Annotated in this window: 41 protein-coding genes and 2 riboswitches (2 of these 43 only partly in view); of the genes, 20 read left to right on the forward strand and 21 right to left on the reverse strand. The window is 61.5% G+C overall.

What is annotated here, in order from left to right; all coding sequences use genetic code 11:
• The 3 genes from AC07W4_RS03595 to cobW form a co-directional block, all read right to left on the reverse strand.
• A protein-coding gene (locus AC07W4_RS03595) for a magnesium chelatase ATPase subunit I (RefSeq protein ID WP_495031513.1) crosses the window boundary here: on the reverse strand, positions 1–793 show its 5' portion. It extends 215 nt beyond the left edge of the window; the window shows 793 of its 1,008 coding nt (coding positions 1–793); the start codon lies at positions 791–793; its stop codon lies off the left edge, out of view.
• A 165-nt stretch (positions 794–958) separates the two neighbouring features.
• Positions 959–4,807, reverse strand: coding sequence for a cobaltochelatase subunit CobN (cobN, locus tag AC07W4_RS03600; protein ID WP_495031514.1), 3,849 nt, complete (start codon positions 4,805–4,807; stop codon positions 959–961).
• A gap of 3 nt (positions 4,808–4,810) precedes the next feature.
• Positions 4,811–5,881: a cobalamin biosynthesis protein CobW gene (cobW, locus tag AC07W4_RS03605; RefSeq protein WP_317850351.1), complete on the reverse strand. Its 1,071-nt coding sequence runs from the start codon at positions 5,879–5,881 to the stop codon at positions 4,811–4,813.
• Positions 5,882–5,984: 103 nt separating this feature from the next.
• Positions 5,985–6,197, reverse strand: a riboswitch (cobalamin riboswitch).
• Positions 6,198–6,407: 210 nt separating this feature from the next.
• A riboswitch (cobalamin riboswitch) is annotated at positions 6,408–6,633 on the forward strand.
• 121 nt (positions 6,634–6,754) lie between these two features.
• On the opposite strand from cobW, the gene AC07W4_RS03610 reads away from it, so the two are divergent.
• From AC07W4_RS03610 to cobM, 4 genes are all read left to right on the forward strand, one after another.
• The gene (locus AC07W4_RS03610) at positions 6,755–6,946 is read left to right on the forward strand and encodes a CbtB domain-containing protein (RefSeq protein ID WP_008052016.1); all 192 of its coding nucleotides are present in this window, start codon (positions 6,755–6,757) and stop codon (positions 6,944–6,946) included.
• A gap of 11 nt (positions 6,947–6,957) precedes the next feature.
• A complete protein-coding gene (locus AC07W4_RS03615; RefSeq protein ID WP_495031515.1) occupies positions 6,958–7,665 on the forward strand; it encodes a CbtA family protein in 708 nt (235 codons plus the stop codon).
• Positions 7,662–8,075 (forward strand): cobalamin biosynthesis protein, encoded by a 414-nt coding sequence (locus AC07W4_RS03620; protein ID WP_008052018.1) that lies wholly within the window; start codon positions 7,662–7,664, stop codon positions 8,073–8,075. The genes AC07W4_RS03615 and AC07W4_RS03620 overlap by 4 nt, the downstream gene beginning before the upstream one ends.
• A gap of 83 nt (positions 8,076–8,158) precedes the next feature.
• Complete coding sequence (gene cobM, locus AC07W4_RS03625) at positions 8,159–8,905, forward strand: precorrin-4 C(11)-methyltransferase (protein WP_495031516.1); 747 nt, start codon at positions 8,159–8,161, stop codon at positions 8,903–8,905.
• Between the two features lie 171 nt (positions 8,906–9,076).
• Here the strand turns inward: cobM and nfuA are convergent, their stop codons facing one another.
• Both nfuA and AC07W4_RS03635 read right to left on the reverse strand, forming a co-directional pair.
• Positions 9,077–9,661 (reverse strand): Fe-S biogenesis protein NfuA, encoded by a 585-nt coding sequence (gene nfuA / locus AC07W4_RS03630; protein WP_007912592.1) that lies wholly within the window; start codon positions 9,659–9,661, stop codon positions 9,077–9,079.
• 186 nt (positions 9,662–9,847) lie between these two features.
• On the reverse strand, positions 9,848–12,145 hold the full coding sequence (locus AC07W4_RS03635; protein ID WP_495031517.1) for a fatty acid cis/trans isomerase: 2,298 nt from the start codon (positions 12,143–12,145) through the stop codon (positions 9,848–9,850).
• Positions 12,146–12,301: 156 nt separating this feature from the next.
• Between AC07W4_RS03635 and metH the strand changes: the two genes are divergently transcribed.
• Positions 12,302–16,012 carry a methionine synthase gene (gene metH / locus AC07W4_RS03640; RefSeq protein WP_495031518.1) on the forward strand — a complete coding sequence of 1,237 codons (3,711 nt, stop codon included), beginning with the start codon at positions 12,302–12,304 and terminating at the stop codon, positions 16,010–16,012.
• Positions 16,013–16,160: 148 nt separating this feature from the next.
• On the opposite strand, the gene AC07W4_RS03645 is transcribed toward metH, so the two are convergent.
• Positions 16,161–22,826, reverse strand: coding sequence for an NEL-type E3 ubiquitin ligase domain-containing protein (locus tag AC07W4_RS03645; RefSeq protein ID WP_495031519.1), 6,666 nt, complete (start codon positions 22,824–22,826; stop codon positions 16,161–16,163).
• 167 nt (positions 22,827–22,993) lie between these two features.
• Here AC07W4_RS03645 and AC07W4_RS03650 point away from each other — a divergent pair, with 167 nt between their 5' ends.
• Positions 22,994–23,212 carry a DUF2970 domain-containing protein gene (locus AC07W4_RS03650; RefSeq protein WP_008052027.1) on the forward strand — a complete coding sequence of 73 codons (219 nt, stop codon included), beginning with the start codon at positions 22,994–22,996 and terminating at the stop codon, positions 23,210–23,212.
• A gap of 6 nt (positions 23,213–23,218) precedes the next feature.
• Here the strand turns inward: AC07W4_RS03650 and AC07W4_RS03655 are convergent, their stop codons facing one another.
• A complete protein-coding gene (locus AC07W4_RS03655) occupies positions 23,219–24,304 on the reverse strand; it encodes an ABC transporter substrate-binding protein (RefSeq protein ID WP_495031520.1) in 1,086 nt (361 codons plus the stop codon).
• A gap of 523 nt (positions 24,305–24,827) precedes the next feature.
• On the opposite strand from AC07W4_RS03655, the gene AC07W4_RS03660 reads away from it, so the two are divergent.
• Positions 24,828–26,486 (forward strand): nitrite/sulfite reductase, encoded by a 1,659-nt coding sequence (locus tag AC07W4_RS03660; protein WP_495031521.1) that lies wholly within the window; start codon positions 24,828–24,830, stop codon positions 26,484–26,486.
• Entirely contained in the window at positions 26,470–26,964 is a 495-nt protein-coding gene (locus AC07W4_RS03665; protein WP_007987432.1) for a DUF934 domain-containing protein, read from the forward strand. Before AC07W4_RS03660 ends, AC07W4_RS03665 begins: the two co-directional genes overlap by 17 nt.
• Positions 26,965–27,015: 51 nt before the next feature.
• On the opposite strand, the gene AC07W4_RS03670 is transcribed toward AC07W4_RS03665, so the two are convergent.
• Together AC07W4_RS03670 and sohB are read right to left on the reverse strand one after the other, a co-directional pair.
• Positions 27,016–30,951, reverse strand: coding sequence for a dermonecrotic toxin domain-containing protein (locus tag AC07W4_RS03670; protein ID WP_495031522.1), 3,936 nt, complete (start codon positions 30,949–30,951; stop codon positions 27,016–27,018).
• A gap of 326 nt (positions 30,952–31,277) precedes the next feature.
• Positions 31,278–32,300 carry a protease SohB gene (sohB, locus tag AC07W4_RS03675; RefSeq protein ID WP_495031523.1) on the reverse strand — a complete coding sequence of 341 codons (1,023 nt, stop codon included), beginning with the start codon at positions 32,298–32,300 and terminating at the stop codon, positions 31,278–31,280.
• 201 nt (positions 32,301–32,501) lie between these two features.
• Between sohB and AC07W4_RS03680 the strand changes: the two genes are divergently transcribed.
• The 5 genes from AC07W4_RS03680 to AC07W4_RS03700 all read left to right on the forward strand — a co-directional run bounded on the left by AC07W4_RS03680 (position 32,502) and on the right by AC07W4_RS03700 (position 36,927).
• Entirely contained in the window at positions 32,502–33,212 is a 711-nt protein-coding gene (locus tag AC07W4_RS03680; protein ID WP_495031524.1) for a histidine phosphatase family protein, read from the forward strand.
• Positions 33,213–33,276: 64 nt separating this feature from the next.
• Complete coding sequence (locus AC07W4_RS03685; protein ID WP_007976511.1) at positions 33,277–33,591, forward strand: SCP2 sterol-binding domain-containing protein; 315 nt, start codon at positions 33,277–33,279, stop codon at positions 33,589–33,591.
• A gap of 144 nt (positions 33,592–33,735) precedes the next feature.
• Positions 33,736–34,599, forward strand: a complete 864-nt coding sequence (locus tag AC07W4_RS03690) for a LysR family transcriptional regulator (protein WP_008050672.1) — start codon at positions 33,736–33,738, stop codon at positions 34,597–34,599.
• Between the two features lie 106 nt (positions 34,600–34,705).
• Positions 34,706–35,851: a sterol desaturase/SRPBCC family protein gene (locus tag AC07W4_RS03695; protein WP_495031525.1), complete on the forward strand. Its 1,146-nt coding sequence runs from the start codon at positions 34,706–34,708 to the stop codon at positions 35,849–35,851.
• Positions 35,848–36,927, forward strand: coding sequence for an SMP-30/gluconolactonase/LRE family protein (locus AC07W4_RS03700; protein WP_495031526.1), 1,080 nt, complete (start codon positions 35,848–35,850; stop codon positions 36,925–36,927). The genes AC07W4_RS03695 and AC07W4_RS03700 overlap by 4 nt, the downstream gene beginning before the upstream one ends.
• Before the next feature lie 273 nt (positions 36,928–37,200).
• Here the strand turns inward: AC07W4_RS03700 and AC07W4_RS03705 are convergent, their stop codons facing one another.
• The 3 genes from AC07W4_RS03705 to AC07W4_RS03715 all read right to left on the reverse strand — a co-directional run bounded on the left by AC07W4_RS03705 (position 37,201) and on the right by AC07W4_RS03715 (position 40,681).
• A complete protein-coding gene (locus AC07W4_RS03705; protein ID WP_008050666.1) occupies positions 37,201–37,434 on the reverse strand; it encodes a DUF465 domain-containing protein in 234 nt (77 codons plus the stop codon).
• 165 nt (positions 37,435–37,599) lie between these two features.
• Entirely contained in the window at positions 37,600–39,711 is a 2,112-nt protein-coding gene (locus AC07W4_RS03710) for a hybrid sensor histidine kinase/response regulator (RefSeq protein ID WP_495031527.1), read from the reverse strand.
• Positions 39,712–39,991: 280 nt separating this feature from the next.
• Complete coding sequence (locus tag AC07W4_RS03715) at positions 39,992–40,681, reverse strand: GntR family transcriptional regulator (RefSeq protein WP_495031528.1); 690 nt, start codon at positions 40,679–40,681, stop codon at positions 39,992–39,994.
• A 140-nt stretch (positions 40,682–40,821) separates the two neighbouring features.
• Here AC07W4_RS03715 and AC07W4_RS03720 point away from each other — a divergent pair, with 140 nt between their 5' ends.
• From AC07W4_RS03720 to AC07W4_RS03750, 7 genes are all read left to right on the forward strand, one after another.
• Positions 40,822–41,907, forward strand: coding sequence for an ABC transporter ATP-binding protein (locus tag AC07W4_RS03720; protein ID WP_495031529.1), 1,086 nt, complete (start codon positions 40,822–40,824; stop codon positions 41,905–41,907).
• Position 41,908: 1 nt separating this feature from the next.
• Positions 41,909–42,826 carry an ABC transporter permease gene (locus tag AC07W4_RS03725; protein WP_008050663.1) on the forward strand — a complete coding sequence of 306 codons (918 nt, stop codon included), beginning with the start codon at positions 41,909–41,911 and terminating at the stop codon, positions 42,824–42,826.
• Positions 42,823–43,611 (forward strand): ABC transporter permease, encoded by a 789-nt coding sequence (locus AC07W4_RS03730; protein WP_008050662.1) that lies wholly within the window; start codon positions 42,823–42,825, stop codon positions 43,609–43,611. Before AC07W4_RS03725 ends, AC07W4_RS03730 begins: the two co-directional genes overlap by 4 nt.
• Before the next feature lie 14 nt (positions 43,612–43,625).
• Positions 43,626–44,678, forward strand: a complete 1,053-nt coding sequence (locus AC07W4_RS03735) for an extracellular solute-binding protein (protein ID WP_495031530.1) — start codon at positions 43,626–43,628, stop codon at positions 44,676–44,678.
• A gap of 151 nt (positions 44,679–44,829) precedes the next feature.
• On the forward strand, positions 44,830–46,026 hold the full coding sequence (locus AC07W4_RS03740) for an amidohydrolase family protein (protein WP_495031531.1): 1,197 nt from the start codon (positions 44,830–44,832) through the stop codon (positions 46,024–46,026).
• On the forward strand, positions 46,023–47,510 hold the full coding sequence (locus AC07W4_RS03745) for an amidohydrolase family protein (protein ID WP_495031532.1): 1,488 nt from the start codon (positions 46,023–46,025) through the stop codon (positions 47,508–47,510). The genes AC07W4_RS03740 and AC07W4_RS03745 overlap by 4 nt, the downstream gene beginning before the upstream one ends.
• Positions 47,511–47,522: 12 nt before the next feature.
• Positions 47,523–48,185, forward strand: coding sequence for a flavin reductase family protein (locus tag AC07W4_RS03750; protein WP_150673375.1), 663 nt, complete (start codon positions 47,523–47,525; stop codon positions 48,183–48,185).
• Between the two features lie 120 nt (positions 48,186–48,305).
• Here the strand turns inward: AC07W4_RS03750 and AC07W4_RS03755 are convergent, their stop codons facing one another.
• The 9 genes from AC07W4_RS03755 to AC07W4_RS03795 all read right to left on the reverse strand — a co-directional run.
• Entirely contained in the window at positions 48,306–51,404 is a 3,099-nt protein-coding gene (locus AC07W4_RS03755) for an error-prone DNA polymerase (RefSeq protein WP_495031533.1), read from the reverse strand.
• Positions 51,380–52,795 carry a Y-family DNA polymerase gene (locus AC07W4_RS03760; protein ID WP_495031534.1) on the reverse strand — a complete coding sequence of 472 codons (1,416 nt, stop codon included), beginning with the start codon at positions 52,793–52,795 and terminating at the stop codon, positions 51,380–51,382. The genes AC07W4_RS03755 and AC07W4_RS03760 overlap by 25 nt, the downstream gene beginning before the upstream one ends.
• Before the next feature lie 7 nt (positions 52,796–52,802).
• Positions 52,803–53,420 (reverse strand): translesion DNA synthesis-associated protein ImuA, encoded by a 618-nt coding sequence (imuA, locus tag AC07W4_RS03765; protein ID WP_495031535.1) that lies wholly within the window; start codon positions 53,418–53,420, stop codon positions 52,803–52,805.
• Complete coding sequence (lexA, locus tag AC07W4_RS03770; protein WP_495031536.1) at positions 53,420–54,037, reverse strand: transcriptional repressor LexA; 618 nt, start codon at positions 54,035–54,037, stop codon at positions 53,420–53,422. Before lexA ends, imuA begins: the two co-directional genes overlap by 1 nt.
• Positions 54,038–54,196: 159 nt before the next feature.
• Positions 54,197–54,475, reverse strand: a complete 279-nt coding sequence (locus AC07W4_RS03775) for a DUF971 domain-containing protein (protein ID WP_495031537.1) — start codon at positions 54,473–54,475, stop codon at positions 54,197–54,199.
• Positions 54,472–55,434 (reverse strand): HEAT repeat domain-containing protein, encoded by a 963-nt coding sequence (locus AC07W4_RS03780; RefSeq protein WP_495031538.1) that lies wholly within the window; start codon positions 55,432–55,434, stop codon positions 54,472–54,474. Before AC07W4_RS03780 ends, AC07W4_RS03775 begins: the two co-directional genes overlap by 4 nt.
• Positions 55,431–56,279 (reverse strand): ABC transporter ATP-binding protein, encoded by an 849-nt coding sequence (locus AC07W4_RS03785; protein ID WP_495031539.1) that lies wholly within the window; start codon positions 56,277–56,279, stop codon positions 55,431–55,433. Before AC07W4_RS03785 ends, AC07W4_RS03780 begins: the two co-directional genes overlap by 4 nt.
• Positions 56,279–57,061: an ABC transporter permease gene (locus tag AC07W4_RS03790; protein WP_495031540.1), complete on the reverse strand. Its 783-nt coding sequence runs from the start codon at positions 57,059–57,061 to the stop codon at positions 56,279–56,281. The genes AC07W4_RS03785 and AC07W4_RS03790 overlap by 1 nt, the downstream gene beginning before the upstream one ends.
• A gap of 137 nt (positions 57,062–57,198) precedes the next feature.
• A protein-coding gene (locus AC07W4_RS03795; RefSeq protein ID WP_495031541.1) for an ABC transporter substrate-binding protein crosses the window boundary here: on the reverse strand, positions 57,199–57,671 show its 3' portion. 934 nt of this gene lie beyond the right edge of the window; the window shows 473 of its 1,407 coding nt (coding positions 935–1,407); the start codon falls outside the window, past its right edge; the stop codon is at positions 57,199–57,201.

The raw sequence follows: 57,671 nt of genomic DNA on the forward strand, positions 1-57,671 counted from the left end.
CGATAGCGCTCGCCCCGCGCCAGGCGGCGTGCGCCCGGGCGGCACGCAGCCAGACCAGATCGGCGCGCAATCCATCGACGCCAGAAGCAAAGCAGCGCTCGGTAATCTGTGCCAGCGCCTGGTCATCGAGGGGAATGTTTGCCAGTGCGTTACGTGCGTTCTGGCAACGCTCGCGCAGAGACGCCTGCGCCGATTCCCATTCGGCGCAAAAACCTTGCGGATCACTGTCGAAATCCAGGCGACGGCGGATGATCTGACCGCGCTCGGCCGGCGCGGTATGGCCACCGAGGGCGACGTTCAGGCCGAAACGGTCCAGCAATTGCGGACGCAATTCGCCCTCTTCCGGGTTCATGGTGCCAATCAGCACGAACTTCGCCGAGTGCCGATGGGAAATGCCGTCGCGTTCCACCAGATTGGTGCCGCTGGCGGCCACATCGAGCAGCAGGTCAACGAGGTGATCGGGCAACAGATTGACCTCGTCGACATAGAGCACGCCACCGTCGGCCTTGGCCAGCACGCCGGGAGAAAACTGTGCCCGACCTTCGCCCAGCGCCGCGTCGAGATCAAGGGTGCCGACCAGGCGCTCCTCGGTGGCGCCCAGCGGCAAGGTGACGAACTGACCGCTGGCCAACAGGTCCGCCAGACCGCGGGCCAGGGTTGACTTGGCCATGCCTCGCGGGCCTTCGATCAGTACGCCGCCGATTTTCGGGTCGATGGCGGTCAGGTACAGGGCCAGCTTCAAATCGTCGGCGCCGACCACGGCGGAGAGCGGGAAATGCGGGGTGTCGGTCATTGTTTAATCTCGGTCATGGTCGGTGATGTCTTAGACACTTGTATCCCTGTGGGAGCGGCGGTGCGGCGATCCGACTTGCTCGCGAAAACAATGTCTCATCCAACCTATATGGCGACTGACACGACCTCTTCGCGGGCAAGCCCGCTCCCACAGGGTTTGCGGTGATTAGTTGTCTTCTTCTATATCCAGCAACAGATTCTCCAATGCCTCACGGTACTCGCCGGGCTCTTTCCACATCCCGCGTTTTTGCGCCTCGAGCATGCGCTCGGTCATGTCGCGCAAGGCATGGGGATTGTGTTCACGGACAAAATCCCGGGTGCCTGGGTCGAGCAAATAGGCATCGGCCAGCAACGCGTACTGGTGATCGTCGATCAACTGCGTGGTGGCGTCGAAGGCAAACAGGTTGTCGACCGTCGCGGCCATTTCGAACGCACCTTTGTAGCCGTGACGCTTGACGCCTTCGAGCCACTTCGGGTTGGCCGCCCGGGAGCGGATCACCCGGTTCAGCTCTTCCTTCAGGGTACGAATCTTCGGCAGGTCCGGCTGGCTGTGGTCGCCATGATAGCTGGCCGCTGCCTCGCCTTTCAGACTTTCCACCGCCGCGAGCATGCCGCCCTGAAACTGGTAGTAATCGTTGGAGTCAAGCAAATCGTGCTCGCGGTTATCCTGGTTTTGCAGCACCGCCTGCACCTGGCTCAGGCGCTGGCTGAATTGTTTGCGGGCGGCGGTGCCTTCGTCGGAACCGCCGTAAGCGTAGCCGCCCCAGTTGAGGTAGACCTCGGCCAAGTCCTCGCGGCTCTGCCACAGGCGACCGTCGATGGCGCCCTGCACGCCCGCGCCGTAGGCGCCGGGCTTGGCCCCGAATATCCGCCAGCCGGCCTGACGTCGCGCAGCCTCTTCATCGAGCCCTGACTGCAGCAAGGCTGCACGCTCGGCGCGTACCTTGGCCGCCAACGGGTTGAGGTCGTCCGGCTCATCGAGGTCGGCCACCGCTTGCACCGCCGCGTCGAACAAGCGAATCAGATTGGCAAAGGCATCGCGAAAAAAACCGGACACACGCAAGGTCACGTCGACCCGCGGACGGTCAAGCAGACTCAACGGCAGAATCTCGAAATCATCGACCCGCTGGCTGCCGGTGGCCCACACCGGACGCACGCCCATCAGCGCCATCGCTTGGGCGATGTCATCGCCGCCGGTGCGCATGGTCGCGGTGCCCCACACCGACAGACCGAGCTGGCGCAAATGATCGCCGTGGTCTTGCAGGTGCCGCTCCAGAATCAGGTTGGCCGACTGGAACCCGATGCGCCACGCCGTGGTGGTCGGCAGGTTGCGCACGTCCACCGAATAGAAGTTGCGCCCGGTGGGCAGCACGTCCAGGCGACCACGGCTGGGCGCGCCGCTGGGGCCGGCCGGGACGAAGCGACCGCTGAGGGCGTCGAGCAGACCGCGCATTTCCGCTGGGCCGCAGGCGTCCAGGCGCGGGGCAACTACTTCGCGCAAACCATCGATGATGGCCTGCACTTCATTCCAGCCTGCCCCTTGTGGGAGCGGGCTTGCTCGCGAAAGCGGTGGGTCAATCGACATCAATGTTGAATGCTCGACCGATTCGCGAGCAAGCCCGCTCCCACAAGGGTTATTCAACGCGTCCGAAATCAACTGCGCGGCAAACAGTTCCAGGCGCTCGCGGGTATCGCCCGCCGTACGCCAGGTCTCGTTACTGATAAGCAAAAGTGGTTCGGGACGCGGCCCGGCCCAGGGTTCGGCCAGCGTGCAATCCAGTGGGTCGAAGCCCAGACCGAAAGCCTTGGCCAGGGCCCGCAGCAGACTCGACTGCGCGCCCCGCCCATCGCCCCGTGGAATGCGCAACAACGCCAGCAAGGTATCGATGCGCAAGCGCCCGGCGGGCGATTCGCCGAATACATGCAGACCATCGCGGATCTGCGACTCTTTCAAGTCGCACAGGTAAGTGTCGAGCCGCGGCAACCAGATCGCCGCGTCGGCATCGCTGTCGAGCTGTTCGTCCAGTTGCAGTTCACGGTCGATGTGGGTGTCACGCACCAGTTGCAGGATGTCGCGCTGCAACTCTCGGGCACGACGCGGATCCAGCAGTTGCGCCTCGTAATACTCGTCGGCCAACAGTTCGAGGTTGCGCAGCGGGCCGTAGGTTTCGGCGCGGGTCAGCGGTGGCATCAGGTGATCGATGATCACCGCCTGGGTGCGCCGCTTGGCCTGGGCGCCCTCGCCCGGGTCGTTGACGATGAACGGATAGATGTTCGGCAGCGGCCCGAGCAAAGCATCTGGCCAGCAGTGTTCCGAAAGCCCGACACCTTTGCCCGGCAGCCATTCGAGGTTGCCGTGTTTGCCGACGTGGATCACGCCGTGGGCGCCGTAGGTGTTGCGCAGCCAGAAGTAGAACGCCAGGTAGCCGTGGGGCGGCACCAGGTCCGGGTCGTGATACACCGCGCTCGGGTCGACCTGATAACCCCGGGCCGGCTGAATGCCGACGAAGATCAGGCCAAAACGCAGGCCGGCGATCATCATCCGCCCGCTGCGACACATCGGGTCGCTCTGCGGTGCGCCCCAACGTTCAAGCACCGCCGTGCGGTTGGCTTCGGGCAGGGCATTGAACATCGCCAGATAGTCATCCATCCCCAGGCTTTGCTGGCACGGACGCAGGTCGAGGGTCTCGAGGTCGTTGCTGACGCCGCCCAGCAACTGCTGGATCAGCGCGGTGCCGCTGTCCGGCAACTCGGCCGGTAATGGATAACCTTCGGCATGCAGTGCCCGCAGGATATTCAGCGCGGTTGCCGGGGTATCCAGGCCGACGCCGTTACCGATGCGACCGTCGCGGGTCGGGTAATTGGCGAGAATCAACGCAATGCGTTTATCAGCATTGGGTACCCGCGCCAGATCGACCCATCGCCGCGCCAGTTCGGCCACGAAATCCATGCGCTCCGTTTGCGGCCGGTAACACACCACATCCGACTGACTGCGCTCACTGCGCCACGCCAGGTCCTTGAAACTGATCGGGCGGCTGATGATGCGTCCGTCCAGTTCAGGCAAGGCTATGTGCATCGCCAGGTCACGGGGGCCAAGCCCCTGTTCGCTGGCGCGCCAACCGGGCTCGTTGTCTTGGGCGCAAATCGCCTGGATCACCGGAATATTGCGGCGAAACGGGCGCAGATGGGGTGCTTCCGGACTGGATTGGGCGAAGCCGGTGGTGTTCAAAATCACCGAGACGTTGGCCTCGTCCAGCCAGTCCTCGACCACGCAAAGACAACCGGGTTCTTTCAGGCTGGCCAGCGCAATCGGCAATGGATTCAACCCCGCCGCCTGCAATCGTTGGCAAAAAACATCAATGAACGCGGTGTTCGCCGCCTGCAAATGCGAGCGGTAGAACAGCACCGCCGCCACCGGTTGATCGGCGTGCCAGTCGGCCTGCCAGTCGCTCAGCGCGGCGGAGTGTTTGTGCGGATGGTAAACCGCCGTGCGCGGCAGGGTTTGCGGCTCGCCCCAAGTGTAATCACGGACCAGCCAGCGGTTAGCCAGGCAGCGGAAGAAATCGAGGGCGTTGCCCATGCCACCCTGGCGCAGAAACTGCCAGAGCCGGTCGCGATCCTCGGCACCGACGGTGCTCAGGTCGCTGAGCTCCGGGTCCGGGCGATCATCGCCCGGCACCAGAATCACCTGCACGCCGCGCTGCGACAGCTCCACCAGGCGCTCGATGCCGTAACGCCAATAGGCGATGCCGCCGTGCAGCGAAATCAGGATCACCCTGGCGTGACGCAGCACTTCATCGACGTACAAATCGACCGAGGCATGGTTCTGCACCTGCATCGGGTTGGCCAGGCGCACGCTCGGGTAATCGTCGGGCAATTGCTGCGCCGCTTCGGCAAGCAGCGCCAGGCTGGAATCGCCGCTGCACAGGACCACCAGCTCGGCGGGGGTTTGTCCAAGGTCGGCAATGTTGTCTTCCGACACGAAACCGCCGGGCTGGGTCCTGAGCAGGTGCATGGTTTACACGCTGAGCGCGGCGCGCAATTGCGCTTCGAGAACAGTGGCGTCCAGTTCCTGGCCGATCAGCACCAGGCGGGTTACGCGTGCTTCTTCGGCGCCCCACTGGCGGTCGAAGTGCTTATCAAAACGCGTGCCCACGCCCTGGATCAGCAAGCGCATCGGTTTGTTCGGGATTGCCGCAAAACCCTTGACCCGCAGGATGCCGTGCTGGACCACCAATTGGGTCAGCGCATCCAGCAGCAGGCTTTCGTCGGCTTGCGGCAGTTCGATGGAGATCGAATCGAAGGCATCGTGATCGTGGTCATCATGATCGTCGTCGCCATCGTGGTGATGGTCGTGGTGGCTGTGACGGCTGTCGATGTGCTCTTCGGAGCCTGCACCCAGGCCGATCAGCACGTCCAGCGGCAGGCGACCGCTACTGGCTTCGACGATTTTCACCGCTGGCGGCAATTCCTCGGCGACTTCCAGGCGTACACGGGCCAGGTCCGCCGGGTTGATCAGGTCGGTTTTGTTGAGAATCACCAGGTCGGCGCTGGCCAGTTGGTCGGCGAACAGTTCGTGCAGTGGCGATTCGTGGTCCAGGTTCGGGTCGAGCTTGCGTTGGGCGTCGACTTGATCCGGGAACGCGGCAAAGGTGCCGGCGGCCACGGCCGGGCTGTCGACCACGGTGATCACCGCGTCCACCGTGCAGGCGCTGCGGATTTCCGGCCACTGGAAGGCTTGCACCAGCGGCTTGGGCAGGGCCAGACCGGAGGTTTCGATCAGAATGTGGTCCAGATCGCCGCGACGGGCCACCAGTTCGCGCATCACCGGGAAGAATTCTTCCTGGACAGTGCAGCACAGGCAGCCGTTGGCCAGCTCATAGACACGGCCGTTGGCTTCTTCTTCGGTGCAACCGATGGAGCACTGCTTGAGGATTTCGCCGTCGATGCCCAACTCGCCGAATTCGTTGACGATCACCGCGATGCGGCGCCCCTGGGCGTTGTCGAGCATGTGCCGCAGCAGCGTGGTCTTGCCCGAGCCGAGAAAGCCGGTGACGATGGTGACGGGGAGTTTGGCCAGTGTTTTCATCGGATGCCCTATGGCTTAGGTGGCGGGCATGCGGGACGACGACCGGCAACGCGGGGTCGCGTGCCTGAAGAGTTCGCCACCGGATCACCCCGCCCGGTTGAAAGTGAGAATCTGTAACGAGGCAGGTCTCCTGGCTGACGGTGTGCCGGCCTTGAGCCTGGCATTCGCTGCGCCTTCCCGCCGGCCTCATGGATTGAGCCTGCAGTGGCGTGGCAACGAACATCACCGTTCACAGTTGCGGGGGCAGCCGCGGCATCGACCGCGTTCCCTTCTTAGCTTCGGCAAATACCGAAGAACCTCGAGAGCGCAAGGCTACGCATGGTCTTGGGGCGGGTCAATGTTCACGTGACTTCTGCGGTGTGCCCTTCGCGAGCAAGTCGGATCGCCGCACCGCCGCTCCCACATTTGATCGGGTTCTTGCAGGGGAAAAGGGTCAAGTGTGGGAGCGGGCTTGCTCGCGAAGAAAGCGACTCGGTTTCGAGTTGAGAACCCTTGCCAATTGACGCCCAACCCCCGCCCATGCTCTCCTACACACCTTGTTACGGGTGCCCTTCACAGGGTGAAACGGGAAACCGGTGAATCATGTGCTTTACTCTTAAGCCATGTCAGTCCGGTGCTGCCCCCGCAACGGTAAGCGAGCGAAGCGTCAGATCCACTGTGCCCCCAAGGCATGGGAAGGTGATGTTTTCAGGTTCAGGCCCAAGCCTTTGCCCCTCGTGAGCCCGGAGACCGGCCCGCAACACAAAGTGACCAGTACGATCACTGAACCAACAAACCCGCGGTGGGCGGGCGCTGTTTGAACCTCTGCGCGCCTGGTCGTGCGGGGGTTTGCATGCGCTCTTATTCCCCGCTGACAGACCAGAGGGATACGCCATGTCGATCATCAGCAGCGCCGAACACACATCCGCGAGCACCACCTCAACCCTGACCCAACGTCTGACCGCCGCCGTCTGCGCGTCGATTCTGGGCGCAAGCCTTGTGTATTTCGCCGGTTTCTCGCACATCGAAGCGGTGCACAACGCCGCCCACGATACCCGCCACAGCTCCGCGTTCCCGTGCCATTGAGAGCTGTCGACATGATCAAGCGTATTGCGCAAACCGCAGGTTTCACCGGGCTGCTGGCCGCCCTGTTGCTGACCCTGCTGCAAAGCTTCTGGGTCGCACCGCTGATTTTGCAGGCCGAGACCTACGAAAAATCCGAACCGGCCGCTGTTGAAATGCATGAGCACGCCGACGGTGCGATGGCTGCCCACACTCACGATGCACAAGCCTGGGAGCCGGAAGACGGCTGGCAGCGCGTGCTGTCCACCACCGGCGGCAACCTGGTGGTAGCTGTCGGTTTCGCCCTGATGCTGGCCGGCCTGTACACCTTGCGTGCGCCAACCAAAACCTCCCAGGGCCTGCTCTGGGGCCTGGCCGGTTACGCGACCTTCGTGCTCGCGCCGACCCTCGGCCTGCCACCTGAATTGCCCGGCACTGCCGCCGCCGACCTGGCACAACGGCAACTGTGGTGGATCGGTACCGCCGCCTCCACCGCCGTCGGTATCTCGCTGTTCGTGTTCAGCCGTCACTGGCTGATGAAAGTCCTCGGTGTGGCGATCCTTGCCGTTCCCCATGTGATTGGCGCGCCGCAACCGCAAGTGCATTCGATGCTTGCTCCAGAGGCGTTGGAAACCCAGTTCAAAATCGCTTCGCATCTGACCAACGTGGCGTTCTGGCTGGCCCTGGGCCTTATCAGCGCCTGGTTGTTCCGTCGCAAAAGCGATGGCCAATACCACGCATGACTGACGTCAGCACAGCGCCGACCCTGGTGGTCGGCCTGGGCTGCCAACGGGGCTGCCCCGTCAGCACGTTGCTCGCGCTGCTCGATCAGGCGTTGGAGGCGCACCAGATTGCTCGTCATGAAATCAAGGCGCTGGCCAGCATCGATTCGAAGCGCGACGAACCTGCACTGATCGAACTGGCTCAGCAGCTTGGACTGGAATTGAAGTATTTCAGCAGTGAACAACTGGCCGCTTATGAGCCGCAACTCAGCCATCAATCGCAAATAGCGTTTGAACGCACCGGTTGCTACGGCGTGGCGGAAAGCGCCGCACTGGCCCTGGCGGAACAACTGGCCCAGGGCCCGGCAAAACTGCTGATTCCACGACAAAAATACGCTCAGGCAACCCTGGCATTGGCCGGCGCTGCGTAAAAAACCGATAATCCCCGCCTTTGATCATGAACATTCTTCATCTGAAGCCCTGTTCAGCCTCTATTTCCCCACAGGAACCGACCATGACCGTCTACTTCATTGGCGCAGGTCCCGGCGACCCCGAACTGATTACCGTCAAGGGCCAGCGGCTGATTCGCAGCTGCCCGGTGATCATTTATGCCGGCTCCCTGGTACCGGCCGCCGTACTGGAAGGTCACTGTGCCGAACAAGTGGTCAACAGCGCCGAACTGCACCTGGAACAGATCATCGACCTGATCAAGAGCGCCCACGCCAAAGGCCAGGATGTGGCCCGGGTGCACTCCGGCGATCCGAGCCTGTATGGCGCCATTGGCGAGCAGATTCGCTATCTGCGTGAGCTTGGCATTGCATTCGAAATCGTCCCTGGCGTGACCGCTACAGCCGCTTGTGCGGCGCTCTTGGGCGCGGAGCTGACCCTGCCGGACATTTCGCAGAGCGTGATCCTGACCCGCTACGCCGACAAGACCGCCATGCCTCCCGGAGAGGAGTTCTCCAGCCTGGCGCAACACGGCGCGACCATGGCGATTCATTTGGGGGTCAATCACCTGGCGAAGATCGTTGAGGAACTGCTGCCCCATTACGGCGCCGATTGCCCGATTGCAGTGGTTCACCGCGCAAGCTGGCCGGATCAGGATTGGGTGGTGGGCACGCTCGAGGATATTGCCGGGAAGGTTGAAGCCAAGGGCTTTCGCCGTACGGCGTTGATTCTGGTGGGTCGGGTGCTGGGCAGTGAGCATTTTAGTGAATCGTCGCTGTATCGCGCGGGGCATGCGCATATCTATCGTCCATAAGGCCCTCTTCGCGAGCAAGCCCGCTCCCACACTGGATCTTGCCGGACACAAAATCGTTGGTCGCTGAAAATTTACTGTGGGAGCGGGCTTGCTCGCGAAGACGTCAGCGAATTCAGCCCATAAAAAAACGGCGCTCACGGGGCGCCGTTTTTCTATACCGCAGCGAACACCTTAGTAGTAGGCGTTTTCTTTCTGCGTGTGGTCGGTTACGTCGCGAACGCCCTTGAGCTCGGGAATACGCTCGAGCAAGGTGCGCTCGATGCCTTCCTTGAGCGTCACGTCGGCCTGGCCGCAACCCTGGCACCCCCCACCAAACTGCAGGACAGCGATGCCGTCCTCGACCACGTCGATCAGGCTGACCTGACCGCCGTGGCTGGCCAGCCCCGGGTTGATCTCGGTTTGCAGGTAGTAGTTGATGCGCTCGTTGACCGGGCTGTCGGCGTTGACCATCGGAACCTTGGCGTTTGGCGCCTTGATGGTCAGCTGGCCGCCCATGCGGTCGGTGGCGTAGTCGACAACGGCATCGTCCAGGAAGGCTTCGCTGAAGTGGTCGATGTACGCGGTGAAGCTTTTGAGCCCCAGCGCGGTGTCTTCGGGTTTTTCTTCGCCCGGCTTGCAGTAGGCAATGCAGGTTTCGGCGTACTGGGTGCCAGGCTGGGTGATGAAGACGCGGATGCCGATGCCCGGGGTGTTCTGCTTGGAGAGCAGATCAGCCAGGTAATCGTGGGCGGCGTCGGTGATGGTAATAGCGGTCATGGAAACTCCTCGCAGGCTTGGGCGCAGTTTACGCCAATCGACGCGCCGGACAAAGTCCTAGTATTTTTGTCGGGAAAGAATTGTGGGAGCGGGCTTGCTCGCGAAAGCAGAGTGTCAGGCGAATCAATTGCGACTGACACTCCGCTTTCGCGAGCAAGCCCGCTCCCACAGGAGGTTTGCGGTGTTTCAGAGGTTCTCGTAGCGGTTCATGTCCAGCACGCCCTCTTCCACCGGATCGGTCTCCTGGATGTAGCGGCTCAGGTCATGGAAATACAGCCAGAATTGCGGATGACTACGGCGTATTCCCCAACGTTCGACGATTTTCTCAAAGCTGTCGCTATCCTTGGCGTTCTCCATCGCATCCACAAACGCCGGCACTTGCCCGGCCGGAATGTTGAACATGAAGTTCGGGTAGCTGCTGAGCACACCCGGGAAAATCGTCAGGGTGTCGAGCCCCGGCTGATAGCGCAGCGATTCGCCAAGCAGGAACGCCACGTTGCTGTGGGCCCGGTTGCGCAGCAGGCTGTAGACCTCACGCTTGCCGCTGCCGGTTTCGATACGCAGCATGGTCGCTTCTGGCAGTTGATCAATCACTTTCAACCCCGCCGCCGGACGCGAAGTCAGGCGGCTCAACACCTGCTCGGCATTTTGCAGGTCCGGATCAATGTTCGGCCGCGAGCAATAGGCGCCGTCGCAACGGTTGATCGGGTCGGGCCTGGCATTGAGGTCGCCATAACGGGTGAGCAATTGCATGGCAAAGTCGCGCTTGGGATCCTGCGGATCAAGCTTCAGCGCGGTCGGCTTGTCATCGTCGATGGACTCGTAGTCCAGCCACATCTTGAATTTGCCACTGTTCTGATACCAGTCGTCGAGGTAGCCCTCCCGCGAATCGGCGGGCATCAGGCGCAGGAAATTCTGCTCGGCGCCATTACGGATCAGGTCGAAATACAGGCGCGTCTGGGCCTGATGGGACACGTTGCCGAACACATCAAAATTGACTGCCAGTTGATAGTAGGTGCGCTCCAGCAGCGGATAGTCGAACAGCCACATCGTCTGCGGTACTTCGCCGATCAGGCCTTTGGTCACCGAAGCGCTGTCGAAATGGCGAAAGATGCTCAGCAATGCGTTGTCGTTGCCGGCCCACAGGGTCGACCAGCTCGGTGCGGGCTCGTCGGCGTAACTGTCGCGGCGCAGGGCCTCGTATTCGTTGCGTTTGTCGCGGTAGTCGTGCCACAGGGTCAGGACGCTGCCGACATCATCATTCTGCCCCGGCATCGCCAGCAAGGGCGTGGCTTGCCCGCGATAGTTCGGGTCGGTGATGTAGAGGTCGTGTTCAGGTGCCTGGAACAGCGCCCAGAAATTATCGCGAATCACGTCCGTGGCGATCTGACCACGACACACTGGCCCACGGATAAAGGTGCGCACAAAGTATTCGGCGTTATCGAGCATGAACTGATAACGCGCCTGGGCCGGAATCGCTTCGAAGGTGGCGAACGGGTTGGCCCGGCTCTGCGGCCCATAGCCCGGCAATGCGTCGACCTGCCAGTTGCCGCTGTAGAACAGGCTCTTGACCCGCGCCAGCTTCGCCGGACTCAGCGGATAGGTGATGTGGGTCTTGTGCACGATCACGCCCTGCACCGGCCACAAGCGATAGTAGAACTGCGTGCCCGGATCATCGTTCGGACGACGGGTGTTGATCAGGTCAATCGGCTGGCCGGTCGGGGTGCGCGAACGCACCCACTGGAAGAAATGCCCAGGCTCGCTGTCCTTGAAGTAGAGATGGGCGAGGAACCAGTGCTCGTACAGCCAGCGCCCCACCAGGCTTTCCCGGGCGCCCGGCGAATTGAGCAGGTTTTCCCATTGCACCACCTCCAGGGCTTCCCTGGCGCTGGGCGCCAGTGCCTGCTGATCGATCGGCGCGCCGGCCGCCAGCCAGCGTTGCAGCGTCTGGTACTGCTGGTCGGTCAGGCCGGTTACTGCCAGCGGCATGCCCTCCTTCGGATGCCTGGCGGCGTAGCCGTCGAACTCCGCGGGCATGGCACACATGTTTTCCCGGTTCAGGCCCAGGACGATGTCCTCCGGCAGCCTGGCGTTGGGCTGCAACGGGGTTTTGTGACCCAGTTCCAACATCCGCGCCATCAATGCAGCCTGACTGCCCTGGGCATCGAGCACAGAATAGAAGCCCTTTTGCTGCCAGGCGGTTTTTCCGGAGGCGTCAAAAAACAGCCGTGTCGGGGCCACTGCTTTAGTGCGGTCACCGTCATAAACCGGGACTTTCGTCGCGCCACGCGCCGCGCCCTCGCCGCTGCCCAGATTGAGCTGACAGGCGGCGTCGTTGCAGGCGTGGCAGGCCACGCACTTTTCAGTGAAGATCGGTTGAATGTCGCGGCTGTATGAAATGGCAGAGGAAATCGCCGGACTTTGCGCCACAGCGCCCCAGCTTGAAAACAACAGCAATGTGCTGATGACGAAGCGATACGACATGTCCCTGGTCCTGAATCCTGAAAAAACGCCGCGATTCTACCGGTCTGTCACCTTTACCAACATGAACGATATTCATGCAAATTCGAGCCACGCTCCAAAAGCGCACAGGTTTGCTATCATCCCGGCCCTTCGTCATGGCCTTACCGAGTAGTCCAAATGTCCGATCGCAGCGTTCGCCTTCAAGCTCTCAAGCACGCCCTCAAAGAGCGCATCCTGATTCTCGATGGCGGTATGGGCACGATGATCCAGAGCTACAAGCTCGAAGAGCAGGATTACCGTGGCAAACGCTTCGCTGACTGGCCAAGCGATGTCAAAGGCAACAACGACCTGTTGGTACTGACTCGCCCGGACGTGATTGGCGGCATTGAAAAAGCCTACCTGGACGCCGGCGCGGACATTCTGGAAACCAACACCTTCAACGCCACCCAGATCTCCCTGGCTGACTACGGCATGCAAGGCCTGGCGTATGAGTTAAACGTAGAAGGCGCACGCCTGGCGCGCAAGGTGGCCGACGCCAAGACCCTGGAAACCCCGGACAAGCCGCGCTTCGTTGCCGGCGTGCTCGGTCCTACCAGTCGCACCTGCTCGCTGTCCCCGGACGTGAACAACCCCGGCTATCGCAACGTGACTTTCGATGAGCTGGTGGAAAACTACACCGAGTCCACCAAAGGCCTGATCGAAGGCGGCGCCGACCTGATCCTGATCGAAACCATTTTCGACACCCTCAACGCCAAGGCGGCGATCTTCGCCGTACAAGGCGTGTTCGAGGAACTGGGCATTGAATTGCCGATCATGATTTCCGGCACCATCACCGACGCCTCGGGCCGCACCCTGTCGGGCCAGACCACTGAAGCATTCTGGAACTCCGTGGCCCACGCCAAGCCGATTTCCGTCGGCCTGAACTGCGCCCTTGGCGCCCGCGAATTGCGCCCGTACCTCGAAGAGCTGTCGAACAAGGCAGGCACCCACGTTTCCGCGCACCCGAACGCCGGCCTGCCGAACGAATTCGGCGAGTACGACGAATTGCCGTCGGAAACCGCCAAGGTCATCGAAGAATTCGCCCAGAGCGGCTTCCTCAACATCGTCGGCGGCTGCTGCGGCACCACGCCGGGCCACATCGAAGCCATCGCCAAGGCCGTGGCCGGTTATGCGCCGCGCGAGATTCCGGACATTGCGAAAGCTTGCCGTCTCTCGGGCCTTGAGCCGTTCACCATCGATCGCAACTCGCTGTTCGTCAACGTCGGCGAGCGCACCAACATCACTGGCTCCGCCAAGTTCGCCCGTCTGATCCGCGAGGACAACTACACCGAAGCCCTGGAAGTCGCCCTGCAGCAGGTCGAAGCCGGCGCCCAGGTGATCGACATCAACATGGACGAAGGGATGCTCGATTCGAAGAAGGCCATGGTGACCTTCCTCAATCTGATTGCCGGCGAGCCGGACATTTCCCGCGTACCGATCATGATCGACTCCTCGAAGTGGGAAGTGATCGAAGCCGGCCTCAAGTGCATCCAGGGCAAGGGCATCGTCAACTCGATCAGCATGAAAGAAGGCGTCGAGCAGTTCATCCATCACGCCAAGCTGTGCAAGCGCTACGGCGCCGCCGTGGTGGTGATGGCCTTCGACGAAGCCGGCCAGGCCGACACCGAAGCGCGCAAGAAGGAAATCTGCAAACGTTCCTACGACATTCTGGTCAACGAAGTGGACTTCCCGCCGGAAGACATCATCTTCGACCCGAACATCTTTGCCGTGGCCACCGGTATCGAAGAGCACAACAACTACGCCGTCGATTTCATCAATGCCTGTGCCTACATCCGTGACGAACTGCCGTATGCGCTGACCTCCGGTGGCGTGTCCAACGTGTCGTTCTCGTTCCGTGGCAACAACCCGGTGCGCGAGGCGATCCACTCGGTGTTCCTGCTGTACGCGATCCGCTCCGGGCTGACCATGGGCATCGTCAACGCCGGGCAACTGGAGATCTACGACCAGATCCCGGTGGAACTGCGCGACGCCGTGGAAGACGTGATCCTCAACCGCACCCCGGAAGGCACCGACGCCCTCCTCGCCATTGCCGACAAGTACAAGGGCGACGGCAGCGTCAAGGAAGCCGAGACCGAAGAGTGGCGCAACTGGGACGTCAACAAGCGCCTGGAGCACGCACTGGTCAAGGGCATCACCACCCACATCGTCGAAGACACCGAAGAATCGCGCCAGTCCTTCGCCCGCCCGATCGAAGTGATCGAAGGCCCGCTGATGGCCGGCATGAACATCGTCGGCGACCTGTTCGGCGCCGGCAAAATGTTCCTGCCGCAAGTGGTGAAATCCGCCCGCGTCATGAAACAGGCCGTGGCCCACCTGATTCCGTTCATCGAACTGGAAAAAGGCGACAAGCCGCAGGCCAAGGGCAAGATCCTGATGGCGACCGTGAAAGGCGACGTGCACGACATCGGCAAGAACATCGTTGGCGTGGTGCTGGGCTGCAACGGCTATGACATCGTCGACCTCGGCGTGATGGTGCCGGCGGAAAAAATCCTGCAGGTGGCCAAGGAACAGAAGTGCGACATCATCGGCCTGTCCGGCCTGATCACCCCGTCGCTGGATGAGATGGTCCACGTTGCCCGCGAAATGCAGCGCCAGGACTTCCATCTGCCGTTGATGATCGGTGGCGCCACCACCTCCAAGGCGCACACGGCGGTGAAGATCGAGCCCAAGTACAGCAACGACGCGGTGATCTACGTCACCGACGCCTCCCGCGCCGTCGGCGTGGCGACCCAGTTGCTGTCCAAGGAGCTCAAGGCCGGTTTCGTCGAAAAAACCCGCCAGGACTACATCGACGTTCGCGAGCGCACAGCCAACCGCAGTGCCCGTACCGAACGCCTGAGCTATGGCGCGGCCATCGCCAAGAAGCCGCAATTCGACTGGGCGACCTACACGCCGGTCAAACCGACCTTCACCGGCACCCGGGTGCTGGACAACATCGACCTCGACGTTCTGGCCGAGTACATCGACTGGACCCCGTTCTTTATCTCCTGGGACCTGGCCGGCAAGTTCCCGCGCATCCTCCAGGACGAAGTGGTCGGTGAAGCCGCCACCTCGCTGTACAACGATGCAAGGGAAATGCTGCGCAAATTGATCGACGAGAAGCTGATCAGCGCCCGCGCGGTGTTCGGTTTCTGGCCGGCCAACCAGGTGCATGACGACGACATCGAACTCTATGGCGATGACGGCAAGCCAATGGCCAAGCTGCATCACTTGCGCCAGCAGATCATCAAGACCGACGGTAAGCCGAACTTCTCCCTGGCCGACTTCGTCGCGCCGAAAGGCAGTGAAGTGACCGACTACGTGGGTGGTTTCATAACCACCGCCGGCATCGGTGCCGAAGAGGTGGCCAAGGCCTATCAGGACTCCGGCGACGACTACAACTCGATCATGGTCAAGGCCCTGGCCGACCGCCTGGCCGAGGCCTGCGCCGAGTGGCTGCACCAACAGGTGCGTAAAGACTACTGGGGTTATGCCAAGGATGAAGCGCTGGATAACGAGGCACTGATCAAGGAGCAGTACAGCGGTATCCGTCCGGCACCGGGCTACCCGGCCTGCCCGGATCACACCGAGAAAGCCCAACTGTTCGCCCTGCTCGATCCCGAAGCCCAGGAAATGCGCGCAGGCCGCAGCGGCGTGTTCCTCACCGAGCACTACGCGATGTTCCCGGCGGCAGCGGTCAGTGGCTGGTACTTCGCTCACCCGCAGGCGCAATACTTTGCCGTGGGCAAGATCGACAAGGACCAGGTACAGAGCTACACCTCGCGCAAAGGCCAGGAGTTGAGCGTGACCGAGCGCTGGCTGGCGCCGAACCTGGGTTACGACAACTAAGCAGCCTTGCCAACCACATTTTGGTTGGCAAGACCCACTGCAGGAGCGAGCCTGCTCGCGATAGCGGTCTTTCAGTCAACATCGATGTTGAATGTTATTCCGCAATCGCGAGCAGGCTCGCTCCTACAATAGTTAGCCAGCGGCTGATTCAGCTGTTCCTGGCCGATGTCCCCGGCTGCGGCTCCCCACCCGCAGCCTCCTTGCGGGACAACTCGATCATCTTCGCGTTGCGCGTCGCCGCCTGTTCGAACATCTGAGTCAAAAGAGCAGCGTCATCGACGTTATCAACACCGTCATCCTCCGCTGCCTGAATCTCGGCCTCATCAAGTGCCGTGAACTCCTCAGGGTATTTCTCCTTGAGATAGCTCACCCAATAATCGCGCTGGATCAAGTCTTCGTAAAACCGGTCGGACCGCTCCGCATTGACGACCTCCGCGCGGGCGTCCGCCAGTTGTTGCCGCGTGACGCCCGAAGCATAGGTCATGTGTTTCGGCTGCCCCGGCAGAGTCAGGCCGTCATCCCAGCCCTCCGTCAGGCCGATTCGATAGCCCAGTCGCACCTCGGCCTCATCCTCACCGGTATGAGCCGCGGCTTTGGTCGCCAGATCATCGACCTTGTCCAGTCGAAACAGCTGCCTGGACAGTTTCAGCAATGCTTCACCCTTCACACTCAAGCGTCCAGGCGGAATTTCGAGTAAGGCATTGTGGGTGAACACTTTGCTTTCCAGTCCGCTGAACGTGAGGATTCGACCGTCGACACAGGTACCATGGGTCGTCGAGCTGGCGAACAGGACCTCCCGAAGTTCGCTATTGCTGGCCGCGGCTTCCATCACTGTCCAGACCCGTCGCGTCAAATCGGCATTGGCCACCCGAAACTCTCGGGTGTCCTGCAATCGCGAGAGCAAATGAAAGAACGCAGCATTGTCCGGTTCGGCCGCCAGCTGATTCCAGATTTCGCTTTTACCGGCCAGTTCCTCCGGGGCCGCATTGGCCAGCCAAGGGGCTTTTTGAGCGGAATCAGGCTCAACGTCAGGGAGTTCTTCATCCGGCTCGATGCTGTCGCTATCGCTGTCGCCTTCGTCGTGAGCATCATCAAGTAACTCATCGAGTTCAGGGCGCGAGAGCCCCAGCACGGTGTCGTGTGCCCCGTTGTCACGGTAATCCCTCAAGCGCTCAAGACTCTCTAGCACCAGGTTGTTGTCGCTCAGATCGATACCGATCATCAGAACGTTGTGATTGCCATCCAGAGCCTGCGCTGGAACCGATGTGATGTAGTTGCCACTCAGATTCAGGACCCTCAGGTGGGCGGCATCCAGCACTCCGCCCGGCCATTGCCTCAGATTGTTATTGCGCAGATCGAGCGTCACCAGCTCCTCGAAAGCGTCGATATCGAAGGCATCCAGTTCGTTGTAGCCCAGATCAAGCCACTTCAGACGTTCCAGGTTACTCAATGAGGCGGACACATGTTCGGCATCGTCCAGCCGGTTCGAAGACAGCTCCAGTCGCTCGAGCGTATTCATGTGCTGGACCGGCTCGGGAATTGCCTCCAGTCCATTGCCATTGAGTTCAAGGGTTTTCAACTGTGTAAAGGCATTGAGGAAACCATCGGAACCTTGCCGGGTGAGTTTTACGCTCGTCAGGTTCAATGTGCCGACATGCTCGAACGTTGCCGGCAGCTCCGGCAAATCGCCCAGTTGCAGGCCATTGAGATTCAACACGGCATCCGCAACACCCTGCGCACCGATCAGCCCCTCCCGCCAGCACTCCAGGATACGCAGGGCACCCAGTCTGCGAGTGCTGGACGACGTCATCCAGCCTGCGCCGTGGTCTCCGCGGGTAAACAGCCAGCCATTCAACTGGCGTGTAAGCGCGTCAAGAGTCTGCTCCCATCCGGCAAGGCGCTCGCCGATTTGCACGTCGGTTGCCCCGCGCTGGCGCATCTGTTCCAGCGCTTGCGAGGCTTGCTCATCGGCCAGCGTCGGTTTCAACCGTTGCAGGCGCTTTGTCAGGATCCCGGGCCCTTCTCCCGTCGGAACATCTGGTAGCGATAGCAAATGCCGTGCGATCGAAAAGCCGCTCTCGGACGGCGGGAAGGCAAGTGGCACCGGTTCCAGGGCAAACCGTTCCAGGACACCTTCTGGCAACCCATTGGCCACTTCAATTCTATGCCAGGCCGCTTTCAGCATTGCAGCAGCTTGAGGAGTCAAGGGCGCACCGACGAGATTGGTTTTGAGCAATACCTCACTGTCCAGCACCGCCACCGGCAATTCGGAGACTTTGCTGTCGCGCAAATCCAGCCAGGTCATGTCGGGCAGATCCTGGGCACCTGCCGGCCACTCCCGCAGTTGCGTCGAGCGCAGATTCAAAGCCTTGAGGTGAGACATTGCGCTGACGTCCAGGGTGTTGAGGGGGTTGCTGCTCAGGTCCAGATATTCGAGCATCCGCAACCCACCAAGACCTTGCTGAACCCCTGAGTCGACAACAATCGCGTTACTGGAAAGATCCAGCTGAGTCAATTTACCGAAATCGTTGGGTCCGATAGGGATTTCGGTCAAGCCGCAATCACGCAAGTCGAGTGTTTGCAGCTCGGTAAACCTGCTGATGAAACCGCGAATCTGTGCTGCAGGTGCTTTGCTCCCCCTCAAATACAGCGTTTGCACTTCCGGGAAAACGCCGGCCGGGAGTTCGGGAAAGTCACTCAGTGTCAGATTCGGCAAATCGAGCACCGAGGCGTCAACTGTCGAGCCGTAGCGTTTGAAGGCGCCGTTACGCCAGCTCGCTCTCAGGGAGTTGGCCACGCTTGACCGGGCCATCACTTCATTGATCACCATTGGTATGGGCTGCACGCGATGGGTCCAGTCGATGAGGTTCCGATTAAGCACATGGTATTGCTCACTCAAGTCCTCGACGGCCCGGAACCTGGCCTCGGCGTCCTGCCATTGCTCGACAAACCGGGTGAACAAGGCTTCGTGATTCTCGTTGATGCCCTCGCCAAGACGTCTCAACTCCCCCTTGCTGTAATCCCTGACCATTTCCTCAAGATCAACAAGGTGCGGGGATTGCGTCTTGGCGTACTCATAGGCGGGCCTGAAGTTTTCACGAAGGAAGTTCGACCAGTCCAGCGACAGTCCGGACCAAAGTTTTTCATGTCCGTTGAAAATGCCATCGGGCAAGGTTCTGATCCCGGTGGCCTTGAGGTTCAATCGCTCAAGTCGCGGCAGTTCGAGAACCCCGGCGGGCCATTCAAACAACGAAGGTGCAAGCACATCCAGCCGGCGCAGATTGCGTAATTGGCTGACATCCAGATCGATCGGCGCGAACCCCGAACAATATATGCTGAGCTCCTCAAGCCTGGTCATTGCGCTCAGCCTCGACGGCATATCGACCGCGTAGGGAGCGGCTGAATACAGACTCAGATCCGTGAGTTCCGGCATCGTACTCAACACCTGCGGGACGTTACTGAACGCGTTCCCCGTGGCATTGATCCGCAATGTCTTGAGCCTGGGGAAATTCGCCAACAGCGCATCGGCATTGGCATCCGTGATACACCGGCCCCGGACGTACAGGTCACGCACATGGGAGAAATCCGCCGACAACGAAGGAAGCGCTTCATCACAGGTCAGGTCCAGCAACGTGAAGCGCGAGTGCTCTGCGGCCAGCGGCGAGTTGCGCCAGCTCTGCTTGAGGCTCTGCGCGACCGAGGCCTTGCCGCTCAGCATGAGCTCCAACGCAGAACTCGATGTCGGCTCGCCAACCCAATGATCGAGCGTCGACTCAAGCGTCTCCCATTCCCGCAGGCGTGCCTGCAACAAACCGTAAATCTGCGCATCGGTTTTTCCCGCACGCAGCTGCGCCAGGACAAATCCGTTGGCCTGCTGTTCGGTCAGCGCCGGATAGACATCCCGAACCCGGGTCGCCAGCGAAGGATTGATCCCTTGCCCACGCCCGCTGGCGTAATAGCCCACCAATCGTTCGTTGACCCGAACCGGAGGCTTGAACTTCGCATGCTTGCCAGTGCGATTTTCCAGGCGTTGTGCCAGTTCGGCACGATGCGCGGTGGCATAGTCGATGATTGCCCTGCGCAACTGGCTGCCCTGAGCCACATGCGGAATACCCAGCGCCTGGCGCGCAGAGTCGGGCAAGGCGTGCATGATCGACGGATAAAAATTATCTTCATTTCGAGGAATGCCGTTGAGCTCCTGACCGCGCTCATCGAACGCCTGGTAAGCCGGTCCTTTCTTGACCACATATTTGCGCGTGTCGGCCGTCTGGCTGCCAATGCCATCGATCAGCGGCCCTTCAATGTGACCGTCGCGGACTTCCAGGCGCACGCTGTCGGACCAGCCCGGCAGTTTTTCCAGGGAATGCAGTGCGAGCCACTGGCTGTCCGCCGAGACCATGCGCTCCTGATGCAGCCCGGCAAAAGCGCGATTGACGCGCCCTTGCTGTACATACCAACGGCCCTCTTCGAGCATGCTCAAGGGTATCCGCCGCGTCGTTTGCCATCGTTCCAGCTCTTCGGCATTGGCATCGAGCAACACCCTGTTGGCAGCGGACTCACTCAGCCCCGGACAAGCTCTGCGCAGCATCGCCACCGTTCCCTTGCCCGCCTCGGTGTTCCCCGGGGCAGCCTCGAACGCCGGCAACAACTCAGCCAGCCCGGGAGGCGGAGGCAGATTATCGAGGTGCATCTTGCGCAGGGCATTGTCACTGGTACCGCTGGCATCGGCGATGGTGAGCAGTTGTTCGTCAGTCAGGGCCTCGGTCGCATGGCCCATGCGCCGCAACAGGGTCAGGCGATCCCACTCCAAAGGACGCTCCAGCGTATGGCGCCAGGCACCGTGGCCGTTATGTTCGAGAATCGGCTGCCAGGCCCCGGCATCGGTCGGATGCTTGATCCGCCATTTTTTCAGCGATGAATCAAAAGTGGTCTCATACACCTTGCCCGCCTGGCGGATGTACGTCTTGCCGTTTGCACGATGCTGTCCGAGGGCATCGGGGGCGGTGACATCCCCCGGTTCAACGTCGCACTCATAGGCCTTCAGGTCGGGTTTCCACAGCCGTGTCGTTCCATCCGGGCGCTTGATGGCGTCCAGGCTTTCGACCACCGGCTCCGGTGCAACCGGCACCATCTTGCCCAGCACCTTGCCGGCCCCGGCCATCGCCGCAATCAGCGCCAGGTTTTCCGCCACGTCGATCAGGTGCGCCTTGGCAGCAACGCGATCACCCTCACTCCATTCGATTACCCCTTCGAACGACTCGTACAGCAATTGCCCGGCCATCACCGTCAGCATGATCTCGCCCAGCACCGGCACGAACATTGACACCATGTTCAAGCCCAGCATGCCGATTTCCAGCAGGTGATTGAGCTTTTCCGCCCGCACCTTTGCATCGACGTCAGCCGTGGGCACGGCATGGCTACGCGCGTCGGCGATGACCTTGGCGCGGTTTTGCTCGTAGAGATAAGCCCACAGATCGGTGTTGGCAGACCAGATTCCGTCTACGCCGTTACGTGTCGCACCGTATGGGTCGAGGTAAGGATCGTCGACCGGTTCGCGCTTACCCGGACTTTCAGGAGGAAGTTCTTTGATTCCGACGAATGTGGAGAACGGCGGAATGTACTGGACGACCTTGACCCAGATGGAGTGCAACGGATCGCTCGGTGAGTCCGCCGCCTTGCGAGTGAACTGGCTGAAGTAGTAAGGGCGGTCGGCATAAGCCACGAATTGACTGAAAAAACGCTGGTGCGCGGTCGGCCTTCCATCGCTTGCAGGCCGTGAGTTGCCGGCCGTGAACTGACGCTTGAATTCGTCACGCAACTGCGTCGAGGTGTAGCGCTTGAGCGGATGCTCGGGATCATGGGGAATGTAGACGATGAAATCACCGGTGTAGCGATACTGCTCGCTGATGCTGAACACCACACAGCCGGTCATCCGGTGCTTCATCAACACAAGGTCGCGGAACCAGACCTGTTTGTCGCCCAGCCGTGGATGGATTTCCCCGCCAACGACCGAAAGGATCATCGAGTAGTCTTGCGGTTCGATATCCTTTTTCAACAACGCCAGGTCGGCTGCCGCCCTCATTGCGGTTTTTTGACTGTCGATGAATTGCTCGCGCAGGTTGGTTTGCGCCTGCCTGTCGTCGGGCTGGAAAAATCCGTTCACATAGGTTTGATACTGCGCTCCGATATCCAGCGTTCGGCACAGTGACAAGAACTGCATGACCGTCATGCCCAGCGCAACATCCTGGAACGTACCGGGGATCGGTGTTTCGACGACGAAACCCGAACCACGGTGAAAGGCCCCTTCCTCACACTCCGACGCCTCGAAGTTGTGCAATGCAGCCTGGAGCAAAGAAAGCTTCAACACCTCAAAAGACGCGACTTCGATTTCAAAAATGCCCACTTCCAGGGGATGTCGCAGGCACACCCAGGTCTTGTTGACATCGACGTCGATCGAGAACCTGTCCTTGAGAGCCTTGGCCAATATCGGCCCAGCGAATGTTTCGGCGTCGTGCAACGCGGACATTGTCTGGTCCAGCCGGGTCTGCGAGATAAAACTGGCGTTGAAACTTGCCCTCAGTGCCTGCTGTTGCGCGCGGGATGCGTGCACGTACCAATCAGGCAGACGTGTTCCGGTATCTTTGATCGCGGTGCGCCTTGCGGACGTCGCGTTGATCAACCAGTCAGGGGTCATGCGTTCAAGCGCTTCACTGTGCATGCTGCTTTTCCCTGGCAGCATCGGCTTCAACACTGAACGTTCAATAGGCGATGGCACCTTCGCCGTCGCGGGCGAAGTGCGGGATGAAATGCTCATACTGTCTCTCCTGGTAAATGGAGCGACAGGACACCACCCCAGGCCCGGACACCTGCGGTACATAGTTACCGCAAGTTAGAGAAGGCGAGACAAAGCGTTTCAGGCAGCCACGGCATGAATCGGCAGATTGGCTATGCTGTGGGGACCCACTTTCAGGCGAGGGTTTTATGGACGATCCGGCCGACAACAAGCCGCCGACCTTCTGGCAAATGCTGCACAGCGTCATGGCGGCGGCGTTCGGGGTGCAGAGCGGGAAGAACCGGGCCCGTGATTTCACTCATGGCAAGCCGAGTCATTTCGTGATTCTGGGGATTGTGTTCACGGTGGTGTTTGCATTGACACTGTTCGGCATCGTCAAACTGGTGCTGTTTCTGGCCGGGGTTTGATGCGACTCAGTGCATCAGGGTTTGCAGGGTGAACGGGTAGCGCCAGGATGCGGGACGCCCCTTGGCCGAGAATTTGTGAAAGTCCACGCCGAAATCCTGCGCGGCGCCCATCGCCAGCAGTCGCCTGGCCTGTGTCCGATCGATCAGTTGCAACAACGGAACCTGTCGGTCACGGCCGCCGTACTGGCTGATGTCCACGCCTTCATCGTAATCATGCAATTGCACCAGCGCCCAGCCCCCCAGTGTGAAGTGCCCGCCCAGCAAGACGCTCAGGCGACGGTCCAGCAGTGCCTGCAACGCCGCGGGTGAATTGTTGATCGCGCCGAACAATACGCCTTGGCCTGGCACACCGCCGGCTTCGGCATAAGCCTGCATCACACCGAACGCCATCTCGTCATTCGCGGCCCAGACCAGCGACGTCTGCGGGTAGCGCTTGAACAACAACCTGGCCTGCTCGTAGGCGCGTTGCCGGGTCCAACCGCCGTACACCAGTTGCCGCAAACGCACCTCGGGGTGTTCGGCCAAGGCACGCCGCAGGCCCTTCTCGCGAAATTGCGCGGACGGGGTGATCTTCAAACCGGAAAACGCCAGCAGTTCGATCGTCTGGCCAGGGGCCACCGGGCCGCGCTGTCGAATCAGCTCCTTGAGCATCAGGTAGCCGCCCTCCTCGTCATTGGGCACCAGGCTACCGAGCAAATCGGGATACTTTTCAGGTCGGGCGCCGATCAGTTTCATCTGATCCGCAGTCAAGGCGTTGTTGACCATGAACAGCTTCACACCGCTGCCTTTGGCCAGCCGCAGGATTTCGGGCGCGATGTATTGCTCGTTGACGAAGACCAGATAGTCGGGACGATGGGAGCCCTGAAGGGCTTCGCGAGCCTGCCGGATAGTGTTTTCCGAGACGCGGTCGGAATACTGGATGCGCAAGTCCATCCCCAGGTCGGTCGCCGCGGCCTGCATGAACTGCGAGTAACTCATCCAAAAAGCTTCCGTGGGGGTTCCCGGGTTCAGGAACAGCACTGACGCCGCCTGGGCACAAGATCCCACGACCATGCCCAGCGTCAGTAATACGCCACACAAAAACTTCAACATTGGTCGTCCGAGCCCCCGGAAATTCGCCGCGCATTATAGCCAGCGAACCTCCGTAAAACGGCGATTTTTCCGGTTTTTGTCAGACAATCGTCGGAATCGGGCCCGGACGGGGTCGTTTACTGATGGCTGACCCAGAAAACCGCTGTCCCCACGACCAGCATGATCAGGAACAAAATTGCCCAGGCATCAACGGTGCTATCGCTTTTCCGTGCTTTGGTTGGGTTGCTCATTGCATCGCCTCTTGTCGGTTTTATCGGTGATTGCATAAAGACACGAGCAGAGTAAAGACGACGATTGCCCGCATCACAAACAGGGTCTTTGCAACAACGATTCTCATTAGGCGATTTGGTTCTTTACATATGCTCAAACATCACTTTTACGCATAACTGCAAACTGGTATCTTGCCCCGGCTCCGTAGGGAGTGCGCGGCCGTGCGCGCAGAATTGCCGAGGTTTTATCGGACGCCAGCAAGCCAAAATACGCCGCTGTTTCCGACCGGCCCAAGCCTGAGAACAGGACTTATATGTACGTATACGACGAATACGATCAGCGGATCATCGAGGACCGCGTCAAGCAGTTCCGTGATCAGACCCGACGCTATCTGGCAGGCGAGCTGAGCGAAGAAGAATTCCGCCCCCTGCGCCTGCAAAATGGCCTTTATATCCAGCGTTTCGCGCCGATGTTGCGAGTCGCCGTGCCTTACGGCCAACTGACTTCGCGCCAAATGCGAATGATGGCCAGGATTGCCCGCGACTACGACAAGGGCTACGCCCACATCAGTACCCGGCAGAACGTGCAGTTCAACTGGCCGGCCGTGGAAGACATTCCGGACATTCTTGCCGAACTGGCCACCGTGCAGATGCACGCGATCCAGACCAGCGGCAACTGCCTGCGCAACGTCACCACCGACCAGTTTGCCGGTGTCGCCGCCGACGAACTGATCGACCCCCGCCCATGGTGCGAGATCGTGCGCCAGTGGACCACGTTCCACCCGGAATTCGCCTACCTGCCGCGCAAATTCAAGATTGCCGTCAACGGTTCGACTTCCGACCGTGCCGCTATCGAAGTCCATGACATCGGCCTTGAGCCGGTGCACAACGCCGCTGGCGAACTGGGCTTCCGCGTGCTGGTTGGCGGTGGCCTGGGCCGTACGCCGGTGGTGGGTGCATTTATCAATGAATTCCTGCCGTGGCAAGACCTGTTGAGCTACCTCGATGCCATCCTGCGGGTCTACAACCGCTATGGCCGTCGCGACAACAAGTACAAGGCGCGGATCAAGATCCTGGTCAAAGCGCTGACGCCTGAAGTCTTCGCGCAAAAAGTCGACGCGGAAATGGAGCACCTGCGCGGTGGCCAAACCACGTTGACCGAAGCCGAAGTGCAGCGCGTCGCCAAACATTTCGTCGACCCGGACTACAAGGCGCTGGAAAACCAGGCAGCCGCACTGGCCGAACTCGACCAGCAGCACCCGGGCTTCGCCCGCTGGCGCGTGCGCAACACCCTGGCTCACAAGAAGCCGGGCTATGTGGCCGTGACCCTGTCCCTGAAGCCAACCGGCGTTGCACCGGGCGACATCACCGACAAGCAGCTCGACGCCGTGGCCGACCTGGCCGACCGCTACAGCTTCGGTCAACTGCGCACCTCCCATGAGCAGAACATCATCCTGGCCGACGTCGAGCAGGACAAGCTGTTCGCCATGTGGGGCGAGTTGCGCGAGCAAGGCTTCGCCACGCCGAACATCGGCCTGCTGACCGACATCATCTGCTGCCCGGGCGGCGACTTCTGCTCCCTGGCCAACGCCAAGTCGATCCCGATCGCCGAATCGATCCAGCGCCGTTTCGACGACCTGGACTACCTGTTCGACATCGGCGAACTGGACCTGAACATCTCCGGCTGCATGAACGCCTGTGGTCACCACCACGTCGGCCACATCGGCATCCTGGGGGTGGACAAGAAAGGCGAAGAGTTCTATCAGGTTTCCCTCGGCGGCAGCGCCAGCCGCGACGCCAGCCTGGGCAAGATCCTCGGCCCGTCCTTTGCCCAGGAAGCCATGCCTGACGTGATCGAAAAGCTGATCGACGTGTACATCGAACAACGTACCGAAGACGAACGCTTCATCGACACCTATCAGCGTATTGGTATCGACCTCTTCAAGGAGCGTGTCTATGCAGCGAATCATTAAGAACAACGAGGTCGTCGACGAGACCTGGCACCTGCTGCCCAAGGATTTCAACATCGACGGGATCAGCAACTGCGACGACCTCATCGTGCCGTTGCAGCTGTGGCGCGAACACAGCCGCATGCTCCTGGCCCGCGACGGCGGCCTGGGCATCTGGCTGGACGCCGATGAAGAAGCCGAGGAAATCGGTGAAGACGTGGCGCAGTTCCAGGTCATCGCCCTGAACTTCCCGGCATTCACCGATGGCCGCAACTACTCCAACGCCCGCCTGCTGCGTGACCGTTACGGTTTCAAGGGCGAATTGCGGGCCATTGGCGACGTGCTGCGCGACCAGCTGTTCTACATGCATCGCTGCGGTTTCGATGCCTTTGCTGTACGCCCCGACAAAGACCCGTACGAAGCCCTTGAAGGCCTCAAGGACTTCTCGGTGACCTATCAGGCCGCGACAGACGAACCGCTGCCGCTGTTCCGTCGCCGCTGACCGTCACGCCTTGAACCCCGGCCCGGGGTTCAAGGCGTTTTACCCTTCCCGCTAAAACACCGGATAATCCGCCAGCGGAATCGGCCGCCCCGTGGCGACCCAATCGCGGTACAGCCGGGCTCGATCTTCCAGCACCACGAACAACCTGAACGGATTGTCCGCATCGGCCATCCGCGTTTCGACACACTGACGCAACCAGCCCCACAACTCCTCTGAAGCATCCGCTTCGTGCAGCAAGCGCCACACTCGCGCCTGTAGCGACAGATAATCGACCTGGAAATCCGCCGTCAGGCTCAAACCATCCATGACCCGGAGCAACGTACTGCCCGATGGCTTGCCGGCCAATCGTTGCCAGATCTGTTGCCGCGCCTCGCGCACGCTTTCGTCGCCCTCCTCCAGCCAGGGCGTCGCACTGCCATAATCGGCACCCGGCTCACTCAGCCACAGATTGATACCGGTGCGCTCACGATGATCGACCAGGCGCAACAACGTCTCTTCATCCGTCAACGGATTACCCCACAGTTTCACCCGGTCCCGGGAGACCGCCTGACTCAGTATCGCGTAGGGAACCCGGCCGATCCGGTTGCCGCGCAAGTCAAGCGAGGTGAGGTACGGCTGATCGGCGATGCCAATCGGGCAATGGCGAATTCCGGTGTTTCTCAAGTTCAACACGCGCAACTCATTCAACCCCAGTACAACGGGCGGGACTACCAAAGGGTTGTCGCTCAGATCCAGCGTTTGCAGGCTCACCAGATCACAAAACTGTGAAGCCGTGATCTCCTGAAGCTGCAGAAATGTGGAACCCAGGTTGAGCGTTGTGAGTCGGGTCAATTGACGGACCGGCGCCGGCAATACACCCTCCAGCACGTCGTCTGCATTGAGCCGACGCAGGTCGACACGCTCCAGGTTCAGGGAGCGCAGATTCGGAAAGCTTTCCAGAAAGGCATCCAGGCTCTCGCGCTCGACCAAGTGCAGGGCCTTCATCGATAGCTCGACAACTTCATTGAAGCGCACGTTCATCGTCGGCAATCGATGGAAGTCCTCGAAACCCAGATCCAGCCTGTAGCCGGAAAACACCTCAGCGGACAGCACTCTATTGATCTGGGGCGGGCATTTTTGCCAGATGCTCATCAGTTCGTCACTCAGTTCAATTCGTGTTTCACGCTCGTAATCGATCACGCTTTGCAGCAGTTCGGCATTGTATGCCGCCACCTGTCGGGGATTCATGCCCGCGGCGTCATCATCGCCTACTGCCAGAAAATCCACGTCCATGTCATCGACATCCAGCACGGCCTGGTCGACCCACTGGCGCAGGTCGGCATGCAACTGTTGCATCTCGAGAGTCAGCCGATCCACCAGTGCTTGTGCACCAGCACCTGCCGTCAGGAGTAACTCGTCCGCCTGGGCATCGGTGAAGTCCGGGTACAGACTCTTGACCTGCAAACGCTTGATTTCGTGGGTCAGCACAGCGGCCTGTGGCGTATTCGGAAAGCCGCCGCCGCGCAATCCCGGTGCCTCGAAGGGTAACCCCGAATCCATTCGACCCAAGCCATGCGTCAGTTCGGAGCGGGACATGGCGTGCCCGCCAATGCGCAAGCGCAATTCACTGGCAACGTCCGGCGTGCGCAGCGACATCGCCGTGCGCTCCTCCACGGACAATAGGTCGACCAGCGCGGTAAACAGATTCGAACCCTCGCCGTCGGTAGCGGCCACTGCAGAATACCGATAACGATCACCCACCTTGATCAAACGCCGACAATCCGCTGAATCGAGCGGGCCGCAGCGGTCCAGGACCCGGCCGCTGATTGATCCGTCGAGCACTTCGATACGCAAGCCTTTCGGCCAATCGGCCAGGCGTTGCAGGGAATGAAACGCCAGGGCATCGGTTTCGCGATGGACAACCGAGCGCATGTACAAGCCTTCATAGGCCCGGTTGAGTCGTACGTGTTGTTGATACTCCCGCGCCTTGCTGTCCAGGCGCTTGAACAGTTGCAACGCCTCGTCAGCATCGAAGGGCCGATCGATGTCGACTCCCGAACGGTCGAGAATCTGCTCCACGGCACTTTTCGGCAACCCGGGGTATTCGCCCTGAAACAGGCGAATCCATTGCTGGTCCGAGTGCTGGAGCGCCTGATAGCGGGCGTTGAACAATTCAGCCCGCGCCTGCGAATCGGCGACGGTGTCGAGTTCCCGATCGAGCTTGAAGCGCGTGATGGTGTCGGCGAGCAACGGCGTCGGTGGGCGCCCGGCCTGCATCAGGCGCAGCATATCGTCGTCGACCATACTGACCTGCGCGATCTGCGCCAGCACCTCATCACTGAAGGAAGCAAGTGGCGCACAAACGCCACGCATCAGCTCCACACGTGTCGACACGGGCGCCGGAGCCGATCCGGGGGTGGGCTCGACCGGCGTTTCGCGAGGCGTGTCGGGAGGCGTGTCGGGAGGCGTGTCGGGAGGCGGCTCGCTCCCGGCTTCCCGGGGTTCGTGCAGCGTTCCGGCGATTTTTTCTTCACCATTGAGTGCCGCCACCGCCCCGGCCAGCGCAAGCGCATTGAGCATGCCGAACACGGTGCGCGTCACGCCTTCGGAGCGCTGCTCGGGTGTTTTGCCGTTGATGGCCTGATCGAGGCCGTACCCGGCGTCGATCAGGCCGGCCAGCACCAACACACCCTCGCCTCCTGGAATGAACAACGCCAATGGACCCAACCGATTGATCCACTGCACAAGCGGTTCCACCACCGCGCTCAGGTTGTCGCGATTGACTTGGGCATCGTCGCGGATGGTTTTGACACTGGCCATGGAGGCTTGCTTCATGGTCAGCACCAGTTGTGCGAACGGATCGGTGTCGGTCGGCGCTCGCGCAAGGTCGATGTAATCCTGCGGGTCCCAGAATCCGTCGTTGTTGAAGAACCCGGCGTTCTTTTGCAGCCAGTGTTCCTTCGGGTAAACCGCCATGCCCTCCAACGCCGTCCACACGCCCGCATGGAAGGTGCCGTCTTCACGATCGTCCTCGGCAAAGTGCGCAGCCAACGCTTGCCGTGTAGCGTCCACCCGGCCTTGGGCCACGATCCATTGGCGCAGGTGCTGGAAGTCGGTGAATTCATGCAAGGGTGAGGAATTGCCCGGGATATTCAGCAAGACCCTGCCACTGTGACGGTGGCGATAGCACCAGATATCGTTCGAGGTGTAGCGATAGATCGTCAGCCGGCCGACCTCGATCGGCGCGCTGACGCGGGTTGGTGACTGCACCTGGCCGATGCTCAGCGCATTCCAGGTCTGCTCCGCTGGCAATCCGGCGGCCTGCATCGCCAGGGCCAGGCCTTCCTGACTCAAACTGCCCTCCTGATGCTGCAGGCAGGCGCTCATGATAAAGGCGGCCTTGGCCGAGGTTCTCAGGTCGTAAGGCTCTGTCTGGACGATGCGCTTATCGGAAGGCCAGGCGTGGTCAAGATAAGCCTGATAGCGGGTTTGCAGATCCAGTTCCCACACCCATTGTTTGAAATCGGCCGGCCGGAGGGCGATTTGCGTGGAGGGACCGTAGGTTTGCGGTGTTGTGCACCGGTAAATACCCTCATAGTCCCGGTAATAATCCACGGCTTTGGCAGAAGGGTCATCGACGGGATCAACGATACGTATCTCGGGACCGATGTCCGGTGGCGTGTACAAGCCGAACGCCGTTTCTCCGAAACGACCGTCACCCACCGTCTGATAATTCGACAGCAATGCCTGCACCAGGGTACGTGAATTGTTCACCTTTCCCTGGTGGATCGCGTCATGCACGGCGCTTGCGTCGGTGTCGTAGTCCAGCGTTACCAACAGAGCCGTTTGCGGATCAATGGCCTGTCCCCATTTTTCCGTTATCAGTGCTGCGCCGAATTGCTCGGGGGATTGCGGCAGCGCTGTCGCTACCGCCGTATTCAGTTCATCACGCAAGGGCGTGACAGGTGGATGTGGCGGGGCGTAGTGGCCGTGCGAATAGTCGTTCATGTGCATTCCGTTGCAGACATTGGAGGAATTGCAACATAGCGGGCGGTGCCTGGGGCGGCAGTAGGAAGGGCTCGTCAGCGCGTCTGGGAAATTTCGCTGATGCGTGAAGGATGTAGCAACTGCCGAGCCTGCGAGGCTGCGTTCGAGGACAACGTCCTCGCAGGCTGGTGTACGCGGTTTGTCTGATACACCGAGCTGCACGGTTTTGCGACTGCTTCGCAGCCGAACGCAGCCTCGTAAACTCGACAGCTGCTACAAAGGACCGTTTCAACTTCAAAAACCGCAGCAGGCGCTGCGGTTTCATTTTTTCGAAGGCAACAAAAGCGTTACCAGAAGCGTTGCTGGGTCAAGCGGCTCCACCAGCTCAGCAGCACGCGATCGACCGAACCGCTGGCGGCCATGCCGATGCGCTCCGGCAGGCTTTTGCGTTCGGCGTAATGCAGGTGATAGAGCTCGGACTTGCTGGCGCGCTCAGCGAGGTATTCATCGCTGGTCTTGAGTTCGTCGACCAGTTGTTTGTCCAGCGCCGCGACGCCAAGCCAGATTTCGCCGGTGGCCACTTCATCGATCGCCAGTTGCGGGCGATAGCGCGACACGAAGTTCTTGAACAGTTGGTGGGTGATGTCCAGGTCTTGCTGGAACTTCTCCCGGCCCTTCTCGGTGTTTTCGCCAAAAACGGTCAGGGTGCGTTTGTATTCACCGGCAGTCAGCACTTCGAAGTCGATATCGTGCTTTTTCAGCAGGCGATTGACGTTGGGCAACTGCGCCACCACGCCAATCGAGCCAAGGATCGCGAACGGTGCGCTGATGATCTTCTGGCCGATGCACGCCATCATGTAGCCGCCGCTGGCCGCGACCTTGTCGATGCACACGGTCAAGGGCACGCCGGCCTCACGGATACGCGCCAGTTGCGAGGAGGCCAGGCCGTAGCTGTGAACCATGCCGCCGCCGCTTTCCAGGCGCAGCACCACTTCGTCCTTCGGTGTGGCGAGGGTCAGCAAGGCGGTGATTTCGTGGCGCAGGCTTTCGGTGGCCGACGCCTTGATATCGCCGTTGAAATCCAGCACGAACACCCGGGGTTTGACCTCGGGTTTTTTCTTCTGTTTCTTGTCGGTTTTAGCCTGGGTCTTGCGCAAGGCCTTGAGCTGGTCCTTGTCGAGCAAGGTCTGCTCCAGGCGTTCGCGCAGCCCTTTGTAGAAATCATTGAGCTTGCTGACCTGCAACTGGCCGGACGACTTGCGCCGTCCCTTGCTGCGCAAGGCCGCAAAACTGGCCAGGACCACCAGAATGGCGATCACCAGGGTCACAGTCTTGGCCAGAAAAATGGCGTACTCGGAAAAAAACTCCACAGGGACTCCTCAAACGATGCACGGCTCGAACGCGCGCGGGATACTTCCAGCATACCCATGCTCCGGCCTTGCGACCAGTCGTGAAACCTCTGACAACAGGCCTGTAACGGGCATTTCAAACAAGCGTATGTTTTTTCATTGACAGCACACCGCCATCCCCATAACCTCGCCAAACCTTCAACGTACCGGGATGACGCGGACGTGGGCAGTATCTATTTGATTCGACATGGCCAGGCCTCCTTCGGTGCTGACGACTACGACGTCCTGTCGCCGACCGGCATTCGTCAGGCCGAAATCCTTGGCCGGCACCTGGCTGAACTCGGGATCAGCTTCGACCGTTGCCTGGCGGGAGACCTGCGCCGCCAGCAGCACACGGCCAACAGCGCGCTGGAGCAATTCGCCGCGGCGGGCCTGACGGTGCCGCTGCTGGAAACCGACTCCGCCTTCAACGAGTTCGACGCCGATGCGGTGATCCGCGCCCTGTTGCCGGCCATGCTGCCGGACGAACCCGAAGCCCTGGACATTCTGCGCAACGCCGCGCAAAACCGTGGTGAGTTCCAGCGCATCTTCGCCCTGATCATCGAGCGCTGGCTGGCCGGCACCTATGACACACCGGGCCTGGAAAGCTGGCTGGGGTTTGTCGAGCGGGTGCGGGCCGGCTTGCATCGCATCCTCGACCAGGCCGACAACACCCACAAGATCGCCGTGTTCACGTCCGGCGGCACCATCACCGCCCTGCTCCACCTGATTACGCAAATGCCTGCCCGGCAGGCCTTTGAATTGAACTGGCAAATCGTCAACACCTCGCTCAACCAGCTTAAGTTTCGTGGTCGCGAGGTGGCCCTGGCTTCCTTCAACAGTCATGCGCACCTGCAACTGTTGAAGGCCCCGGAACTCATCACGTTTCGCTGAGTCCGGACTATTGTGACCCTGGCTGTAATCACCCAGCTCTTATTACCCAAGAAAGGATCGAACCATGACCTCCGTAGCTGATGCCGTACAAGCAATGAAAGCCAAGTTCAACCCAGCCGCCGCTGCCGGTCTGGACCTGGTCTTCGGTTTCCGCATCGACGACACCAAGAACTTCTCGCTGATCGTCAAGAACAGCACCTGCGAACTGCAGGAAGGCGAGAACCCGGACGCCCAGGTGACCCTGGTGATGGACGGCGAAACCCTGGAAGGCATCGTCGACGGTTCGACTGACGGCATGCAAGCGTTCATGGGCGGCAAACTGCGCGCTGAAGGCGACATGATGCTGGCGATGAAACTGTCCGAGCTGTTCCCGTCGTAAGCACCTGGCTCCCGAACTTTGGGAGCGTGCCTGCTGCAAACGAATCCCGCCCTTAGTGGCGGGATTCGTCGTTTTTGCCTGCCCGCCGCTGAACCTTGTGCCAAGGGGGCATACAATGCCTGAACCACCCACACCGGCCACCCCATGGACATCGACCTCGCCCGCACCTTCCTCGAAATCGTCCGCCATGGCAGCCTGGCTGCCGCCGCGGAAAAACTCCATGTCACCCAGACCGCGATCACCGCACGGGTGCAAAAACTCGAGAGCCAGCTGGGCAGCACCCTGTTCGTGCGTAATCGTGCCGGTGCCCGCCTGACGCCCAACGGCGAAGCGTTCGTGGTGTACGCCAATCAGCTGGTACAAACCTGGGAAGCCGCGCGGCGTGATTTGCCGTTGCCCGAGGGCTTTCACGACGTGTTGCACATCGGGGGCGAGGTGAGTCTGTGCAACCCGCTGATGCTCGGCTGGGCCGGTGAAATCCGCAAAAATATCCCCAGCCACGCCCTGCGCATGGAAATCCGCGATGGCGAGAACCTGCTGCGGCAACTGGAGTTGGGCGTTCTGGATGCCGCGTTGGTGTATCAGCCCGAGTATTGGCCGCGTTTGCAGGTCGAGCAGATTCTCGAAGAAAAGCTGATTCTCGTGCGCCAGGCCGACAAGCCCGATCCTTATGTGTACATCGATTGGGGCACTGATTTCCGGCGCCAGCACGACGCCGCGCTGCCGGAAAAAGCCAAGGCCGCGCTGAGTTTCAATCTCGGTCCGCTGGGCTTGCAGTACCTTCTTGAAAACGGCGGCAGTGGCTACTTCCGCACCCGCGTCGTACAGAGCTATCTGCAAAGTGGCACCCTGGAACGGGTGCCCAAGGCGCCGGAATTCAACTACCCGACGTATCTGGTCTACTCCCGCGATCGTGACTCGCCGACACTGCAACGGGCCTTCGACCTGCTGCGCAAGGTCATCGATTCCGACGAAGACTGGTCGCAGCGCTGGGATCCGCTGACCTGAGACCGGTTTGCACCGGATCATGGCCGTTGTGTCCTCAAGGTTCGGCCCGCCAGATCACCGGGATCGGCTAATCTGAAAGAGATAACAAAAACGACAGGTGATTGCAGTGAGGCAGACCACCGAAGGATTCCGCAGCCGCTACCGCGCCGACATTCATCCGCTCTACAACCCCTGGCTGCACGGCGCGTTTGTCCTGGTGTTCGGGGCAGTGGCGATCAGCGCTTTCTGGAGCGACGTGCATCAGGTGCAGCCAGCGCAATGGCTGGCGGTGCCGGTCACGCTGCTGTTGTTCAACCTCGGCGTGTACATGGTGCATCGCCACCTGGGGCATCATAAAAAGAGCTTCGCCCGGCTGTTTTATGCCCGTCACGCAGTCGACCACCACAGCTTTTTCACCCCCGGCCACATGACCTACGACAGCGCCCGCGACTGGCGGGTGATTCTGTTTCCGGCGTGGCTGATCGTGCTGTACACCCTCGCCGTCGCCCTGCCCCTCTGGTGGCTGCTCAAGCACATCAATACCAACGTCGCCGGACTGGTCGGCGGCCTTCTTGTCCTCGGTTACCTGACTTACGAAGTGTTTCATGCCTGCGAGCACCTGCCGCCGCGCACCCCGCTCACACGGCTGCCGTGGATCCGCCAGATGCGCCGGCTGCACGAACTGCACCACCGTCGCGAACTGATGCAGGAACGTAATTTCAACATCGTTTTCCCGCTGATGGACTACCTGTTCGGCACCCTCTACTGGGAACCGGAACCCGAGCCGCTCAACCCGACGAGAACGCCCATGACCCGCATGCAGCATCAGGTTGTCATTGCCGCAAACCCGATCCAGGTACTTGCCTACGCCAGTACCGTGACCCTTTGGCCGCAATGGCATCCGTCGTCGCTGCACATCGATGGGCCAACAGGTCCGTTGCATGCCGGCGCGCGTTTCGAGGAGGACATCCGCGCCGGCGGCCGCGACGGGCACTTGCGCTGGGAGGTGGCGGAATATCTGCCCGGACGGCGCTGGAGCGCCGAGGCCCGGGGTGATCACGGTCTGTCGCTGGTGCTGACCTACGAATGCGAAGCCACGGGCGAGGACACACGCTTCGTCCGCACCCTGGAGTATCAATTCAGCGGCCTGGCGATGCGCATTGCCAACCGCTTGTTGCTCAAGCGGCGCATTGATCGGGAATCGGCGGCGTCGATGCTGGCGTTGCGCGACATGGCACAGAAGTATCGGGCGGCGACGGGGGTTGGCGTGTGAGCAGAACTTTCAAATGTCTGTTACTGGTCATCGTCGCCATCGGCGCCTTCCTGCTGCTGATGCCGACCAAAGTGCGACCGGTGGCCTGGACGCCACAACCTGCGCCGTCCCTCACCAGTGGAATCTACGCCGACAATCAGCGGCTCAAGGCCGTGGAGCGCGTGGGTGCCGCCAACATCGACGGGCCGGAAGCCTTGTTGCTGGAAAACGACATGCTCATCACCGGCCTGCACGACGGTCGCCTGATCCGCACGAGCCTGGACGGCAAGACCACCAAAGTCCTGGCCGATACCGGTGGCCGGCCACTGGGCCTGGCCCGGCATCCCAATGGCCTGCTGGTGATCGCCGACGCCGTCAAAGGCTTGTTGTCCCTCGATGCCCAGGCGCGTCTGGTGGCCTTGACCACGGAGGCCGGCGGCGTTCCCTTCGGTTTTACCGACGATGTGGTCATCGACAAACCTGGTCACTATGCTTATTTCAGCGACGCTTCGAGTCACTTCGGCTATGGTCACGACGGTGAGGCCGTGATCGAACACGGCGGCGACGGTCGACTGCTGCGCTACGACTTCCAGACCGGCAAGACGTCGGTTGTGCTGGATAAACTGGAGTTTGCCAACGGCGTGGCCATGGGACCGGACGATGCCTATGTACTGGTCAACGAAACCGGGGCCTACCGCATCAGCCGTTATTGGCTCAGCGGTCCGAAGGCCGGCACCCACGACCTGTTCATCGACAACCTGCCAGGGCTGCCGGACAACCTGTCGTTCAATGGCCACGACCGGTTCTGGGTGGCCCTGTATGCCCCCCGGAACGCCTTGCTCGACGGCACGGCGGCGCATCCGTTCGTGCGCAAGATGATCGTGCGGGCCATGACCGTCTTGCCCAAGCCCGTGGAAAAACGCGGATTTGCCCTGGGCCTGGACCTTGAGGGCAAAGTGATCGCCAACCTGCAGGACGGCAGCAGCGACAACTACTCACCCATCACCACGGTGCGCGAGTATGGGGACTGGTTGTATTTCGGTTCGCTGAAAGCGCAGAACATGGTGCGATTGCCGCTAAACAAGGCATTGCAATGAGCAGTACACCTCTCTGAACTCACCGTAGAACCCATGTGGGAGCGGGCTTGCTCGCGAAGACGTCAGCACATTCAACATCGACATTGACTGGCAAGCCCAATTCGCGAGCAAGCCCGCTCTCACAGGGACAGTGTTCAGTTCACCGGGATATTTGGGCTGGGTCATGGGGCACCTCATTGAGAGCCGTAACAGCGGACTCTGAACATTCGAGGTGCCGGTTCTGGTTGCCGTTCCAACTTTCCCGCCACCGGTCGACGGTGGCAGCATGCTGGGTCAGGACGACGCGCCAAGTTGCTTGACGATCTTGTCCTTGACCAGCAAACGTGTCTCCTTGAGCTTCCTTACGGTGTCATCGTTGGACTTGGCCTCCTCTGCTTTCACCACTTCGGCATCCGCCTGGGAATACTTGTTAAGCAGTGAATCCAGTAACGGATCCTTGGTGCGTTTCTGCTGGATTTCTTCCTTTGAGCGTTTCAGATCCTGATAAAGGTCATGGGGCACCGGCATGGAACACCTCCGTTAGTTGATCGGCAGCGAAACGCGATCAATTGCGTTCACCAACTATCAGAATGGCCTCGGTTTGGCCGTTCTGTCGACCACCTGTCAGACCAGCGGCGTCCGTTCGTCGTCCGGTCCCACAGGTGATAAAAACCTTTGCCTGCGCCAGCGGTTTCAGCCGTTGAGCACCATGCGCACCATTTGCCTGAGTGCTTCGGGATTGTAGGGTTTGCTCAACAGGTGGGTGTCAGGGCTGAGCTGGTGATTGCGCGAGATGATGTCGCGGGTATGCCCCGAGGTGAACAGCACGGCCACCGGTGGGTCCTGCACTTTCGCCCAGGCCGCAAGGTCCGAACTCTTGATCAGGCCGGGCATGACCACATCGGTGAATATCAGGTCCACCGCCAGCCCTTCCAGCAACATTTGCATGGCCACGTCACCGTTGGTGGCCGTGAGGACTTGATAGCCCTCTTCGCGCAACAACTCCACTGCCGACACCCGTACGGCCTCATTGTCCTCGACCACCAGGATGCATTCGTGACCACCCCGTTGCGGCACATCAGGGTTCGGTGTTTCGCTGGGTGCCGAGCGCAAGGTGCGTGGAAAATACAGCTGCACCCGGGTTCCCTGCCCCACGTCACTGGCGATTTCGATATGACCGCCACTCTGCTTGACGAAGCCAAACACCATGCTCAGGCCCAGGCCGGTACCCTGCCCGTCGGCCTTGGTGGTGAAAAACGGCTCGAATGCCTGGGCCAGCACCTGCGGCGGCATGCCGACGCCGGTGTCCGTCACGGACACCCGCACGTAGTCCCCGGGGAGAATGCCCTTTGCGGCGCAAAATTTGTGGTCGAGGACGATGTTTTCCGCGCACAGGTCAATCCTGCCCTCGCCTTGAAGGGCGTCACGGGCATTGATCGCCAGATTGAGAATGGCGTTTTCCAGTTGATTGCGATCGACAAACACATTCCAGGCGTCTTCGGGTGCCGTCATGTGAACCTGAAGGGTTTCACCCAGGGCACGCAGCAACAGCTCCGCCAGGCCATCGAAAATCTGCCGCAACGTGAAGACCGCGGGCGACAACGGTTGGCGACGGGCGAATGCAAGCAATTGCGAGGACAGCTTGGCACCGCGCTCGACAGCGGCGATCGACGCCGAGACCCGGCGCTGTACATTGGCGTTACCCGGCTCATGGCGCGCCAGCAGGTGCAGGTTGCCGGCGATCACTTGCAGCAGGTTGTTGAAGTCATGGGCCACACCGCCGGTGAGGCCGCCGATGGCTTCCAGCTTCTGTGACTGGCGCAGTTGTTCTTCCGCCGCCAGCCGCGCCTCGACCTCATCGGCCACCCGTTGCTCCAGGTTGCGGGTGAACTTGAGCAGGGACTCTTCGGCGTTTTTGCGTTCGTGAATATCGATCAGCACGCCGGGGAAGCGAAACGCCTCGCCCTGCTCATTGAACTCGCAACAGCCACTGGCGAGTACCCAGAGGTAGCTGCCGTCGGGGCGCTGGATCCGGTATTCGACGTTGTAGGGCTCGCCCGTCTCGACCGACAGTGTGACTCGTTCCTGAACCCAACTGCGGTCATCCGGATGGATCCGGCTTTCTGCGATTTCCTGGGACAGGTTTTGCAGGTCTTGCCCGGGTGGATAAGAGAACGTGCGGGCGTAACGCTCGTCACCCGACAGCACGTTGGCCTTGATGTCCCAGACAAAGGAACCGAGCAAGGCGCCAGCGTTCAGCGCCAGGCGTACCCGTTCGTTGTCGGCGCGATAGGCGTCTTCCGCCACTTGTCGCCGTTGCTCGGAGATCACCCGCTCCGTGGTTTCCACCACCATGGACATGACCCCGGCCGGACGTCCGTCATCGTCGGCCACCGGGCTGTAGTAGAGGTCCATCCAGACATCTTCCGGAACCCCGTCGCGCAGCAGCACCAGTTCTTTGTTGCGATAGGACAAGGTGCCGCCCGCCAGGCAGGTGTCGACCACATGGCGATTGAATTCGGCGACTTCCGGCCAACCCAGTTCTACAGAGGAGCCGAGCAGATATGGATGACGCCCACCGGCAAACTTCGAATAAGCATCGTTATAGATCATGTACCCGGACTGGCCCCAGAGCATCACCATCGGCAGCGGAGACGCAAGCATCAACCGCACCGCGCTGCTCAGGCTCCTGGACCAGGAATCGAGCGGGCCGAGTTCGGTCAGGCTCCAGTCGAACGCACGAATGCGCCCGGCCATTTCGCCGTTCCACCCGGAGCATCCGTGGCTATCCTCTAGAAACTGCATGGCTTGGCTCTATCCCGGTAAGTTGCACCCGTTTGTTTCGAGCATCCTGCACATTATTCGTTTCATAGAGGTATAGCTGATTCTGAGGCTTCCTTGTCGAACCTGGAATCTGTGGCCAATAGAGATCCCTGTGGGAGCGGCGGTGCGGCGATCCGACTTGCTCGCGAAAGCAGTGTGTCATTCAACACATTCGTCTGCTGATACACCGCCTTCGCGAGCAAGTCGGATCGCCGCACCGCCGCTCCCACTTTTTGATCTTCAGTGGCCAGGAAAATGTGGCCTACACCTCAATCAAATGCTTGAGAGGGTTGTAACTGCTTTTCAGGGTGGCCGCGACGTCGAGAATGGCCTTCTCGATCCCACTCAAATGCATGCAGGTCAGCTCGATGGCCGCGCTCTGGTTGCCCGCTTCGATGTACTCGATCAACCGCAGGTGTTCGTCGTCGCGGCAGGCTTCGTGGCTGTCGTCATCCAGTGCGGCGGCATACAGCGACGCCCGGGAAATCAGCTTCTGGAACCAGTCGAGCAACACCGGATTGTTCAGGCTGCGGGCCAGTTTGATGTGGAACTCGCCGAGCAGGTGAATTAGCCGTTCGTGATCACCGCTCTGGTGCGCTTCATCTTCGAGCAGCAGGTGATCGCGCAGGTCCTGGGTCACCGCTGTATCACGCCGACGGCACAGTTCACTGACGATACCGATCTCGACCAGGCGGCGGGTTTCGAACAGCGAGCGAATCTCTTCGTCACTGGGCAACGACACCGACGCACCTTTGTTGGGCTCGGTGGTGACCAGTCCGTCTGCCTCCAATTGCTTGAGCGCGGCTCGAACGGACGTGCGGCTGACATTGAACAGCTCGGCCAAAGAGGCTTCGCCAAGCTTCATTCCCGGACGCAGCGAGCGTTTGCTGATCGCCTCGTAAACCCCTTGGTAGACGCGGTCGACTGTAGTTTCCAGTTTCTTTTCCGTCATTCATCAACTCCTGGCGCCCCGTGCAACCAACCCTGGCGAATGAACAGCCATTGAAAAAGGGGCTTGCACGGACAGATTAATCCGGGTATTTCTAAATTGCATCCAGATTTTGCATACAATAAATAGAGGAATGCACCATAATGGGTCATCCAACAGCAATCGAAGTGCGAAACGTCTCAAAACGATACTCCGACGATCCAGGGCTGGCACCCGCCCTCGATAACGTCTCGGTGGACATTGCCGACAACGAATTCTTCACCCTGCTCGGCCCTTCCGGCTGCGGCAAAACCACCCTGCTGCGCACCATTGCCGGCTTCGAGCATGTCAGCGACGGTGAGATCCGCCTCGCGGGCGAGCCGGTCAACGATTTGCCGCCGTTCCAGCGCCGGGTCAACACGGTGTTCCAGAGTTACGCGCTGTTTCCGCACATGAGTGTTGCGCAGAATATCGCCTTCGGCCTCGAGATGCAGGGCCTTGATCGCAAACTGATCCCCCAGCGGGTCGATGAGATGCTCGCGCTGGTGCAAATGCAGCACCTGGCCAAGCGCAAACCGGCCGAACTGTCCGGCGGTCAACAACAACGGGTGGCTCTGGCCCGGGCCCTGGCGCCAAAACCGAAAGTGCTGTTGCTTGACGAACCGCTGTCGGCCCTGGACCTCAAGCTGCGCAAGGAAATGCAGGTCGAACTCAAGCGAGTACAGAAAGAAGCCGGGATCACCTTCATTTTCGTCACCCACGATCAGGAAGAAGCCCTGACCCTGTCCGATCGCATTGCCGTGATGTCCGCCGGCAAGATCCTGCAAATCGGCACGCCCAATGAAATCTACGAACGTCCGCAGCATCGATTCGTCGCGCAATTCATCGGCGACATCAACTTCCTCCCCGGCCACCTCAAGCGCGGCCAGCAAAACGAAAAGCTCTTCGTGCCCACCGGTATGCCAGTGGAAATCCCCTGCCCGGCCCAGGGCTTCGACGGCAGCAAAGTGCAACTGGCGTTCCGTCCCGAGCGTTCGCAACTGGTCGAACCGACGCAGCCGCATCACCTGCGTGGCGTGATCGAGGCAGTGCTGTATGTCGGCACCGCCACGCTCTATCAATGCCGCCTGAACAACGACATCAAGGTCATGCTGCGCGAGAACAACGAAGGCCTGAACCACGGGCGGGTGGTGGGTGATCGCGTCGCGGTCAACCTGCCGCCCCACGCCTGCCTGCTGATGGAGGCCTGAGATGAGCGTCAGCAGCACTTCCCCGGCCCTCAACCGCGCGCTGTTGCTCAGCCCGGTGGTTCTGACCTTGCTGGCCCTGATCGCCATTCCGCTGGGCATCATGGGCTACATCAGCCTGCTGCCGCGCAACGTCTATGGCGGCGTCGACTGGCAGGCCGACTGGCAATTGCAAAGCTACGTACAACTGTTTTTCCAGGAAGGTTTCGACGGCGAACTGGAGCTGAACTGGGTCTACGCCCAGGCGCTGCTGCGTTCGGTGTTCCAGGCCGGTGGCACCACGGTCCTGTGCTTCCTGTTCGGTTTCCCGGTGGCGCTGTGGATGTCGAGCCTGACACCCCGTCGGCGCAACCTGATGGTGTTGCTGATCACCATCCCGTTCTGGACCAACCTGCTGATCCGCAACTACGCGTGGCTGATCATCCTGCGTGAGCACGGCTGGGTCGCCCAGAGCCTCAACGCCCTGTTCCCCCAGGCCGGTGGCATCACCCTGCTCTACAACGACTTCGCGGTCAGCGTCGGCCTGGTCTACAGCTTCCTGCCGTTCATGATTTTGCCGATCTACTCGACCCTGGAAAAACTCGACTGGCGCCTGGTGGAAGCCGCCTACGACCTGGGCGCCAACCGCTGGCACGCGTTGCGGCGGATCATCCTGCCGCTGTCGATGCCGGGGGTAATCGCAGGTGCCTTGCTGGTGTTCGTGCCAAGCCTGGGCGCCTTCATCACCCCGGCGATCCTCGGCGGCGGCAAGACACTGATGATCGGCAACCTGATCCAGCAGCAATTCGGCACTGCGCGCAATTGGCCCCTGGGCAGTTCGCTGTCGTTCCTGTTGCTGGGGATCATGTTGCTGTCCCTGGTGCTGTACGCCCTCTATAGCCGCAATGCCGCCAAAACCCTGCGTCGGGGAGCCCAAGCATGATTGCCCTGCACCTGAAGAAACTGCCCCTGACCCGCGAAGTCAGCCTGTTGATGCTGGCCTATCTGTACCTGCCGATATTCGTGCTGATCGCCTACAGCTTCAACGCCAACCGCTCGGCGACGGTATGGACTGAGTTCTCGTTCGACTGGTATGGGCGAATCCTGGCCAATCCGTCGATCCAGACCGCGGCGCTGAACTCGATTATCGTCGCCAGCATCGCCACGGTTTGCGCCACGGCGATTGCACTGCTCGCGGCGCTGGCGACCTACCGGCCGTTCTACGGGCAAAAAATGGTCGAGGGCGGGATCAACCTGCCGCTGATCCTGCCGGAGATCGTCACAGCCGTGGCCACCCTGCTGCTGTTCATGGCGCTGGGGATCAAGCTCGGACTGCTGACGGTGATCGTCGCCCACATCGGCTTCTGCATTCCCTTCGCTTACCTGCCGATCCGCGCGCGGCTCAACGACCTGGACAAGAGCCTGCTGGAGGCGGCGAACGACCTGTACGCCAACCCCTGGCAGGTGTTTCGCCGGGTGACCTTGCCGCTGCTGTGGCCGGCGGTGTTGTCGGGTTCGGTGCTGGCGTTCGTGGTCAGCCTCGACGATTTCATCATGACCTTCTTCGTCGCAGGTCCCGGTTCGACGACCTTGCCGGTGTACATCTTCTCGGCGATCAAGGCCGGCGTGACGCCGGAGATCAACGCGATTTCGACCCTGATGCTGGTGATTTCCATCGTGCTGGTGGTGCTGGCCTTCTGGCTGGGACAGCGCGGCAAAAACCAATGATCCTGGAGCAAAGCATGAAAACAAAAAGCATGTGTTTCGCTGTAGCCGGTCTGGCCCTGAGTTGCGTCACCGCGTTCAGTGCCCAGGCCGCCGAACCCAAGGAACTGTTCTTCTACAACTGGACCGACTACTACCCGGTCGACCTGCTGGCCAAGTTCGAAAAGGAGACCGGGATCAAGGTCACCATGGACGGGTACGACAGCAACGAAACCCTGCTGGCCAAGTTGCAGGCCGGCGGCGCCGCGTATGACGTGATTGTGCCGTCGCAATCGATCATGCGTACCCTGATCAACCAGGACCTGCTGCTGGAAATCGACGCCTCGACCCTGCCCAACTTCCAGTACGTCAAACCGGCGTTCCGCGACCCGAGCTTCGACCCCGGCCGCAAGTTCTCGGCACCGTACCTGTGGGGCACCACCGGGTTCTCCTATGACAGTGCCCGGGTGCCCGGCGGCAAACTGGACGACTCATGGAAAGAGTTCTTCGAGCCACGCAAGGAACTGCAAGGCCAACTCGCCGCCCTCGACACCTCCAGCAGCGTGATCAACGCCGCCAGTCATTACCTGAATGTCGACGAATGCAGCGAAAACCCGCAGGACGCCAAGCGCATCCTCGAACTGCTGCAAAAACAGAAACCCTTCCTGAAGATGTACAGCTCGGACAACACCGTCGACCGCATGGCCTCCGGTGAAGTGATCATGATGCAGAACTGGAACGGTTCTACAGCGCGGGCCACCTTGCAGAAGAGCACCATCAAATACGTGTATCCGAAGGAAGGCCTGGCGATGTTCCAGGACAACTTCGCCGTACCGAAAAGCGCACCGCACCCCGGCAACGCGAAGATCTTCATCGACTGGATGATGAAACCGGAAAACGCCGCCGCCGTGTCCAACGCCATCGCCTACGACAACGGCATTCAGAGCGACAAGCTGATCGACGCCAAGTGGCGGGTGATGGACGCCATCAACATGCCCGACGAATTCGCCTCGCGCCTGCGCCCGGAAAAGGAATGCAGCAACAAGGCGCGGGAGCTGCAGGACCGGATCTGGGCCAAGCTCAAGGGCTGATTGTTTGACTTGAAACCGAGTCGCGGCCTTCGCGAGCAAGCCCGCTCCCACAAGGGATCTCCAATGTTCACACGGACAATGTGGGAGCGGGCTTGCTCGCGAAGAGCCCGGCCCAGGCACTACAAAATTCAAAGACCTGAATGAGGTTTGTATGACCCAACCCCGCTGGCTGCGCAACGTGCGCCCCTACGGCGCCCCCGCCGAGGACCTGCTGATCGAAAACGGCTGCTTCACCCAACGTCGCCCGGCCTCGACCACCGAACTGCTCGCCACCGACATCGATGGCCAGAACCAGTTGCTCACCCCCGCCCTGGTGGAAAGCCATGTGCACCTGGACAAAACCCTCTGGGGCCAACCCTGGCGCCCCAACAGCGCCGGCCCGACCCTCAAGGACTACATCGCCAACGAGCGGCGCATCCTGCGCGAAGTCACCACCCCCATCGCGCAACGGGCCGGTGCCCTGCTGGAAAACTGCATCGCCCGTGGCTCGCTGACCATGCGTTGCCATGTCGACATCGACCCGGAATTCGGCCTGCGGCATGTCGAGGCCATGCAACAACTGCGTGAAAACTACCGCGACCTGATCGACCTGCAACTGGTGGTGTTCCCGCAGACTGGTTTGATCAGCCGCCCCGGCACCGCCGAGCTGATGCGCGAAGCCATGGCACTGGGTGTGGAAAACGTCGGCGGGCTGGATCCGTGCGGCATCGACAACGATCCCGTCGCGCAACTGGATTTCGTCTTCAAACTGGCCAGCGAGTTCGACCGCGGCGTCGACATTCACCTGCACGACAAGGGTGAACTGGGCCTGTGGCAGATCGCCCTGATCGCCGACTACACCGAGCGTTTCAGCCGCCAGGGCCGGGTGATGATCAGCCACGCCTATTGCCTGGGGATGTTGCCGTGGAGCCAGGTCCAGCCGGTGGCCGAGCGCTTGTCGACGCTGGGAATTTCGCTGATGAGTTCGGCCCCCGCCGATTGTGCGGTGCCGCCATTCCTGGCTCTGCGTGAAACCGGCGTGAATGTGTGCCTGGGCTCCGACGGCATTCGTGATGCCTGGTCGCCCATGGGTAACGGCGACATGCTCGAACGCGCTATGTTGCTGGCGTTCCGTTTCGATTTGAACAAGGACGAAGAACTCGCGGCGGCGTTCGAAGCGGCGACTGTCAACGGCGCCCAGGCGCTGGGTTGCGAAGCCAATCGCCTGGAGATCGGCCAGTCGGCGGACTTCCTGCTGATGCCGGTACAAACACTGGGTGAGGCGGTGGTTTCGCGGCCGCTGCGTCAGGTCTATCGCGCGGGTCAATTGATTGCTGCGGGCGGTCGTTTGCTGGAAAGCCGTCTGTGAAGCGCATCGGCTTGCGCGCCAGTTGCGTGGTTGGCTTCGACGGCACGCGACATGTGTTGTGGCGCGATGGCGAAGTGGTGTTCTCAGGCTCGCGCATCGAGTTTGTCGGGCGCGGTTATCCGGGGCCGGTGGATCAGTGGATCGATTACGGTAACGCGCTGATCGGCCCCGGTTTCATCGATCTGGATGCCCTCGGCGATCTCGACTCCACGGTGCTGACCCTGGACAACGGCGACGAGCGCGACATGGGCCGGATGTGGTCGGCGCAGTATCTGGCGCGTGGATCGCGGGAAAGCTACAGCCCCGAAGAAGACGTCTTCAAATACCGCTACGCCTTCACGCAGTTGATCCGCAACGGCATCACCACAGCCATGCCGATCACCTCGATGTACTACCGCGAGTGGGCCGAGACCTACGACGAATTTGCCGCAGTGGCAGGCGTGGCGGCCGAACTGGGGCTGCGCACTTACCTCGGCCCCTGCTACATGAGCGGCATGAGCTACTGGCAGGCCGATGGAACCCTGGCGCACCACTGGGACGAAGCCCGGGGCATGGCCGGCCTCGATGCCGCCGAACGGTTTTTCCGGGATTTCGATGGTGCGCATAACGGCCTGATTCGCGGCGCGCTGCTGCCCGATCGCATCCAGACTTGTACCCCGACGCTGCTGCAACGCACCGCCGCGCTGAGCCGGGAACTGAACGCACCGATGCGTTTGCACTGCTGCCAGGGCCTCGGCGAGGTGGCGATGGTCGAGCAACTGCGCGGCATCTCGCCTCTGGGCTGGTTGCAGCAACTTGGGCTTTTGACCCCGCACAGCCTGCTGCCCCATGGCATCTACACCCGAGGCGATGACGATCTGCAACGGGTGGTGGATGGTGGCGCAAGCCTGGTGCATTGCCCGGTGGTGTTTGCCCGGGACGGCGAGGCGCTGAATTCGTTTGGGCGCTATCGGGCCAAAGGCATCAACTTCGCCCTGGGCACCGACACCTGGCCGGCGGACTTGCTGGACAACATGCGCCAGGGCTTGAACATCGCTCGATTGATGGAAGGCAGCAACGACCTGACCAGCACCCTGGACCTGTACAACGCCGCGACCCTCGGTGGTGCCAAGGCACTGGGCCGGGATGATCTCGGCCGGCTGGCACCGGGGTGCAAGGCCGACATCACCGTGTTCAACCTTCGCGGTATGCACCTGGGACCGCTATTCGATCCGCTGAAGAATCTGGTGCTGGCTGGTCGCGGCGACGATTGCATCGCCAGTTACATCGATGGCCGTTGCGTGATGCGGGACGGACAAGTCGAGGGCATCGACTACCCCGCCCTGCAACGCCAGGCCCAACGCCAATTCGAAAAACTGATGCGCAGTCACAGCGACCGTGCCTTTGGCCAACCGGACTGGAAAAGTCTGTTCCAACCGGCCATCCCGTTCGCCGACGACTACAGCGCACAAGCGCCACTGTGCGCCATTGACCCTCTCCTTTAGAGACTTCTGCCCATGCAAAGCTTCGACTTCAGCCAACTGAGCCCGCGGGACAAATACAAGATTCTGATCGGCAGTGTGGTGCCCCGCCCTATTGCACTGGTCACCACCGTCGATGGCGAAGGCCGGATCAACGCCGCGCCGTTCAGCTTTTTCAATGCACTGTCGGCCGACCCGCCCATCCTCGCCCTGGGCGTGGAAAACTACGGCGACCAAAGCCCCAAGGACACCACCCGCAACATTCAGCTCAACCAGGAATTCACCGTGAACATCGTCAGCGATGCCCTGGTTGAAGCCATGAACGTCTGCGCCGTGCCCTTCGCCCCCGGCTTCGATGAACTGACCGCCGCCGGCCTCACCGCCATCCCCGGCACCACGGTCAAATGCCCGCGCATCGGCGAAGCCCCGGTGGCGCTGGAGTGCCGGCGGATGATGGCGCTGTCCATCGGCCAATCCCGGGAGATCATCTTTGGCGAAGTGCTGATGGCGCATGTGCGTGACGAATTGATCGATCCGAAAACCCTGTACATCGATCAGTTGGGGCTTGATGCGATCGGACGCATGGGCGGGCATGGCTATGCGCGCACGCGGGATTACTTCGACTTGCCGACGCGTTCGTTGCAAGCCTGGACGGATGCGCCGGGGGGCGGCGAGCGGTTCTGGCCGCTGGCCAAATAACAGGCATCAACACAAACCCTGTGGGAGCGGGCTTGCCCGCGAAGGCGTCGGCACATTCAATATTAACGTGTCCGATACACCGCTATCGCGAGCAAGCTCGCTCCCACAGGAGTTGCAGCGTTAGTGAAAATCCCGACTGCGCACAGTAATGCCATCCAGCAACGAACTCAGATCACTCAACCGTCCGGCTATCAGATGCCGGACCTCCCCCTCCTTCTCCCAACGCCCATCGACCTTGAGCAACTGCGAGCCGACCAGCACCTGGCGCTGCCGCTCAGCCAGGTCCCGCCACACCACCACGTTGACGTTGCCGAACTCGTCTTCCAGGGTGACGAAGGTCACGCCGCTGGCGGTTGCCGGGCGTTGTCGGCCGGTGACCAGCCCGGCAACACTGACTGGCCGACCGTGCCCGACGTCCAGCAACTCTTTCGAACTGCGGCAGCGCCGGGCCTTCAACTCACCGCGCAACAGGGCCAACGGATGCGGCCCGAGGGTGGTGCCGACGCTGGCGTAATCGGCTTGCAGGTCCTCGCCGACGGTGGGCTTTGGCAACGACACCGCGTCCTCCTCCTGGCTCGGCACGCCGGCGAACAGACCCAACTGCTTTTGTACCCCGGCCACTTCCCAACGTGCCCGATGCCGGTCGCCGGCCAGGCCACGTAACGCACCGGCATCGGCCAGCTGCTCCTGGGCGCGGGCATCGAGTCGCGCCCGTTCGCCCAGGTCGGCGATGTCGGCAAACGCGCCTTTGGAGCGTGCCGCTTCGATGCGTCGGGCATCGTCCTGGCGAAAGCCCTTGATCATGCGTAGCCCCATGCGAATCGCCGGTTGCGCACCGGCGATCGGCTCCAGGCTGCAATCCCAGGCACTGGCGCGCACATCCACCGGGCGAACCTGCAAATGATGACGCCGAACGTCCTGCAGAATCTGGTCCGGGCTGTAGAACCCCATCGGCCAACTGTTGATCAGCGCACAGGCGAAGGCCGCCGGCTCGTGGCATTTCAACCAGCAACTGGCGTAGGTCAGCAAGGCAAAACTGGCCGCGTGGGACTCGGGAAAACCGTAGCTGCCAAAGCCCTTGATCTGCTCGAAGATCTGCGCGGCGAATTCGGCGGTGTAGCCGTTTTTTTTCATGCCGGCGGCCAGCCGTTCCTTGTGCGGTTCTAGCCCGCCGTGGCGTTTCCACGCGGCCATGGAGCGGCGTAGCTGGTCGGCCTCGCCGGGGCTGTAGTCGGCGGCGACGATGGCGATCTGCATCACCTGTTCCTGAAACAGCGGCACGCCGAGGGTGCGCTTGAGCACTACTTCCAGTTCCGGTGACGGATACGCCTCCGGCTCTTCCTTGTTCCGTCGCCGCAGGTACGGGTGCACCATGCCGCCCTGGATCGGCCCCGGCCGAACGATGGCGACCTCGATCACCAGATCGTAAAAGGTCTTGGGCCTGAGCCTCGGCAACATCGACATCTGCGCCCGGGACTCGATCTGGAACACGCCGATGGTGTCGGCCCGGCCGATCATCTCGTAGGTGGCCGCATCCTCGGAGGGGATGGTCGCCAGGCTCAGATTCAGACCCCGGTACCGGCGCAGAAGATCGAAACATCGGCGAATCGCGCTGAGCATGCCCAGCGCCAGGATATCGACCTTGAGCAGGCCCACTGCGTCGAGGTCATCCTTGTCCCACTGGATGATGGTGCGCTCGGCCATGGCGGCATTTTCCACCGGCACCAGACTGTCCAGCGGCTGCTCGGAAATCACGAAACCGCCGGGGTGCTGGGACAAATGCCGGGGGAAGCCGATCAACTGCCCCGTCAGGCTCAGCACCCTGTGCAGCACCGGGCTCTCTGGGTCAAAACCACCTTCACGCAGGCGTTCAACGGGGGGCGTTTCATCGCTCCAGTGACCGCAGCAATCGGCCAGGGCGTTGATCTGGTCCGGCGGCAAGCCCAATGCCTTGGCCACATCCCGTACCGCACCGGCGGCGTGGTAAGTGCTGACCACCGCCGTCAGCGCGGCGCGAGCCCGGCCATAACGCCGGAACACGTACTGCAAGACTTCTTCGCGGCGTTCATGTTCGAAATCGACGTCGATGTCCGGCGGCTCGTTACGTTCTTTGGACAGGAAGCGCTCGAACAGCAACGTGGTGCGATCCGGATCGATTTCGGTGATCCCCAGGGCAAAACACACGGCCGAGTTAGCGGCAGAACCACGACCCTGACAAAGAATCTGTTGCTGGCGGGCAAAGCGGACGATGTCGTGGACCGTCAGGAAATAGCTTTCATAGCCCAGTTCCGCGATCAGTTGCAGCTCCTTGTCGATCTGCACCAGCACTTCGCTTTTCGGCCCTTTTGGCCAGCGCCACTCGATGCCTTCCTCGGTCAAATGACGCAGCCACGAGGTGGCCGAGTGCCCTTGCGGCACCAGTTCGCGGGGGTATTGGTAACGCAACTGACCAAGATCAAAGGTGCAACGCCGGGCGATGTTCAGCGTTTCGGTCAGCAAGTCGGGCGGATAAAGCGCCTGCAGCACGTCGAGGCTGCGCAGATGGCGCTCGCCGTTGGGATGCAGGCGCAACCCGGCATCGGCCACCGGCAGGTGATGACGAATCGCGGTCATGGTGTCCTGCAAGGCGCGCCGGCCGCGAGCGTGCATGTGCACATCGCCACTGGCCACGGCCGCAATACGCAACGCCCTGGCCAGGCTCAGCAGATCATCCAGACGCTGGGCATCGTCCTGACCGCGATGCAACTGCACCGCCAGCCACAGGCGCTCGGCGAAGACCTGCTTGAGCCACCGGCCCTGTTCAAAGGCATCGACAGCGTCCGGTACCCACAACGCCAGCAATCCCGACAAAGGTTCGCTGAAGTCTTCACGCAGCACCTGATACTGGCCTTTTTGCGTGCGGCGCCGGGCACGGGTGATCAATCGGCACAGCGCCTGATAGCCCTCGAGGCTCTCCACCAGCAGCACCAGTTTCGGACCGTTCTCGATGCGCATTTCACTGCCGATGATCAGCGGCAACTCCACGGACTTTGCCGCTTGCCAGGCACGAACGATGCCCGCCAGGGTGCATTCGTCGGTGATCGCCAGAGCTTGGTAACCCTGTTTTTTCGCGCGCTTGAACAGCTCGAGGGCACTGGAGGCACCGCGCTGGAAGCTGAAGTTCGACAGGCAGTGCAGTTCGGCATAGTCGCTGCTCATGCGAACCAGCCCTGCAACCACAGCGGGCCGTCCTCACCGACCGCCCGGTAGGCCCAGCCCTGTTGGCCGGCACGGGTTTCGATCAGGTAATAGTCACGGCGTACGTCGTCGCCGTCCCACCAGCCGGACTCGATACGCTCCGGCCCCATGAGGATGCGCGCCGAGCCCTGATGCACGGCCAGCGGTTCAGTCAGCAGCCAGCCCGGCCGTTTCACCGCGGCCGGCACCGCGCAGGGCTGACTGTCGGCACGGGCCTGCCACGCACACTCGGGGCGGTGATCGGCCTGGAAGCGCAAGCCATGCACCGCGTCATCCCCCAGCCGTGCACGCAGGCGTTCGCGCAATTGCTCCCAGGGCAAGGACTGCTGCGGGCGATCGTCGAACAGTGCCTGATACTGGGGCACGAAGGTCGGCAAATCCTCGGCGCGCAAGCGAAAGCCGCGCACCGGCGCCTCGACCTGGACCTGCTCCAGCCGCCCTCGGGCCAGCTCGAAGAGCATCGCCGGATCGCGCTCGGCACTGAGCAGGCCGACCTTGATCAGCGTATCCGGCAACCCGGCGTGCTCCAGATGCAGGTCGAAACGCTGTACGCCGCTGTCGCGACCGCACAGGAACGCCGACAGATCGCCCGTCAACCGGCGCAACGGAAACAGCAAGGCTTGATGGGACTGCACATCGAAATTGAGCTCGATGCGCACATCGAAGCGGTCCGGCGGCAGGTAGAACGCCAGCGCCAGCCGTCGCACACCTGACAAGGCATCCAGATGCTTGAGCACCTGGGCCTCGAAACGCCGGGCCAGGCTATGCCGGGGCAGCGCCTGCACCTGGCTCAAGGTGCGCAGGCCCATGCGCGACAAGGCCGTGGCGACCGGTGCTTCCAAGCCGATCCGGTCAACGGGCATTTGCCCCAGGTGATGCTGCAAGGCTTGATCGTCCGGCACCACCAAGCCGTCATAGGCGTTGGCCAGTACCCGCGCCGCCACCGGATTGGGCGCGGCCACGATGCGGTGCCGAAACCCCAGTTCGCCGAGCTCACGGCGCAAAAGCGCTTCGAATTGCGGCCAGGCGCCGAACAGGCCGAGGCTGGATTCGATCTCGAACACCACGGCCCGGGGGTAATGCACGCTGACCTGGGAACTGAAACGATAGGCCCAGGCGGCGAGAAACTGCTGCCAGTGTTCGATTTCAGCGGCGTCGTATTCGGCCGTGACAAAACCTTTGCTCAAGGCCTGTGCCGCGCTCATGGACTGACCGGGACGCAAACCCAGCGCCCGCGCCGCGCCGTTGACAGCCTGCAGCACCCGGCGCTGGGCCGGGCCAGTCAGCAACGCCAGGGGTTCATCGGGATCGGCGCGCTGACGCAGTACCGCGTCCAGCGCCAATTGCGGGAAAAGAATACAGACCCAGCGCATGGCAACCTCAATGCCCCACGGCGAAGGCAATCGGTGCCGAACGGACCAGGCCGCCACGGCACTTGAGCACACGCAGTTGTGCCGGCCGGGCATCGATGGCAATGCGCAAGGCCGCCGGCGAAGGGTTGATCGCTTCACCGAGAGGGCGATAGGCGAAGGCCAGGGTCTCGCCGGTTTCCGCCGCCACCTGCAAGCGGCGCAAGGCGCGGTCATCGGCCTTGTGCGGCCAGCACAGCACCGCGCCGCAGCTGCCCGAACGCAGGCATTGCTCCGCGGCCCACAGCGCATCGCGCTCGCTGGCCCGGATGATCGACAGCTGACGCAGATCGACCCCGGCGCCCTGCCACGCCTGGGGATACGGCACATAAGGCGGCGCCACCAGCACGATGCGTTCGCCCGCCGCCGACAGCCGTGCCAGCGTCGGCCACACCAGTTGCAACTCGCCCACGCCCTGCCCGGCCAGCAGGATTTCCGTCAGCGCCGCCTCAGGCCAGCCGCCGCTGGGCAATGCCGCGTCCAGTGCAGCATGCCCGGTGGGTTGCGGGCTGGCGGCCGGTGGCGCAGGCCGGCCCTTCCAGACCTGGCCTCCATTGAACAGCGTATCCAGCGCAACGACGGCACCCATCAGCCTTGCCTCACCAGGCCACAGAACACGCCTTCGATGGCCAGGTCCCGGTCGGCTTCGACAATGATCGGCCGGTAGGCCGGGTTGCGCGGCAGCAGGCGAACAATATCGCCAACCCGCTCGAAGCGCTTGATGGTGACTTCGCCGTCGAGCCGTGCCACGACGATCTGGCCGTTGAGCGCCTCGGGGTTGCGGTGCACGCCCACCAGATCGCCGTCGAGAATGCCGTCCTCGATCATCGAATCGCCCCGGACCCGTAACATGTAGTCCGGCACCCGCGAGAAGATCGACGGATCGAGCAGCAAGCGGCTGTGCACCTCGGCATCGGCACCGATCGGCGCACCGGCCGCCACCCGGCCAAGCACCGGGATGTCCAGCAACTCGGGGCGCGGCGGCTGCCCGAGCAGGCGAATGCCCCGGGCCTGATGCGGGTTGACCTCGATAAACCCGGCTTCGGTCAGCGCCAGCACATGCTTGCGCGCCACGCTGCGGGAGGCGAAGCCAAACGCCTCGCTGATTTCAGCGAGGCTCGGGGGCTGACCGTGCTCGGCGATGCGATCGCGGATAAAGGTCAGGATGGCGGTACGGCGGGGAGTCAGAGTCGTCATGGAGTACATTTGTACTCTTTCTGTTTTTTCCTGGCAAGGACCGTCAATCATCTGATCGATAACCTGTGGGAGCGGGCTTGCTCGCGAAGGCGGTGGATCACCCAATGAAGTACCGACAGACACACCGCTTTCGCGAGCAAGCCCGCTCCCACACTGGATTTCAGTGGCTCAAGGGGTCAGTTGCGCCAGATACGCCCACGGATAAATCCCCCGTTCATGGCCATCGCTGAAGACCAGTTGCAGGCCATAGCCCTGCGGGTTCAGTCCGATTACCCGAACCCGTGCATCAACCATCGGGGTCAACCCGCGCAAACGGAAGGCCCGGCACTGCGAACACGGGCACTGGCGACGCAGTTCGGCGTGGTCCAATACCTGTTCGCGGCCATCGGGCCAGTTCAGTCGCAACTGCTGTTTGCTGCGGCAATTGCCAATCGCCAGCGGATTCATTGCAGTTGACTCAAGGCAATGCGCACGGCCTTGCGCACTTCAGGGTCGCCGTCGTCTTGTGCGTCCTGTAATGCCGCGATGGCCCGTGGGTCGTTCAATTCGCCCAAGGCCAAAGCGGCTTCCTTGCGCAGGTTGCTGATGCGGTGGCCGAGGGTGTCGATCAGCGCATCGAGCGCAGGCACAAAACGCAAGCGGCCGAGGCTGCGGGTGGCGCGCAGACGTACCTGCCAGTAATCGTCGCCCAAGGCGTCGATCAGGGCCGGACCGGCGTCGGGGTGGCCGACCTTGCCCAGGGTGGTGGCGGCTTCTTCGCGGACTTGCCAGGCATCGTCCCGCAACGCCTGGCGCAGGGCCGGCAGCACCTGTGCGTCAGACGCCAGGCCCAGCGCCCCGGTGGCGGCACGCCGCACGTCGGTGTCCGGGTCCGCGCTGGCCAACCGCGCCAGTGCCGGCAAGGCATCGAGTTGCTTGAGCCAGCCGAGCACGCCCACCGCCTCGCGACGCACGCTGGCGCTTCCATCGTCCAGTGCCCGGGCAGCCGCGTCGGCGGCATCGGGGCAACGTAACTCGCGCAACGCTCGGAACGCGGCAATGCGTACGCCACTGTCGGCGTGCCCGGTCCACGGCAGAATGACCCGGCCCGCCGCTTCGCTCTTGAGCAGGCTGAGGCTTTGCGCAGCGGCCGCCTGCACCGCCGGGGATGGATCCGTCAGGGCCTGGCACAACGCTTCGACCACGGGCGCGTCCTCCCAGGCTTCCAGCAACCGGGCGGCTTCGGCGCGCACCTCTGCCATCGGGTCTTCGGCCAGTCGATCGATCAACCACTGCAGGCCATCCGGCTCCTCGAGATCGGCCAGTTCGATCAGCGCGATCCGGCGCACGCCGGGATCGTCATCGGTCAGCCGCGATTGCAGGGCAAGAATGTCGTCGTTATCGGTTACATCGAATAGTGAGGTCATAGGGCATATCGCGGCAGTTTGTTTTCAGGGGGAAGTCCGAGCGGGTTCAGGCGCGGCAGTTGCCGGCCGTCTTCGTGGCGCAGGAGTTCGAGGCAATGGCGCTTGAGGTGCGAGAATTCAGCACTGGTCACCAGCTCCGTGCTGCGCGGCCGGGGGAAGTCCAGGCGCAGGTCTTCGATGATTCGCCCGGGGCGCGGGCTCATGACCAACAAGCGATCGGCGAGGAACAGCGCTTCGTCGATGTCATGGGTGACAAACACCACGGTGGTGCGGATGCGCGTCCAGATGTCCAGCAGCAGTTCCTGCATGTTCAGTCGGGTCAGGGCATCGAGGGCACCGAAGGGCTCGTCCATCAGCAGCAGGCGCGGACGGTTGACCAGCACCCGGGCAATTTCCACCCGTTGCTGCATGCCGCCGGAGAGCTGATCGGGCCAGCGCCCGGCAAAGCCTTCGAGGCCCACCAGGGCGAGGATTTCATCCGCCGCCTTGTGCCGTTCGGCCTTGCCGATGCCTTGCATTTTCAAGCCGAACGCCACGTTGTCGCGCACCGTGCGCCACGGAAACAGCGTGTGCTGTTGGAACACCATGCCCCGTTGTGGCGATGGGCCCGACACTGCGGCGCCATCGACATTGAGCGTGCCGGTGCGCGGTTGCAGGTGGCCGGCCAACGCGCCGAGCAAGGTGGACTTGCCGCAACCGGACGGCCCGAGAATGCACACGAACTGGCCCGGTTCAATCTGGCAATCAAGGCCCTGCACCGCTTCGAAAGCCATGTGGCCTTCGCCCAGGCTGATCGACAGCCCGCGTATATCGATACGCCCTTCCAGGTGTTGAAAAACGCTCATCAGGCTTTTCCTCGCGGTCGATGCCAAGGCGTGAAGAGTCCGCCCAGGCGTTTGATCAACAGGCTGCTGCCCATCCCGAGCACGCCGATCAGCAACATGCCGACCACGATGTCGGCGTAGTTCTGGATTGTGTAGGACTCCCAGGTGTAATAGCCGATGCCGAATTGGCCGGAGATCATTTCCGCCGTCACCAGGCAGAACCACGAGGTGCCCATGCCGATGGCCAGGCCGGTGATGATGCTCGGCGCCGCGCCCGGAAGAACGACCTCCAGCAGGATTGCCCGGCGCCCTGCCCCGAGGCTTTTCGCCGAGGCGATCAGCCGTGGGTCGACGCCTTCGACGCCGTGCACGGTGTTGAGCAGGATCGGGAACAGTGCACCGGTGAAGGTGATGAACACCATCGACAGTTCCGACGAGGGAAACATCAGGATCGCCAGGGGAATCCACGCCACTGCCGGGATCGGGCGCAGTACTTCCAGGGGCGGCAGCAGGAGGTCTTCGGCCCATTTCGAGCGGCCGACGGCCAGGCCCAGGGCCACGCCGATGATCAGTGCCGCGAGGTAACCGGCGAATACCCGGCCGAGGCTGCTGCCCAGGTGCTGCGCGAGCTTGCCCGAGTCGCCGAGGCCGACGGCGGCTTCAATGACCGCCACGGGTGTAGGGACATTGGCGAAGGTCACCAGGCCGAGGTTCCAGTGGTGGCTGGCGGCGAGTTGCCAGAATACGAGGCAGAGTAGCAGTGACGCGGCTCTGGGAATCCAGCGTAAATATGATCGGTACACAATTCTTCCTCTCAACCGAGATCCCTGTGGGAGCGGGCTTGCCCGCGATTGCGGTGGGTCAAACGACATCGATGTCGACTGGTCTGGCCTCATCGCGGGCAAGCCCGCTCCCACAGGGGATTGCGGTGTTATGACTGTTAGCGGGCGGCCACGGCCTGTGTGGTGGCATCGGCGAAGTCGAACACTTTGCCGCCCTGCGCCGTGGCGAACTGTTGGGCCTGGCCTTTGAGCAAGAACGCATTGAATTGCCCCTTGGCATCAGTGGCAAACCACGCCTGATCCGCCAGCAACTTGATCCCGCTGTCGCTGGCCTGGGTGTACACCGCGCGGATGCTCTTGCCTTCCTGCTTCAGGGCTGCCAGCGCGGCAAACGCTGCTTGCGCCGAGGCGTATTGACGAACCTTCGGCTCGCCACGCACCCAGATTTGCGCCACGTGGCTGAAGTCCGTGATGGCTTTGCCGCTTGCCGCATCGACGGCCTTGAGCGGCGTCTGCTGGTAATTCGCAAGTTGCGCGCTGTAGTCCAGGTTCGAGGCCTTGAACGCGGCGCGGATGTATTGGTCGTCGATAAAGGTGTTGAGATCCAGACCGCGATCGGCCTTCTTCAACA

The organism is Pseudomonas sp. GW821-FHT02A08, from assembly GCF_059422045.1.

Excerpts from the sequence above, each read along its gene's own strand:
- AC07W4_RS03610 (WP_008052016.1), top strand. The coding sequence starts at position 6,755 with ATGTCGATCATCAGCAGCGCCGAACACACATCCGCGAGCACCACCTCA.
- AC07W4_RS03645 (WP_495031519.1), bottom strand. The coding sequence starts at position 22,826 with ATGAGCATTTCATCCCGCACTTCGCCCGCGACGGCGAAGGTGCCATCG.
- lexA (WP_495031536.1), bottom strand. The coding sequence starts at position 54,037 with ATGTACTCCATGACGACTCTGACTCCCCGCCGTACCGCCATCCTGACC.
- AC07W4_RS03670 (WP_495031522.1), bottom strand. The coding sequence starts at position 30,951 with ATGAACGACTATTCGCACGGCCACTACGCCCCGCCACATCCACCTGTC.
- AC07W4_RS03760 (WP_495031534.1), bottom strand. The coding sequence starts at position 52,795 with ATGCGCTGGGTCTGTATTCTTTTCCCGCAATTGGCGCTGGACGCGGTA.
- metH (WP_495031518.1), top strand. The coding sequence starts at position 12,302 with ATGTCCGATCGCAGCGTTCGCCTTCAAGCTCTCAAGCACGCCCTCAAA.
- AC07W4_RS03705 (WP_008050666.1), bottom strand. The coding sequence starts at position 37,434 with ATGCCGGTGCCCCATGACCTTTATCAGGATCTGAAACGCTCAAAGGAA.
- AC07W4_RS03785 (WP_495031539.1), bottom strand. The coding sequence starts at position 56,279 with ATGAGCGTTTTTCAACACCTGGAAGGGCGTATCGATATACGCGGGCTG.
- AC07W4_RS03660 (WP_495031521.1), top strand. The coding sequence starts at position 24,828 with ATGTACGTATACGACGAATACGATCAGCGGATCATCGAGGACCGCGTC.
- AC07W4_RS03730 (WP_008050662.1), top strand. The coding sequence starts at position 42,823 with ATGATTGCCCTGCACCTGAAGAAACTGCCCCTGACCCGCGAAGTCAGC.
- AC07W4_RS03715 (WP_495031528.1), bottom strand. The coding sequence starts at position 40,681 with ATGACGGAAAAGAAACTGGAAACTACAGTCGACCGCGTCTACCAAGGG.
- nfuA (WP_007912592.1), bottom strand. The coding sequence starts at position 9,661 with ATGACCGCTATTACCATCACCGACGCCGCCCACGATTACCTGGCTGAT.
- AC07W4_RS03735 (WP_495031530.1), top strand. The coding sequence starts at position 43,626 with ATGAAAACAAAAAGCATGTGTTTCGCTGTAGCCGGTCTGGCCCTGAGT.
- AC07W4_RS03775 (WP_495031537.1), bottom strand. The coding sequence starts at position 54,475 with ATGAATCCGCTGGCGATTGGCAATTGCCGCAGCAAACAGCAGTTGCGA.
- AC07W4_RS03725 (WP_008050663.1), top strand. The coding sequence starts at position 41,909 with ATGAGCGTCAGCAGCACTTCCCCGGCCCTCAACCGCGCGCTGTTGCTC.
- AC07W4_RS03710 (WP_495031527.1), bottom strand. The coding sequence starts at position 39,711 with ATGCAGTTTCTAGAGGATAGCCACGGATGCTCCGGGTGGAACGGCGAA.
- AC07W4_RS03655 (WP_495031520.1), bottom strand. The coding sequence starts at position 24,304 with ATGTTGAAGTTTTTGTGTGGCGTATTACTGACGCTGGGCATGGTCGTG.
- AC07W4_RS03780 (WP_495031538.1), bottom strand. The coding sequence starts at position 55,434 with ATGACCTCACTATTCGATGTAACCGATAACGACGACATTCTTGCCCTG.
- AC07W4_RS03750 (WP_150673375.1), top strand. The coding sequence starts at position 47,523 with ATGCAAAGCTTCGACTTCAGCCAACTGAGCCCGCGGGACAAATACAAG.
- AC07W4_RS03665 (WP_007987432.1), top strand. The coding sequence starts at position 26,470 with ATGCAGCGAATCATTAAGAACAACGAGGTCGTCGACGAGACCTGGCAC.
- cobM (WP_495031516.1), top strand. The coding sequence starts at position 8,159 with ATGACCGTCTACTTCATTGGCGCAGGTCCCGGCGACCCCGAACTGATT.
- cobN (WP_495031514.1), bottom strand. The coding sequence starts at position 4,807 with ATGCACCTGCTCAGGACCCAGCCCGGCGGTTTCGTGTCGGAAGACAAC.
- AC07W4_RS03720 (WP_495031529.1), top strand. The coding sequence starts at position 40,822 with ATGGGTCATCCAACAGCAATCGAAGTGCGAAACGTCTCAAAACGATAC.
- AC07W4_RS03690 (WP_008050672.1), top strand. The coding sequence starts at position 33,736 with ATGGACATCGACCTCGCCCGCACCTTCCTCGAAATCGTCCGCCATGGC.
- AC07W4_RS03635 (WP_495031517.1), bottom strand. The coding sequence starts at position 12,145 with ATGTCGTATCGCTTCGTCATCAGCACATTGCTGTTGTTTTCAAGCTGG.
- AC07W4_RS03615 (WP_495031515.1), top strand. The coding sequence starts at position 6,958 with ATGATCAAGCGTATTGCGCAAACCGCAGGTTTCACCGGGCTGCTGGCC.
- AC07W4_RS03650 (WP_008052027.1), top strand. The coding sequence starts at position 22,994 with ATGGACGATCCGGCCGACAACAAGCCGCCGACCTTCTGGCAAATGCTG.
- imuA (WP_495031535.1), bottom strand. The coding sequence starts at position 53,420 with ATGGGTGCCGTCGTTGCGCTGGATACGCTGTTCAATGGAGGCCAGGTC.
- cobW (WP_317850351.1), bottom strand. The coding sequence starts at position 5,881 with ATGAAAACACTGGCCAAACTCCCCGTCACCATCGTCACCGGCTTTCTC.
- AC07W4_RS03620 (WP_008052018.1), top strand. The coding sequence starts at position 7,662 with ATGACTGACGTCAGCACAGCGCCGACCCTGGTGGTCGGCCTGGGCTGC.
- AC07W4_RS03740 (WP_495031531.1), top strand. The coding sequence starts at position 44,830 with ATGACCCAACCCCGCTGGCTGCGCAACGTGCGCCCCTACGGCGCCCCC.
- AC07W4_RS03685 (WP_007976511.1), top strand. The coding sequence starts at position 33,277 with ATGACCTCCGTAGCTGATGCCGTACAAGCAATGAAAGCCAAGTTCAAC.